Origin of the sequence: Streptococcus mitis (assembly GCF_023109105.1) — a bacterium.
In the GTDB taxonomy this organism is placed as follows: domain Bacteria; phylum Bacillota; class Bacilli; order Lactobacillales; family Streptococcaceae; genus Streptococcus; species Streptococcus mitis_BW.
Genome location: NZ_JALDTZ010000002.1, coordinates 106,360 through 164,030, shown reverse-complemented (window position 1 = coordinate 164,030; position 57,671 = coordinate 106,360). Strand labels below are relative to the sequence as shown.

At 40.9% G+C, this 57,671-nt stretch carries 52 protein-coding genes and 1 pseudogene (1 of these 53 running past the window's edge); 49 read left to right on the top strand and 4 right to left on the bottom strand.

What is annotated here, in order from left to right; translation table 11 throughout:
* On the bottom strand, nt 1–501 hold the 5' portion of the coding sequence (locus tag M1F37_RS02355) for an NADPH-dependent FMN reductase (protein WP_247934562.1). Its footprint begins 48 nt before the window's first position; the window shows 501 of its 549 coding nt (coding positions 1–501); its start codon is at nt 499–501; its stop codon lies off the left edge, out of view.
* A gap of 355 nt (nt 502–856) precedes the next feature.
* On the opposite strand from M1F37_RS02355, the gene M1F37_RS02350 reads away from it, so the two are divergent.
* From M1F37_RS02350 to M1F37_RS02320, 7 genes are all read left to right on the top strand, one after another.
* Nucleotides 857–1,345: a DUF5590 domain-containing protein gene (locus M1F37_RS02350; protein WP_247934561.1), complete on the top strand. Its 489-nt coding sequence runs from the start codon at nt 857–859 to the stop codon at nt 1,343–1,345.
* Nucleotides 1,342–2,520, top strand: coding sequence for a pyridoxal phosphate-dependent aminotransferase (locus M1F37_RS02345; protein ID WP_247934560.1), 1,179 nt, complete (start codon nt 1,342–1,344; stop codon nt 2,518–2,520). Before M1F37_RS02350 ends, M1F37_RS02345 begins: the two co-directional genes overlap by 4 nt.
* Nucleotides 2,521–2,542: 22 nt before the next feature.
* A complete protein-coding gene (gene asnS, locus M1F37_RS02340) occupies nt 2,543–3,886 on the top strand; it encodes an asparagine--tRNA ligase (protein WP_000167160.1) in 1,344 nt (447 codons plus the stop codon).
* Between the two features lie 152 nt (nt 3,887–4,038).
* A complete protein-coding gene (gene rpsF, locus M1F37_RS02335) occupies nt 4,039–4,329 on the top strand; it encodes a 30S ribosomal protein S6 (RefSeq protein ID WP_001151778.1) in 291 nt (96 codons plus the stop codon).
* Between the two features lie 11 nt (nt 4,330–4,340).
* Nucleotides 4,341–4,811 carry a single-stranded DNA-binding protein SsbA gene (gene ssbA, locus M1F37_RS02330; RefSeq protein ID WP_000609602.1) on the top strand — a complete coding sequence of 157 codons (471 nt, stop codon included), beginning with the start codon at nt 4,341–4,343 and terminating at the stop codon, nt 4,809–4,811.
* Nucleotides 4,812–4,842: 31 nt separating this feature from the next.
* Nucleotides 4,843–5,082 (top strand): 30S ribosomal protein S18, encoded by a 240-nt coding sequence (gene rpsR / locus M1F37_RS02325; RefSeq protein ID WP_000068664.1) that lies wholly within the window; start codon nt 4,843–4,845, stop codon nt 5,080–5,082.
* Between the two features lie 229 nt (nt 5,083–5,311).
* A complete protein-coding gene (locus M1F37_RS02320) occupies nt 5,312–5,821 on the top strand; it encodes a GNAT family N-acetyltransferase (RefSeq protein ID WP_247934559.1) in 510 nt (169 codons plus the stop codon).
* A gap of 32 nt (nt 5,822–5,853) precedes the next feature.
* On the opposite strand, the gene M1F37_RS02315 is transcribed toward M1F37_RS02320, so the two are convergent.
* A complete protein-coding gene (locus M1F37_RS02315; protein ID WP_247934558.1) occupies nt 5,854–6,069 on the bottom strand; it encodes a hypothetical protein in 216 nt (71 codons plus the stop codon).
* Between the two features lie 28 nt (nt 6,070–6,097).
* On the opposite strand from M1F37_RS02315, the gene M1F37_RS02310 reads away from it, so the two are divergent.
* The 9 genes from M1F37_RS02310 (at nt 6,098) to M1F37_RS02270 (ending at nt 11,683) form a co-directional block, all read left to right on the top strand.
* Nucleotides 6,098–7,498, top strand: a complete 1,401-nt coding sequence (locus M1F37_RS02310; protein ID WP_247934557.1) for a bifunctional Cof-type HAD-IIB family hydrolase/peptidylprolyl isomerase — start codon at nt 6,098–6,100, stop codon at nt 7,496–7,498.
* 1 nt (nt 7,499) lies between these two features.
* A complete protein-coding gene (locus M1F37_RS02305; protein ID WP_247934556.1) occupies nt 7,500–7,862 on the top strand; it encodes a S1 RNA-binding domain-containing protein in 363 nt (120 codons plus the stop codon).
* Nucleotides 7,863–7,914: 52 nt separating this feature from the next.
* The gene (locus M1F37_RS02300; RefSeq protein ID WP_247934555.1) at nt 7,915–8,664 is read left to right on the top strand and encodes a tRNA1(Val) (adenine(37)-N6)-methyltransferase; all 750 of its coding nucleotides are present in this window, start codon (nt 7,915–7,917) and stop codon (nt 8,662–8,664) included.
* Nucleotides 8,654–8,938, top strand: a complete 285-nt coding sequence (locus M1F37_RS02295) for a GIY-YIG nuclease family protein (protein WP_247934554.1) — start codon at nt 8,654–8,656, stop codon at nt 8,936–8,938. Before M1F37_RS02300 ends, M1F37_RS02295 begins: the two co-directional genes overlap by 11 nt.
* Complete coding sequence (locus M1F37_RS02290; RefSeq protein WP_247934553.1) at nt 8,928–9,128, top strand: hypothetical protein; 201 nt, start codon at nt 8,928–8,930, stop codon at nt 9,126–9,128. Before M1F37_RS02295 ends, M1F37_RS02290 begins: the two co-directional genes overlap by 11 nt.
* Before the next feature lie 94 nt (nt 9,129–9,222).
* Nucleotides 9,223–10,158 carry a manganese-dependent inorganic pyrophosphatase gene (locus M1F37_RS02285; protein WP_247934552.1) on the top strand — a complete coding sequence of 312 codons (936 nt, stop codon included), beginning with the start codon at nt 9,223–9,225 and terminating at the stop codon, nt 10,156–10,158.
* Nucleotides 10,159–10,244: 86 nt separating this feature from the next.
* Nucleotides 10,245–10,757 (top strand): YiiX/YebB-like N1pC/P60 family cysteine hydrolase, encoded by a 513-nt coding sequence (locus M1F37_RS02280; RefSeq protein WP_247934551.1) that lies wholly within the window; start codon nt 10,245–10,247, stop codon nt 10,755–10,757.
* On the top strand, nt 10,741–11,391 hold the full coding sequence (locus M1F37_RS02275) for a DUF1803 domain-containing protein (protein WP_247934550.1): 651 nt from the start codon (nt 10,741–10,743) through the stop codon (nt 11,389–11,391). The genes M1F37_RS02280 and M1F37_RS02275 overlap by 17 nt, the downstream gene beginning before the upstream one ends.
* 100 nt (nt 11,392–11,491) lie before the next feature.
* Entirely contained in the window at nt 11,492–11,683 is a 192-nt protein-coding gene (locus M1F37_RS02270) for a CsbD family protein (protein ID WP_000051184.1), read from the top strand.
* 197 nt (nt 11,684–11,880) lie between these two features.
* Here the strand turns inward: M1F37_RS02270 and M1F37_RS02265 are convergent, their stop codons facing one another.
* A complete protein-coding gene (locus M1F37_RS02265) occupies nt 11,881–13,326 on the bottom strand; it encodes a UDP-N-acetylmuramoyl-L-alanyl-D-glutamate--L-lysine ligase (RefSeq protein ID WP_247934549.1) in 1,446 nt (481 codons plus the stop codon).
* Nucleotides 13,327–13,431: 105 nt separating this feature from the next.
* Here M1F37_RS02265 and M1F37_RS02260 point away from each other — a divergent pair, with 105 nt between their 5' ends.
* The 32 genes from M1F37_RS02260 (at nt 13,432) to M1F37_RS02110 (ending at nt 50,061) form a co-directional block, all read left to right on the top strand.
* Nucleotides 13,432–15,057: a putative polysaccharide biosynthesis protein gene (locus tag M1F37_RS02260; protein WP_247934548.1), complete on the top strand. Its 1,626-nt coding sequence runs from the start codon at nt 13,432–13,434 to the stop codon at nt 15,055–15,057.
* Nucleotides 15,058–15,248: 191 nt separating this feature from the next.
* Entirely contained in the window at nt 15,249–17,207 is a 1,959-nt protein-coding gene (locus M1F37_RS02255; protein WP_247934547.1) for a peptide ABC transporter substrate-binding protein, read from the top strand.
* A 143-nt stretch (nt 17,208–17,350) separates the two neighbouring features.
* A complete protein-coding gene (locus tag M1F37_RS02250; RefSeq protein WP_247934546.1) occupies nt 17,351–18,445 on the top strand; it encodes a cystathionine gamma-synthase in 1,095 nt (364 codons plus the stop codon).
* Between the two features lie 7 nt (nt 18,446–18,452).
* Nucleotides 18,453–19,619 carry a MalY/PatB family protein gene (locus tag M1F37_RS02245; protein WP_247934545.1) on the top strand — a complete coding sequence of 389 codons (1,167 nt, stop codon included), beginning with the start codon at nt 18,453–18,455 and terminating at the stop codon, nt 19,617–19,619.
* Nucleotides 19,620–19,711: 92 nt separating this feature from the next.
* Nucleotides 19,712–22,810 (top strand): DEAD/DEAH box helicase, encoded by a 3,099-nt coding sequence (locus M1F37_RS02240; protein WP_247934544.1) that lies wholly within the window; start codon nt 19,712–19,714, stop codon nt 22,808–22,810.
* Nucleotides 22,811–22,857: 47 nt separating this feature from the next.
* Complete coding sequence (locus M1F37_RS02235; RefSeq protein ID WP_247934543.1) at nt 22,858–23,475, top strand: cystathionine gamma-synthase; 618 nt, start codon at nt 22,858–22,860, stop codon at nt 23,473–23,475.
* 10 nt (nt 23,476–23,485) lie between these two features.
* The gene (gene murC, locus M1F37_RS02230) at nt 23,486–24,820 is read left to right on the top strand and encodes a UDP-N-acetylmuramate--L-alanine ligase (protein WP_247934542.1); all 1,335 of its coding nucleotides are present in this window, start codon (nt 23,486–23,488) and stop codon (nt 24,818–24,820) included.
* Between the two features lie 9 nt (nt 24,821–24,829).
* A complete protein-coding gene (locus tag M1F37_RS02225) occupies nt 24,830–25,297 on the top strand; it encodes a GNAT family N-acetyltransferase (protein ID WP_247934541.1) in 468 nt (155 codons plus the stop codon).
* Nucleotides 25,294–25,788, top strand: coding sequence for a GNAT family N-acetyltransferase (locus M1F37_RS02220; RefSeq protein WP_247934540.1), 495 nt, complete (start codon nt 25,294–25,296; stop codon nt 25,786–25,788). The genes M1F37_RS02225 and M1F37_RS02220 overlap by 4 nt, the downstream gene beginning before the upstream one ends.
* Nucleotides 25,789–25,868: 80 nt before the next feature.
* Nucleotides 25,869–27,614, top strand: a complete 1,746-nt coding sequence (gene mltG / locus M1F37_RS02215; RefSeq protein ID WP_247934539.1) for an endolytic transglycosylase MltG — start codon at nt 25,869–25,871, stop codon at nt 27,612–27,614.
* Nucleotides 27,615–27,674: 60 nt separating this feature from the next.
* Complete coding sequence (greA, locus tag M1F37_RS02210; protein WP_000818748.1) at nt 27,675–28,157, top strand: transcription elongation factor GreA; 483 nt, start codon at nt 27,675–27,677, stop codon at nt 28,155–28,157.
* A gap of 186 nt (nt 28,158–28,343) precedes the next feature.
* A complete protein-coding gene (locus M1F37_RS02205) occupies nt 28,344–29,708 on the top strand; it encodes an amino acid permease (protein ID WP_070842508.1) in 1,365 nt (454 codons plus the stop codon).
* A 100-nt stretch (nt 29,709–29,808) separates the two neighbouring features.
* On the top strand, nt 29,809–30,219 hold the full coding sequence (locus M1F37_RS02200; RefSeq protein ID WP_247934538.1) for a GNAT family N-acetyltransferase: 411 nt from the start codon (nt 29,809–29,811) through the stop codon (nt 30,217–30,219).
* 349 nt (nt 30,220–30,568) lie between these two features.
* Nucleotides 30,569–30,778 carry a helix-turn-helix transcriptional regulator gene (locus M1F37_RS02195; RefSeq protein ID WP_001107502.1) on the top strand — a complete coding sequence of 70 codons (210 nt, stop codon included), beginning with the start codon at nt 30,569–30,571 and terminating at the stop codon, nt 30,776–30,778.
* Nucleotides 30,768–31,241, top strand: a complete 474-nt coding sequence (locus M1F37_RS02190; RefSeq protein ID WP_033685358.1) for a DUF6773 family protein — start codon at nt 30,768–30,770, stop codon at nt 31,239–31,241. The genes M1F37_RS02195 and M1F37_RS02190 overlap by 11 nt, the downstream gene beginning before the upstream one ends.
* Nucleotides 31,231–31,719 carry a DUF6773 family protein gene (locus M1F37_RS02185; RefSeq protein WP_033685357.1) on the top strand — a complete coding sequence of 163 codons (489 nt, stop codon included), beginning with the start codon at nt 31,231–31,233 and terminating at the stop codon, nt 31,717–31,719. The genes M1F37_RS02190 and M1F37_RS02185 overlap by 11 nt, the downstream gene beginning before the upstream one ends.
* 115 nt (nt 31,720–31,834) lie before the next feature.
* Nucleotides 31,835–33,295 (top strand): nicotinate phosphoribosyltransferase, encoded by a 1,461-nt coding sequence (locus M1F37_RS02180; RefSeq protein WP_033685356.1) that lies wholly within the window; start codon nt 31,835–31,837, stop codon nt 33,293–33,295.
* Nucleotides 33,292–34,116, top strand: a complete 825-nt coding sequence (gene nadE, locus M1F37_RS02175; RefSeq protein WP_033685355.1) for an ammonia-dependent NAD(+) synthetase — start codon at nt 33,292–33,294, stop codon at nt 34,114–34,116. Before M1F37_RS02180 ends, nadE begins: the two co-directional genes overlap by 4 nt.
* Nucleotides 34,117–34,523: 407 nt before the next feature.
* Nucleotides 34,524–35,075: a GNAT family N-acetyltransferase gene (locus M1F37_RS02170; protein WP_247934537.1), complete on the top strand. Its 552-nt coding sequence runs from the start codon at nt 34,524–34,526 to the stop codon at nt 35,073–35,075.
* 163 nt (nt 35,076–35,238) lie between these two features.
* Entirely contained in the window at nt 35,239–35,949 is a 711-nt protein-coding gene (ccdA2, locus tag M1F37_RS02165; protein ID WP_247934536.1) for a cytochrome c biogenesis CcdA family protein, read from the top strand.
* A 13-nt stretch (nt 35,950–35,962) separates the two neighbouring features.
* Entirely contained in the window at nt 35,963–36,526 is a 564-nt protein-coding gene (locus tag M1F37_RS02160) for a redoxin family protein (RefSeq protein WP_247934535.1), read from the top strand.
* 9 nt (nt 36,527–36,535) lie between these two features.
* On the top strand, nt 36,536–37,648 hold the full coding sequence (gene msrB, locus M1F37_RS02155; RefSeq protein WP_247934534.1) for a peptide-methionine (R)-S-oxide reductase MsrB: 1,113 nt from the start codon (nt 36,536–36,538) through the stop codon (nt 37,646–37,648).
* A 70-nt stretch (nt 37,649–37,718) separates the two neighbouring features.
* Nucleotides 37,719–38,456 carry a response regulator transcription factor gene (locus tag M1F37_RS02150; RefSeq protein ID WP_247934533.1) on the top strand — a complete coding sequence of 246 codons (738 nt, stop codon included), beginning with the start codon at nt 37,719–37,721 and terminating at the stop codon, nt 38,454–38,456.
* Entirely contained in the window at nt 38,453–40,144 is a 1,692-nt protein-coding gene (locus M1F37_RS02145) for a cache domain-containing sensor histidine kinase (RefSeq protein WP_247934532.1), read from the top strand. Before M1F37_RS02150 ends, M1F37_RS02145 begins: the two co-directional genes overlap by 4 nt.
* Nucleotides 40,145–40,258: 114 nt before the next feature.
* Entirely contained in the window at nt 40,259–40,822 is a 564-nt protein-coding gene (locus tag M1F37_RS02140) for a TIGR01440 family protein (protein ID WP_247934531.1), read from the top strand.
* Between the two features lie 2 nt (nt 40,823–40,824).
* On the top strand, nt 40,825–40,935 hold the full coding sequence (locus tag M1F37_RS10105; protein WP_419991945.1) for a YSIRK-type signal peptide-containing protein: 111 nt from the start codon (nt 40,825–40,827) through the stop codon (nt 40,933–40,935).
* Between the two features lie 19 nt (nt 40,936–40,954).
* Nucleotides 40,955–46,720: a ZmpA/ZmpB/ZmpC family metallo-endopeptidase gene (locus tag M1F37_RS02135; RefSeq protein WP_419991944.1), complete on the top strand. Its 5,766-nt coding sequence runs from the start codon at nt 40,955–40,957 to the stop codon at nt 46,718–46,720.
* A gap of 167 nt (nt 46,721–46,887) precedes the next feature.
* Nucleotides 46,888–47,448, top strand: coding sequence for a TlpA family protein disulfide reductase (locus M1F37_RS02130; protein ID WP_247934616.1), 561 nt, complete (start codon nt 46,888–46,890; stop codon nt 47,446–47,448).
* A gap of 5 nt (nt 47,449–47,453) precedes the next feature.
* Complete coding sequence (msrB, locus tag M1F37_RS02125) at nt 47,454–48,569, top strand: peptide-methionine (R)-S-oxide reductase MsrB (protein ID WP_247934530.1); 1,116 nt, start codon at nt 47,454–47,456, stop codon at nt 48,567–48,569.
* A 235-nt stretch (nt 48,570–48,804) separates the two neighbouring features.
* Nucleotides 48,805–49,296, top strand: a complete 492-nt coding sequence (locus M1F37_RS02120) for a hypothetical protein (protein ID WP_247934529.1) — start codon at nt 48,805–48,807, stop codon at nt 49,294–49,296.
* A 67-nt stretch (nt 49,297–49,363) separates the two neighbouring features.
* Nucleotides 49,364–49,840, top strand: coding sequence for a DUF2975 domain-containing protein (locus M1F37_RS02115; protein WP_247934528.1), 477 nt, complete (start codon nt 49,364–49,366; stop codon nt 49,838–49,840).
* Nucleotides 49,841–49,857: 17 nt separating this feature from the next.
* Complete coding sequence (locus M1F37_RS02110; RefSeq protein WP_004252288.1) at nt 49,858–50,061, top strand: helix-turn-helix domain-containing protein; 204 nt, start codon at nt 49,858–49,860, stop codon at nt 50,059–50,061.
* 37 nt (nt 50,062–50,098) lie between these two features.
* Here the strand turns inward: M1F37_RS02110 and M1F37_RS02105 are convergent.
* Nucleotides 50,099–51,467, bottom strand: a pseudogene (locus M1F37_RS02105) (transposase).
* Between the two features lie 364 nt (nt 51,468–51,831).
* On the opposite strand from M1F37_RS02105, the gene M1F37_RS02100 reads away from it, so the two are divergent.
* Nucleotides 51,832–57,671: CshA/CshB family fibrillar adhesin-related protein (locus M1F37_RS02100; RefSeq protein ID WP_247934527.1), on the top strand; the 5,840-nt coding region annotated here is incomplete at its 3' end.

The window sequence follows — 57,671 nt, the reverse complement described above, 5'->3', positions numbered from 1 at the left end:
TAGGACTGTTTCTTCAAGAACCAATTTTCCGTCTGCCCAAGCAGAGTCGTTAACACGTGCAGCAGTAAAGTCACCAACGACTTGTGTACGGATAAATGGCAAGAGGTCTTTGTAGATAGCGAAGAGTTGATCGTGACCTGCATTGGCTACAGATGAGACTGTGACAAACTTGTCTTGAATGGCAGAAGCACCACGTGTATCAGACAAGTCAAGGGCACGAGATAGCCAGTCAAGCAAGTTTTTCACTGTTCCAGGGATAGAGAAGTTGTAGACTGGAGAGAAGATCCAGATAGCATCAGCAGCGAGAACTGCTTCACGAGCAGCAGCTACAGCTGGATGTGTTGGAACTTCCAAATCTTGGCTGAAGAGAGGAAGGGCTGAATAATCGAGGTAGCTAACTTCCGCTTTACCAGCAAGTGCTTTTTCAGCCTCGAGAGCCATTTGGTGGTTGAAAGAATCTTGACGTAGTGATCCGACGATAAATAATACTTTTTTAGACATGATGTGTCTCCTTTTTTTAAAATTTCCGAGAACTTTCTCGTTGTTATAAAATATATTACAACAAAACAACTTGCAAGAGATTTGCTCAGAGTTTATTTGAGAATTATAAAATTGCAGAAACTCTAGTCACTTGCTATTGGAAAAGTAAGAACTGTTTTTTGGATTCTGGTTTACTTTGAAGGAAGAAATAAAATTGTTTGCTTATACTCAATGAAAATCAAAGAGCAAACTAGGAAGCTAGCCGTAGACAGTACTTGAGTACGGCAAGGCGAAACTGACGTGGTTTGAATTTGATTTTCGAAGAGTATTCTTATATTCACTTGTAATAAAGCCTAATAGATGGTAAAATAGACGAGTGAAAAAAAGACAAAAAAAAGCAAAAAATAATCTACTGTGGCAGTATGGTCTAGGGATGACGATTTTGTTTGTGGTTATCAGTGCTTCCTTCCTGTATCTGGTTTCTCTTAGCATGAAACCCTATCAAACAGCTAAAAGTGAAGGAGAAAAATTAGCTCAGCAGTATGCAGGATTAGAGCAGTCTAATCAGGTTGATTTGTATAATGGCTTGGAATCCTATTACAGCGTTCTTGGTCGTAATAAACAGCAAGAAGCACTTGCTGTCCTGATTGGAAAAGATGACCATAAGATTTACGTTTATCAGCTAAATCAGGGTGTTTCACAAGAAAAAGCGGAAGCTGTTTCTAAGGAAAAAGGAGCTGGCGAGATTGACAAGATTACCTTTGGACGTTATCAAGAAAAGCCAATCTGGGAAGTCAAGTCAGGAACTGATTTTTATCTAGTAGATTTTGAAACAGGAGCATTGGTCAATAAGGAGGGCCTATGAAACTATCCAACCGTGTTTTAGAAATGGAAGAAAGTGTGACCTTGGCTGCTGGAGCCCGTGCCAAAGCACTGAAGGCTGAGGGAAGAGATATCCTGTCTCTAACCTTGGGTGAGCCAGATTTCACTACTCCAAAAAATATCCAAGATGCCGCCATTGCATCGATTCAAGATGGGCGTGCTTCTTTTTATACAGTAACCTCAGGTCTGCCAGAGCTCAAGGCAGCGATCAATGCCTATTTTGAGCGCTTTTACGGCTATTCTGTAGCGCCAAATCAAGTGACAGTCGCTGCGGGAGCCAAATATTCTCTCTATACCTTCTTTATGGCTGTGGTCAATCCAGGTGATGAAGTTATCATCCCAACCCCCTACTGGGTCAGCTATGGCGACCAGGTCAAGATGGCAGAAGGTGTTCCAGTCTTTGTTCCTGCTAAGGAAGATAATCATTTTAAGGTGACTGTAGAGCAGTTGGAAGCAGCTCGCACAGACAAGACCAAGGTTTTGGTGCTGAATTCGCCATCCAATCCGACAGGAATGATTTACACCCGTGAGGAACTCTTGGCAATAGGAAATTGGGCTGTAGAAAATGATATTCTCATCCTTGCAGATGATATCTATGGGCGCTTGGTCTATAATGGCCATGAATTCACACCGATTTCTAGCTTATCTGAAGCGATTCGCAAGCAAACAGTGGTCATCAATGGTGTGTCTAAAACCTATGCTATGACTGGTTGGCGGATTGGCTATGCCGTCGGAGAAGCAGACATTATCGCTGCCATGTCTAAGATTGCAGGTCAAACGACTTCGAACTCTTCAGCAGTAGCCCAGTATGCAGCAGTTGAGGCTCTATCAGGTGAGCAAGATACTGTAGAAAACATGCGTCAGGCTTTTGAGGAACGATTAAATACCATCTATCCCCTTCTTGCCGAGGTGCCTGGATTTGAGGTGGTCAAACCACAAGGAGCCTTCTACCTCTTCCCAAATGTCAAAAAGGCAATGGAGATGAAAGGTTATACGGATGTGACAGAATTTACAACTGCTATCCTAGAAGAAGCTGAAGTGGCCTTGGTAACGGGAGCTGGCTTCGGAGCTCCAGAAAATGTACGCCTCAGTTATGCGACAGACCTAGACACGCTTAAAGAAGCAGTTAAACGCTTGAAAGCATTTATGGAAAAATAAAAGAAAAAGAAAAGGAAAAATAATGACAAAACGTGTAACGATTATTGATGTAAAAGACTATGTTGGTCAGGAAGTGACGATTGGCGCTTGGGTTGCCAACAAATCAGGAAAAGGAAAAATCGCTTTCTTGCAATTGCGTGATGGAACGGCCTTCTTCCAAGGTGTAGCCTTCAAACCAAACTTTGTAGAAAAATTTGGTGAAGAAGTGGGACTTGAGAAGTTTGATGTGATCAAACGCTTAAGCCAAGAAACTTCTGTTTATGTGACAGGTATTGTCAAAGAAGACGAACGTTCTAAATTTGGTTATGAGTTGGATATTACAGACATTGAAGTAATTGGTGAATCTCAAGACTACCCAATTACACCAAAAGAACACGGAACAGACTTCTTGATGGATAACCGCCACTTGTGGTTGCGTTCACGCAAACAAGTCGCTGTTATGCAAATCCGTAACGCAATCATTTATGCAACTTATGAGTTCTTTGACAAGAACGGCTTCATGAAGTTTGATAGCCCAATTCTTTCAGGAAATGCTGCGGAAGACTCTACAGAACTTTTTGAAACGGACTACTTCGGAACTCCAGCCTACTTGAGCCAATCAGGTCAGCTTTACCTAGAAGCAGGTGCTATGGCTCTTGGTCGTGTCTTTGACTTTGGTCCCGTATTCCGTGCTGAAAAATCAAAAACTCGCCGTCATTTGACTGAGTTCTGGATGATGGACGCAGAGTACTCATACTTGACACATGATGAGTCACTTGACTTGCAAGAAGCTTATGTAAAAGCCCTTCTTCAAGGTGTTCTTGACCGTGCGCCTCAAGCCCTGGAAACCTTGGAACGTGATACAGAACTATTGAAACGCTACATCGCAGAGCCATTCAAACGCATCACTTACGATCAAGCTATTGACCTCTTGCAAGAGCATGAAAATGATGAAGATGCTGACTATGAGCATCTTGAGCATGGAGATGACTTTGGTTCACCACATGAAACTTGGATTTCAAACCACTTTGGTGTACCAACATTTGTCATGAACTACCCAGCAGCCATCAAGGCTTTCTACATGAAACCAGTTCCTGGAAATCCAGAGCGCGTGCTCTGTGCAGACTTGCTTGCTCCAGAAGGTTATGGAGAAATCATCGGTGGGTCTATGCGTGAAGAAGACTATGATGCCCTTGTCGCTAAGATGGATGAACTTGGCATGGATCGTACAGAGTACGAATTCTACCTTGACCTTCGTAAATACGGTACAGTTCCACACGGTGGATTTGGTATCGGTATCGAACGTATGGTAACCTTTGCAGCAGGAACAAAACACATCCGTGAAGCCATTCCATTCCCACGTATGTTGCACCGTATCAAACCGTAAGAACAGGAAAACGCCCATGTGGCGTTTTTTCGAATTCCAGAGTTTTTACTTGCGTAAAAAATTATTTTCTAGTATAATAGTTTATTGTGAGCGAACCTCACTTACCCCTTGCAAAGTCTTGGGGTCATTAGACCAAAAGGAGGAACATATCAATGGCTAAATACGAAATTCTTTATATTATTCGTCCAAACATTGAAGAAGAAGCTAAAAACGCTTTGGTAGCACGTTTTGACTCTATTTTGACTGACAATGGTGCAACTGTTGTTGAATCAAAATCTTGGGAAAAACGTCGTCTTGCATACGAAATCAAAGATTTCCGTGAAGGACTTTACCACATCGTTAACGTTGAAGCAAACGACGACGCAGCTCTTAAAGAGTTTGACCGTCTTTCAAAAATCAACGCTGACATTCTTCGTCACATGATCGTCAAAACTGACGCGTAAGAAGGTAAACTATGATTAACAATGTTGTACTTGTAGGGCGTATGACACGTGATGCTGAGTTACGTTATACCCCATCAAATGTAGCAGTTGCGACTTTTACTCTTGCAGTAAACCGTACATTTAAGAGTCAAAATGGCGAACGCGAGGCTGATTTTATCAATGTCGTTATGTGGCGCCAACAGGCTGAAAATCTTGCTAACTGGGCTAAAAAAGGTTCACTTATCGGGGTGACAGGTCGTATCCAGACTCGTAGTTACGATAACCAGCAAGGACAACGTGTCTACGTGACAGAGGTCGTGGCTGAGAATTTCCAAATGTTGGAAAGCCGTAGTGTGCGTGAGGGTCATACAGGTGGAGCTTACTCTGCACCAAGTTCAAACTATTCAGCACCTACAAATTCAGTACCAGACTTTTCACGTGATGAAAATCCATTTGGAGCAACAAATCCATTGGATATTTCAGATGATGATTTACCATTCTAATGGACAATTAAAATTATAAAGGAGAAAAAACATGGCTCAACAACGTCGTGGCGGATTCAAACGCCGTAAAAAAGTTGATTACATCGCAGCAAACAAAATTGAATATGTTGATTACAAAGATACTGAGCTTCTTAGCCGTTTCGTTTCAGAACGTGGGAAAATCCTTCCTCGTCGTGTAACAGGAACTTCAGCTAAAAACCAACGTAAAGTAACAACAGCTATCAAACGCGCTCGCGTAATGGCTTTGATGCCTTTCGTAAACGAAGATTAAACAAAAGACCCCGGCGGGTCTTTTTTTCACGAGCTTTGAAATGAGAGAGCGAGTTTGGTCCAGTGGACCTCTTTTTCACGAGCTTTGAAATGAAAGAGCGAGTTTGCTCCGGGTGGACCTTTTTTTATGAGTTCAGGAATTCAAGACCCGGCTAGTTCTTTTTCCTGGATCTATAAACGTGCTATAATGATAGTAGGAATTTTTATAGGAATTTTTAAAGGAGCATCTTATGAAGGAAAACGCTATTATTAGAAAAATGATTGAATCGGATATCAAACACCTGTTCCAAGGTTTTATCAATCAGGGTTGGTCTGGTAGAGAGGAAATTTTGGCTAGATATTTTCTGGAACAGGAAAGCGGGGAGAGAGAAGTCTTAGTTGCGGAAATTGATGGTGCTGTAGCGGGCTACGTTACCATTTTGCCCTCTGCTAAACATGGTCCTTTTGCAAGAGTCTATCCAGAATTATCAGATTTTAATGTGTTTGAGCCTTTTCGAAATCAAGGGGTTGGGAATCAACTGCTAGAAGAAGCAGAAAAACGAGTCAAGTTTGTTTCGAGCAAGGTCACTCTTGGTGTAGGTTTGCACTCAGGCTATGGTCCTGCCCAGAGATTGTATATCAAACGAGGCTATATTCCAGATGGTTCAGGCGTTTGGTATCGAAACCAACCTTTGGAAATGAATGCCACTATTCAAAATAATGATGATTTAGTTTTATACTTATCCAAGGACTTACAATAAAACTGGAAACTTTTTGAAAATAGGGGATTTAGCTACTTTATGGTATAATAGAAAGAGTTATACTCTTCGAAAATCTCTTCAAACCACGTCAACGTCGCCTTGCCGTAGATATGGTTACTGACTTCGTCAGTTCTATCTGCAACCTCAAAACAGTGTTTTGAGCTGACTTCGTCAGTCTTATCTACAACCTCAAAGCAGTGCTTTGAGCAACCTGCGGCTAGTTTCCTAGTTTGCTCTTTGATTTTCATTGAGTATTAGATTGAAAGAGGTAGTGAGATGGATGCCAAATTAAGATATAAGGCAAAGAAGATCAAGATTGTCTTTTTTGATATTGATGATACATTACGAAATTCCAAAACCGGTTTTATTCCAGCTTCAATCCCAACTGTTTTTAAGCAATTACGTGAGAAAGGAATCTTAACAGGTATTGCTTCTGGACGAGGGATTTTTGGTGTTGTACCAGAGATTCGTGACCTCAAGCCTGATTTTTTTGTAACCTTAAATGGGGCCTATATCGAAGACAAAAAAGGTCAGGTCATTTACCAACATCAGATTGAGAAGTCAGATGTTGAAGAGTATATCTCTTGGACCAAGCAAGAAGGAATTGAGTATGGCTTGGTTGGGAGTCATGATGCTAAGTTGTCGACCCGCACAGATATGATTAGTGAAGCTATCAATCCAATTTACCCTGATTTGGATGTGGATCCTGATTTTCATGAAAAAGAAGACATCTATCAAATGTGGACTTTTGAAGATAAGGGAGATGACTTGCACTTGCCTGACAGTCTCTCTGATAAACTTCGCATGGTTCGTTGGCATCAACATTCGTCTGATATTGTTCCGATTTCAGGCTCCAAAGCGACGGGTGTGGAAAAGGTTGTGGAACACCTTGGCTTGAAACCAGAGAACGTCATGGTCTTTGGAGATGGCCTCAACGACTTGGAACTCTTTGATTATGCTGGGATCAGCGTTGCTATGGGAATTTCTCATGATAACATCAAAGAAAAAGCAGATTATATTACAAAAACACTAGAAGAAGATGGCATTTTTGATGCCTTAGAAGGATTTGGTATGGTAGAAAAAGAATTGCATTTCCCACAAGTAGATATTGAAACAGTAGAAGGTCCTCTTGCGACCATTAAGACTAATCACGGAGACTTGCGTATCAAGCTCTTCCCTGAACATGCTCCTAAAACAGTAGCTAACTTTGTAGCTCTTTCAAAAGATGGCTACTATGATGGTGTCATTTTCCACCGTATTATCAAGGACTTTATGATTCAAGGTGGAGACCCAACTGGAACTGGTATGGGTGGCGAGTCAATCTACGGCGAATCATTTGAGGATGAATTCTCAGAAGAACTTTACAATATCCGTGGTGCTCTTTCTATGGCTAATGCTGGGCCAAATACCAACGGCAGCCAGTTCTTTATCGTGCAAAATCAACACCTGCCTTATTCTAAAAAAGAGATTGCTCGTGGTGGTTGGCCAGAACCGATCGCAGAAATCTATGCTAACCAAGGTGGAACTCCTCACTTAGACCGCCGTCATACAGTTTTTGGTCAGTTAGCTGATGAAGCTTCTTACGCTGTTTTGGATGCCATTGCTGCTGTTGAGACAGGGGCTATGGACAAACCAGTTGAAGATGTTGTGATTGAAACAATTGAAATCGAGGACTAAGATGAAAATCGGTGATAAGCTAAAGGGGCGTATTACAGGGATTCAGCCCTACGGAGCCTTTGTTGAACTAGAGACGGGTGATACAGGGCTGATTCACATTTCAGAGATTCGGACAGGATTTATTGAAAATATCCAAGAAGCCTTGAAAGTCGATGAAGAGGTTCTGGTTCAGTTAGTGGATTTAGATGAATTTACAGGGAAAGCTAGTCTTTCTATCCGTACTTTGGAGGAAGAAAAACACCAGTTTCCGAGACGGAGACGTTTTTCAAGCGACCGTTTTAACTACGGCTTTGCTCCTCTCAAACGAATGATGCCAATTTGGACCAAGGAAGCCCTTCAACATTTGAAGAATCAGAAGCACTAGTTAGAAACCTCTATCTTTTGTAATGTTAATATAAATTTGCTATAATAGGACCATGGAAGAAGAACAATTATTAAAATCAGGGGAGCGCATTAACCAGCTCTTTTCGACAGATATCAAAATCATTCAAAATAGAGAGGTGTTTAGCTATTCGGTGGATAGTGTTCTCTTGTCACGCTTTCCACGTTTCCCTAAGAAGGGATTGATTGTAGATTTCTGTGCTGGGAATGGGGCAGTGGGGCTATTTGCTAGTACTCGAACTCAGGCGCAGATTTTGGCTGTTGAGATTCAGGAGCGTTTGGCAGATATGGCTGAACGCTCTGTCCGTTTGAATGGTTTGGAGGAGCAGATGGAGGTCATCTGTGATGATTTGAAAAATATGCCTTCTCGTATACAGGGAAGCAAGGTGGATATGATTTTGTGTAATCCGCCCTATTTCAAGGTGGATCCTCATTCTAATCTGAACGAGAGCGAGCATTATCTCTTGGCGCGTCATGAAATCACGACCAATTTGCAGGAAATCTGTCGTAGTGCCCAGAGTATTCTCAAGTCTAATGGGCGTTTGGCCATGGTTCATCGTCCTGATCGACTTTTAGATATCTTGGACAGCTTGCAACGGCATAATCTAGCCCCTAAGCGCCTGCAGTTTGTTTATCCAAAAAGAGAAAAGGAGGCCAATATGCTCTTGATTGAGGCTATCAAGGATGGCTCGACAAGTGGTTTTAAGGTCTTGCCACCTCTCATTGTCCACAATGAGGATGGCTCTTATACTCCGGAACTCGAAGAGATTTATTATGGATTATAAGGCTTATATGTATGTGCTGGAGTGCCGTGACGGGTCCTACTATACGGGTTATACGACTGACGTGAGAAAACGCCTCGCTGTCCACAATAGTGGGAAGGGAGCCAAATATACACGAGCACGCTTGCCAGTCAAACTTATCTATGCTCAAGGTTTTGCCAGTAAGGAAGAAGCCATGTCAGCTGAAGCCCTTCTCAAGCGTAAGAAGCGACCGCAGAAGGAAATATTTTTATCTGAAAATCAAGATAGGAATTTACTCATACTCAATGAAAATTAAAGAGCAAACTAGGAAGCTAGCCGTAGTCAGCTCAAAGCACTGCTTTGAGGTTGTAGATAAGACTGACGAAGTCAGCTCAAAACACTGTTTTGAGGTTGCAGATAGAACTGACGAAGTCAGTAACCATATCTACGGCAAGGCGAAGCTGACGTGGTTTGAAGAGATTTTCGAAGAGTATCAGTTATTTTGAAGAATCGTGGGGAGTCTCCTTTGACTCCTCTTACTTTTGTCAAAAAGCGAAAAAAATGCTACAATAAAGAGAATAAACAAAATGAGGTATTATCATGTCTAAGATTCTAGTATTTGGTCACCAAAATCCAGACTCAGATGCCATCGGGTCATCTGTAGCCTTTGCCTACCTTGCAAAAGAAGCTTACGGTTTGGATACGGAAGCTGTTGCCCTTGGAACTCCAAATGAAGAAACAGCCTTTGTCTTGAACTATTTTGGTGTGGAAGCACCGCGTGTTATCACTTCTGCTAAAGCAGAAGGCGCAGAGCAAGTTATCTTGACTGACCACAATGAATTCCAACAATCTGTATCAGATATCGCTGAAGTAGAAGTTTATGGTGTTGTAGACCACCACCGTGTGGCTAACTTTGAAACTGCAAGCCCGCTCTACATGCGTTTGGAGCCAGTTGGATCAGCATCTTCAATTGTTTACCGTATGTTCAAAGAACATGGTGTAGCTGTTCCTAAAGAAATTGCTGGTTTGATGCTTTCAGGTTTGATTTCAGATACCCTTCTTTTGAAATCACCAACAACACACCCAACAGATAAAGTGATTGCTCCTGAATTGGCTGAATTGGCTGGTGTAAACTTGGAAGAATATGGTTTGGCTATGTTGAAAGCTGGTACAAACTTGGCAAGTAAATCTGCAGAAGAATTGATCGACATCGATGCTAAGACTTTTGAACTCAACGGAAACAATGTCCGTGTGGCTCAAGTCAATACAGTTGATATTGCTGAAGTATTGGAACGTCAAGCTGAAATCGAAGCAGCTATCCAAGCTGCAAATGCAGCTAACGGCTACTCTGACTTTGTCTTGATGATTACAGACATCGTCAACTCAAACTCAGAAATCTTGGCTCTTGGTTCAAACATGGATAAGGTTGAAGCAGCCTTTAACTTCAAACTTGAAAACAACCATGCTTTCCTTCCAGGTGCTGTTTCACGTAAGAAACAAGTGGTGCCTCAGTTGACAGAAAGCTTTAACGCTTAAGATTTTGGGTGTCAGTTGAAAATAGGAAAGTCTAGTTTGACTTATATCGAAAGGAGTTTTGGCTCCTTTTTTTCTAGGAGTGAAGCATGTTAGAAAATGGTGATTTGATTTTTGTGAGAGATGAGTCAGATATGGGACAGGCTATCCAGACTTCCACAGGCAACTATAGCCATGTAGCCATCTATTTGGATGAGATGATTTACCATGCTAGTGGAGAATTTGGTGTTGTCTGTCAAGAACCAGCAGACTTCTTTGAGTCCAATCACTTGTACGACCTCTATGTCTACCCAGAAATGGATATCCAGTCGGTGAAGGAGAGAGCTTGTAAGCATCTTGGAGCTCCCTACAATGCTTCTTTCTATCCAGATGGCGCTGGTTTTTACTGTTCCCAGTATATGGCAGAAATCCTACCGATTTTTGAGACTATTCCTATGAAATTTGGAGATGGGGAGCAGGAGATTAGTGATTTTTGGAGGGAGTATTATAGAAAACTAGGTCTGCCAGTTCCTCTAAACCAAGCTGGGACCAATCCAAGTCAGTTGGCAGCGTCGCCTCTGTTAGAATGTAAAGAAAGGAATCTTCATGATTCAGATTTTTAATCCATCTCGTTTGACGAGACAGCCATTTTTTGGAGAATTAATCCGCTATCTGGACCAGCATGAGGATGTGATTTTGCGAGAAATTAAGGCTCAATTTCCAGATGTAGCAGTTGATAAACTCATGGAAGAGTATATAAAGGCAGGCTTGATTCGTAGGGAAAATAAGCGCTATTACCTTAATCTTCCTACGTTTGAATCACTCGATAGTCTGAAACTGGATCAAGAGATTTTTGTCAGCGAAGATAGTCCGGCCTATCAAGCCTTGTTAGAGCAGAGTTTTGATACGGAATTGAGCAATCAAACCAATGCAGCTATTTTAGTTGAACAGACGGACTTTGCGAGATCAAAAATGACCCTGTCCAATTATTTCTACAAGGTCAAACATCAGTATCCTTTGACAGAAAAACAACAGGAACTCTATGACATTTTGGGAGATGTCAATCCTGAGTATGCTCTCAAATATATGACAACTTTTTTGTTGAAATTTCTTAAAAAAGACCAGCTTATGCAGAAACGCCGTGATATCTTTGTGGACAGTTTGGTTGTCCTAGGTTATATTGTCCAAAATGAAGATGGAAAGTATGAGTTGGCCGTCGATTTTGATAAAGAAAGATTAACTTTCTACTTGTTCTGATTTTTTATCTCTGAGCACATTGTTTGACTTGATGATATAATGAGTATATACTTAGAATAACGATAACACTTATCGGAATAAACCTAAAGGAGACAATCATATGTCACTTGAAAACAAATTGGAACAAGCAACAGGCGCTATCAAAGAAGGATTTGGTAAAGTTACTGGGGATAGCAAGACTGAAGCAGAAGGCGCAGTAGAAAAGACAGTTGCTAAGGCAAAAGAAGTAGTTGAAGATGCTAAAGGTGCTGTAGAAGGTGCCGTTGAAGGTTTGAAAAACGCTTTTAAATAAAGATATAAAAAATCAAGGGTTTCATTTCCCTTGATTTTTTATACTCAATTAAAATCAAAAAGCAAACTAGGAAACTAGCCACAGGTTGCTCAAAGCACTGCTTTGAGGTTGCAGATAAGACTGACGAAGTCAGTCACATATATAATCCAAGGTGAAGCTGACGTGGTTTGAAGAGATTTTCGAAGAGTATTACTATCTTATAAATAATGTTCTGCGACGGCTGCGTCTCCTGGATAGGCTTCTTTCTTGCCTTGGACGATTTGGTAGCAATCGGCACCCTTACCAGCAATAATAACTGCATCTAATTCTTGACTTGTGATAGCCATGGCTGTCTTGATGGCTTCTTTGCGATCCGCAATTTTTGCAACAGGATGGTTGATATAGCTACTAATTTCATCTGCAATGGCCATTGGGTCTTCATAGTTGGGGTCATCAGCAGTTAGAAAGACTTGAATCTCAGGGTGTTGATTAAGGAGGAGGCCAAAGTCCTTACGACGGCTTTCTCCCTTGTTTCCTGTCGAACCTAACACCAGAGCAATCTTTCCAGTTTGATGAGTTTCAACAACATTGATTAGTTTTTTCAGACTATCACCATTGTGGGCGTAGTCGATGAAGACCTTGGCGCCGTTTTTCTGAGTGAGGACTTCCATACGACCAGGAACTCGGGTTGCAGCGATTCCTTTTTTGATATCCTCAAGACTAGCTCCGAGACGAAGGCAAGCAAGTCCAGCTGCAACGGCATTTTCTTGGTTGAAGTGTCCAATCAGTTGAATATCATAATCACCAGCGAGTTTACCACTAGCTGAAAAACTAAAGGCTTTGGAATTCTCGATTTGATTATTTGATTGGCTACCATAGAAATCATGGTCTTGATCTGCCACTTGTTCTTTTAGTACAGAGAAGTGGTCCATGTCACTGTTAATGATGACTGCTCGGCTATTTTTCATCAAGAGACGTTTGTGGTAGAAGTAGTCTTCAAAGCTAGGGTGTTCAATCGGGCCGATATGGTCTGGACTGATATTGAGGAAAACTCCCACATCAAAGGTTAGACCATAGACACGTTTGACCAGATAGGCCTGACTGGATACTTCCATGATGAGGTGGGTACGGTCATTTTGCACAGCCTGATTCATCATGTCAAATAGGTCAATGCTCTCAGGAGTTGTCAATGCAGACTTAAAGAAAGTCTTGCCATCTAAAGTTGTGTTCATGGTCGAGAGCATAGCAGGTCGATGCCCTTGAGATAATATGTTATAAGCGAAATAGGCTGCTGTAGTCTTACCCTTAGTACCAGTAAAGGCAAGGAGTTTGAGTTTTTCCTGTGGATTCCCATAAAACTCCATGGCTATCAAAGACATAGCTTTCTTGATATCGCTGACGATAATAGCAGGAATACCAACTTCATAGTCTTCTTCAGCCACATACCAACCGAGGCCTTGAGAGATGGCAGAAATCAGAAATTCCTTTTTAAAGGCAGCACCCTTGACGAAAAAGAGGCTCTTCTCTTTGGCCTTGCGGCTATCATAGCAGATGGTGTCAAATACGACATGGCTGTAGTTGTAGTGATAATGTCCTTGGTCGATAATCTCACGGAAGAGATCATCTTTCTTTAAAATATCTAATACGGTTTCAATCTTAATCATACTTTCTATTGTAAACCGAAAGTCGTAAATTTACAAGTGACAAGGAAAAGTTTATAATGGAAGATGAGGAATTTTTCCTAGTTATTAAAATTAAATGAGGAATCTATGTCTAACGAAAACAATCACCAGCAGGCCCAGATGTTACGGGGGACTGCTTGGCTAACGGCTAGTAACTTTATCAGTCGTCTACTCGGTGCCATTTATATCATCCCTTGGTATATATGGATGGGGTCTTATGCGGCTACAGCAAATGGTCTCTTTACTATGGGCTACAATATCTATGCCTGGTTCTTGCTGATTTCAACAGCGGGAATTCCAGTTGCAGTGGCCAAGCAAGTGGCCAAGTACAATACCATGCGAGAAGAAGAGCATAGCTTTGCCCTGATTCGGAGCTTTTTAGGCTTTATGACGGGATTAGGTCTGGTCTTTGCTCTAGTCTTGTATGTCTTTGCTCCTTGGCTAGCAGACTTATCGGGTGTGGGGCAAGACCTGATCCCAATCATGCAGAGCTTGGCTTGGGCAGTCTTGATTTTTCCATCTATGAGTGTTATCCGTGGATTTTTCCAAGGAATGAATAATCTCAAACCCTATGCTATGAGTCAAATTGCTGAACAAGTTATCCGAGTAATTTGGATGCTCTTAGCGACTTTTATCATCATGAAACTCGGTTCGAAAGATTATCTATCAGCAGTTACCCAATCGACCTTTGCGGCCTTTGTGGGAATGGTAGCTAGTTTTGCAGTTTTGATCTATTTCCTTTATAAAGAAGGATTGCTTCAAAAAGTTTTTGAATCCCGAGATAAGATTGATAGTAAAGGTCTTTTGATTGATACGATTAAGGAAGCTATTCCTTTCATCCTTACTGGCTCTGCCATCCAGCTTTTCCAAATCTTGGATCAAATGACTTTTATCAATAGCATGAAATGGTTTACCAACTATAGTAATGAAGACCTAGTTGTCATGTTTTCTTATTTCTCAGCCAATCCTAATAAAATCACTATGATATTGATTTCTGTTGGGGTTTCGATTGGGAGTGTCGGTTTGCCTCTTTTGACTGAAAACTATGTCAAGGGGGATTTGAAGTCGGCTTCTCGTCTGGTTCAGGACAGCATTACCATGCTTTTCTTATTCTTGCTACCAGCAACGGTTGGAGTGGTCATGGTCGGAGAACCTCTTTATACAGTCTTCTATGGCAAGCCAGATAGTTTGGCCATGGGCTTGTTTGTCTTCGCAGTTTTGCAGTCTACTATTTTAGGTTTGTACATGGTCTTGTCTCCCATGCTTCAAGCCATGTTCCGGAATCGCAAGGCAGTTCTCTATTTTATCTATGGTTCAATTGCCAAGCTGGTCTTGCAACTTCCAACCATCGCTCTGTTCCACAGTTACGGACCTTTGATTTCCACAACCATCGGTCTCATTATTCCTAATGTTTTGATGTATCGGGACATTTGTCAAGTAACTGGTGTTAAGCGCAAGGTGATTTTGAAGCGAACCATTTTAATCAGTTTGTTAACTTTTGTTATGTTCATCATTGTAGGAACTATCCAGTGGATACTTGGATTTGTCTTCCAACCAAGTGGACGTTTGTGGAGTTTTCTATACGTAGCTCTTGTCGGTGCCATGGGTGTAGGTGTTTATGGAGTGATGAGTCTCCGTACCCATTTGTTGGATAAGGTGATTGGAAAAGCCCAAGCAGATCGCTTACGAATCAAATTAAAAATTTCTCAATAAATTTTTATAAATAAAGGGAATAATTTGAACGTTTCTATCAAGGAATGATTAAATTATTCTCTTTTTTATTATTTTGTAGAATAATTTCTATAGTTTGTAGATGGAATAATTAATTTTTTCAAAAAAACTATTGACTAAATAAAACACGAGTTGTATAATAAGACAAATATTTAAATCAGGAGGTTCTGGAGATGAAAAAGTCTAAGGCCAAGTATGCAACGCTTGCAGGTGTCGTGTTAAGTGCAGGTATTTTATTAAGTGCCTGTGGAAATTCTAGTACAGCGTCAAAAACATATAACTATGTTTACGTAAGTGACCCATCAAGTTTGAACTATCTAGCAGAAAATCGTGCAACAACCAATGATATTGTGACCAATCTGGTAGATGGTCTCATGGAAAATGACCAATATGGGAACTATGTCCCGTCCTTGGCAGAGGATTGGAGTGTTTCTCAAGACGGTTTGACCTATACCTACAAACTGCGTAAAGATGCTAAATGGTATACTGCAGATGGAGATGAATATGCTCCTGTTACTGCCCAAGATTTTGTAACTGGGTTGAAATACGCTGCTGATAAAAAATCAGAAGCCTTGTACCTAGTGCAAGAATCCGTTGCAGGTTTGGATGACTATATTAACGGTAAAACAAGCGACTTTTCAACTGTCGGAGTGAAGGCTCTTGATGACCAAACAGTTCAATATACCTTGACACGACCAGAATCTTACTGGAACTCAAAAACAACATCAACCATTCTCTTCCCAGTCAACGCTGATTTCTTGAAATCAAAAGGGGATGATTTTGGGAAGGTGGATCCATCTAGTATCTTATACAATGGTCCTTTCTTGATGAAATCCTTTGTTTCAAAATCAGTTATCGAATACAAGAAAAATCCTAACTACTGGGATGCTAAAAATGTCTTTGTAGATGATGTGAAATTGGCTTATTATGATGGTAGTGACCAAGATGCACTGGCTCGTAACTTTGTGGAGGGGGCCTATAGCTATGCTCGACTTTATCCAAATAGTTCAAGCTTTGAAGGAATTAAAGAAAAGAATAAGGATAATATCATCTATAGCATGCAAGATGCCACTTCTTATTTCTTAAACTTTAACCTGGATAGAAAATCTTATAAATTCACTTCTAAGACAAGCGATGCTGAAAAGAAATCGACTCAGGAAGCGGTTCTGAATAAAAACTTCCGTCAAGCTATTAACTTTGCCTATGACCGTACAGCCTATGGGGCTCAATCTCAAGGAGAGGATGGTGCAACTAAGATTTTGCGTAATCTAGTCGTTCCTCCAACATTTGTAAGTATCAATGGAAAAGACTTTGGTGAAGTAGTAGCCTCTAAGATGGTTAACTATGGCAAGGAATGGCAAGGAATCAATTTTGCCGATGCTCAGGATCCATATTACAATCCCGAAAAAGCCAAGGCTAAATTTGCAGAGGCTAAGAAAGAACTCCAAGCTAAAGGAGTCCAATTCCCTATCCATTTAGATAAAACTGTAGATTTGACCAATAAGGCAGAAATTCAAGGAATTAATTCCATGAAACAATCAATTGAATCTGTCTTGGGGTCTGATAATGTTGTGATTGATGTTCACCAACTCTCTACTGAAGACTTTGATAATACAAGCTATTTGGCTCAGACTGCAGCTCAGAAAGATTACGATCTATACAACGGTGGTTGGAGTGCAGACTATCAAGACCCTTCAACCTATCTTGATGTCTTTAACGTTAATTCTGGTGGTCTGATGCAAAATCTAGGTTTAGAGCCAGGTGAAGCCAATGATAAGGCTAAGGCTGTTGGGCTGGATGTTTATACTCAAATGCTGGAAGAAGCTAACAAGGAACAAGATCCAGCTAAACGTTATGAAAAATATGCTGATGCCCAAGCTTGGTTGGTAGATAGCTCTCTAGCAATTCCAAATGTTTCACTGGGCGGAACACCAACATTGAGAAAAATTGTTCCTTTCTCAACACCATATTCATTGGCTGGAAATAAGGGTGTCGAATCATATAAATACCTCAAATTACAAGATAAAACAGTCACAAAAGACGAATATGAAAAAGCTAAGGAAAAATGGCTGAAAGAAAAAGAAGAATCTAATAAAAAAGCCCAAGAAGATTTGGCAAAACATGTTAAATAAGGATTTTTCAAGAAAAACGATGGTTTCGAAGGAAATTGTCGTTTTTTTTATATAGTTTGAAACTATAACTAGCTCTTGAAAAGAAGAAAATGAGTTGATGCAAATAAGTGGTACAATAGTTACTATAGATTTGGAGGTATTGTATGAGCAAGGAATTACACATTAACACAATTTTGGCCCAGGCGGGTATTAAGTCAGATGAAGCGACAGGAGCCTTGGTGACACCGCTTCATTTTTCAACGACCTATCAACATCCAGAGTTTGGTCAATCTACTGGTTTTGACTATACGCGTACCAAAAACCCAACTCGCAGCAAGGCTGAAGAAGTCTTGGCAGCTATTGAGTCAGCAGACTATGCCCTAGCTACTAGCTCAGGGATGTCAGCTATTGTATTGGCCTTTAGCGTCTTTCCGGTAGGTAGTAAGGTCTTGGCAGTGCGTGACCTTTACGGTGGTTCTTTCCGCTGGTTCAATCAAGTGGAGCAGGAAGGCCGTTTCCATTTCACCTATGCCAATACAGAAGAAGAGTTGATTGCCGAGTTAGAGAAGGATGTGGATGTTCTCTATATCGAAACACCAACCAACCCTTTGATGTTGGAATTTGATATTGAAAAACTAGCAAAATTGGCTCATGCTAAGGGTGCCAAAGTGGTGGTGGACAATACCTTCTATAGCCCTATCTACCAACGTCCAATTGAAGATGGAGCAGATATCGTTCTTCATTCAGCAACCAAGTATCTAGCAGGTCACAATGATGTCTTGGCTGGTGTGGTTGTAACTAATAGTTTAGAACTATACGAGAAGCTTTTCTACAATCTCAATACGACAGGGGCAGTCTTGTCACCGTTTGACAGCTATCAATTGATTCGTGGTCTCAAGACCTTGTCACTTCGTATGGAGCGCTCCACAGCCAATGCCCAAGAAGTGGTTGCCTTTTTGAAGGATTCTCCAGCAGTTAAGGAAGTTCTCTACACTGGGCGTGGAGGGATGATTTCCTTTAAAGTAGCAGACGAGAAGCGTATTCCTCATATTTTGAACAGCCTCAAGGTCTTCTCTTTTGCGGAAAGTTTGGGTGGGGTGGAAAGTCTCATTACTTATCCAACGACACAAACTCATGCTGATATTCCAGCAGAAGTGCGTCATTCTTATGGTTTGACAGACGACCTCTTGCGCTTGTCAATTGGGATTGAAGATGCTAGAGATTTGATTGCAGATTTGCGCCAAGCCTTAGAAGGATAAGAAAAATATGGGAAAATATGATTTTACAAGCCTGCCCAATCGTTTAGGGCACCATACCTATAAATGGAAAGAGGCGGAAACGGATAGTGAAGTCCTGCCAGCTTGGATAGCGGATATGGACTTTGTAGTCTTGCCTGAAATCCGTCAAGCCGTGCAGACTTACGCTGATCAATTGGTCTATGGCTATACTTATGCAAGTGAAGAGTTAATTAAGGAAGTTCAAAAGTGGGAAGCTACACAACACGGTTATCACTTTGACAAAGAAGCTCTTGTCTTTATCGAGGGTGTGGTGCCAGCCATCTCAACAGCTATTCAAGCCTTCACAAAAGAAGGCGAAGCTGTTTTGATTAACACGCCTGTCTATCCACCTTTTGCTCGCAGTGTCAAGTTGAACAATCGTAGATTGATTACTAATTCTTTGGTGGAAAAGGATGGTCTGTTTGAGATTGACTTTGACCAACTGGAGAAGGATTTGGTGGAAGAGGATGTCAAACTTTATATCCTCTGCAACCCTCACAATCCTGGTGGACGTGTGTGGGAAAAGGAAGTGTTGGAGAAGATTGGTCAACTCTGCCAAAAACACGGTGTTTTGCTAGTTTCAGATGAGATTCACCAAGATTTGGTCCTCTTTGGTTACAAACACCAGTCTTTCAATACCATTAATCCTGCCTTCAAAGATTTTGCGATCGTCTTGAGCAGTGCTACTAAAACTTTTAATATTGCTGGGACAAAAAATTCTTATGCAGTCATTGAAAATCCTAAGTTGAGAGTGGCTTACCAGAAACGCCAGTTAGCAAATAACCAGCATGAAATTTCAGGCTTGGGTTATTTGGCGACAGAAGCTGCCTATCGCTATGGGAAGGATTGGCTAGAGGAACTCAAGCAAGTATTTGAAGACCATATCAATTATGTGGTGGAACTATTTGCTAAAGAGACTAAAATCAAGGTTATGAAACCGCAAGGAACCTACTTGATTTGGCTTGATTTTTCAGCCTATGACCTGACTGATGAAACATTGCAAGAGCTGTTGAGAAATGAAGCCAAGGTTATTCTTAATCGTGGTTTGGATTTTGGGGAGGAAGGAAGTCTTCATGCCCGCCTCAATGTAGCCATGCCCAAATCTCTACTGCAAGAAGTTTGTCAGCGGATTGTGACGACTTTTGGCAAACTTTAAAAATCAAGCCTTCTAGGAGAAAAGTCTTTCTAGAAGGCTATTTTCATAGGGGAAGATATGGTATAATAAAAAGATAAGGTAAAGGTAAAAATATGGCTAAATTGATTCCGGGGAAAGTCCGTATCGAAGGCGTTGCCCTTTATGAAACTGGTAAGGTTGACATTATCAAGGAAAAGAACAATCGGCTCTACGCTCGCGTTGCAGAAGAAGAACTGCGCTATAGTTTAGAGGATGATTTGGTTTTTTGTGCCTGCGATTTTTTCCAAAAGAGGGGCTACTGTGTGCATTTGGCAGCGCTGGAGCATTTTCTGAAAAATGATGAGCGTGGTCAGGAAATCTTGCAAAGTCTGGAAGAAGGTCATGAAGAAAAAGAGGCCGTTGAAACTAAGGTGACCTTGGGCGGTAAATTTTTGGACCGAATCTTATCTCCAAAATCAGACCGAGCCTATGAATTATCGGCTGTGGGACAAGTGGAAGCAGGAACCAATCATATCTTGTGGACACTTAGAATCGGACAAATCAATAGTCAAAAATACTATGTCATTCGGGATATTCCACTCTTTTTAAAAGTTGTCGAGAAGAGAAAACCTTATATGATTGGAAAAACTTATGAGGAGTCTCTGTCTTGGGAAGTCTTTGATGAGGCCAGTCAAGAACTTCTGACTTTCTTGCGCGGACTAATGGAGGAAGGAACGACTCCAGACCTCTTTTTCCAAAATCAAGGTCGGCATCTCTTTTTCCCTCTGACTTTTTTTGAGCAGGGTGTGAATTTATTGATGACCTTATCCCATTTTCAATTTGACTATCAAGTAGATAGTTACCAAACCCTGCTCTTTCAGGATATGAATGCGGATGCCAATCTATTTGCTTTTACAGTAACAGAATACTCGGATTATTTTGAAATGGAAATCAGTGAGGGTCCAAGGGTCAATGCCTTTTATCAGGGGGCTGTGCTTTTCCATAAAGGACAGGTTTATTTTCTAACAGACCAGCAGATGCGTCTTCTCAAGGAAATTAAAGCCTTGCCTTTGGATCAAGATGGAAAGAAATACCTGCAATTTGATAGCAGTGACCGAGATAAGTTGGCTTCTTGTTTAATTCTCTTTAGCCAGATGGGCACCGTTTTAGCTCCGGAACGCTTACAAATCAAAACTTTTGCGCCCTCTTTTTACTTTGACAGGGAAGAGGATAATCGGATTCGTTTAGAAATTCAGTTTGATTATGGGGATAGGCAGGTGTCTAGCCGACAAGAGTTAGAAGAATTACCATTTTCGAGTGTTGCTGATTTGGAAGAAAGAATTTTCCAAGTCTGTTTGGCTGCGGGCTTTGAAGCAGATTTTCAATCTTGGCGTCAGGCCTTAAAAGCGGAGTCTGTCTATCATTTTTTCCATGAAATCATTCCAGTCTTTGAAAAACTCGGGAATGTTGACCTATCAGACAAGCTAGAAGAACTTTATAGCATAGCAAGCCCTCAAGTGCAGATTGCGTCCAAGGGAGGTCTCTTGGAAATCCAGTTTGATTTTCAAGATATTGCCCAAGAAGAAATTGACCAAGCCATGCAGGCCTTGGTTGCCAACAAGAATTTTTACATTAATTCGTACAATCAAGTCTACTTTTTCGATGACGAAACCAAGAAAATTCGCCAAAATCTACAGGAACTAGGCCAGTTTGAATTAAAAGATGGCTCCTTGCAGGCTCGGAAATCTTTGGCTTATAGTTTAGCACATCTCTTTGAAGGGCGAGACCGTGTTTCTTTTTCACAAGAATTCCAGAATCTGGCTCACGATTTGACGCATCCAGAGGACTTTCCTCGACAAGCAACTCAGGTCAAGGCTGACTTGCGTGATTATCAGGAAAAGGGAATCGGCTGGCTACAAATGCTGCATCATTATGGTTTTGGCGGGATTTTGGCTGATGATATGGGACTTGGTAAAACCCTACAGACCATTGCTTTTTTGACCAGCCAAGTGACAAAAGAAAGTCGGATTTTGATTTTAGCACCGTCAGGTTTGATCTACAACTGGGCAGATGAGTTTCAGAAATTTGCTCCACAGTTGGATGTGGCTGTTGTTCATGGTTTGAAAGCTAATCGTGAAGAGATTCTTGCCGAGAGCCATCAAATCTATGTGACGAGCTATGCCACCTTCCGTCAGGATAGTGAGCTTTATCAGGGGATGTCCTTTGACTTCCTTTTCTTAGATGAGGCTCAGGTCATGAAAAATGCCCAGACCAAGATTGCCCAGACCTTGAGACAGTTTGTGGTGCCGGCAGTCTTTGCCTTATCAGGGACTCCTATTGAAAACCATCTGGGTGAGCTGTGGTCTATTTTCCAAATCGTCATGCCTGGGCTTTTGCCAAGCAAGAAAGAATTTATGAAATTGCCAGCAGAGCGAGTGGCTCAGTTTATCAAGCCTTTCGTTATGCGGCGCAAGAAAGAAGAAGTTCTGACTGAATTGCCAGACTTGATTGAAGTAGTTTATAAGAATGAACTAGAAGACCAGCAAAAGGCTATCTATCTAGCTCAGTTGCAACAGATGCGGGACCGTCTGGCTCAAGTGTCAGATCAGGAATTTCAGCGAAGTCGTGTGGAGATCTTATCTGGTTTAATGCGCTTGCGTCAAATCTGTGACACCCCTGCCCTCTTTATGGAAGATTATCAGGGAGCCAGTGGGAAACTGGATAGTCTTCGAGACCTACTGGTCCAGGTGGCAGACGGCGGACACCGTGTCTTGATTTTCTCGCAGTTCAAGGGAATGTTGGAGAAAATTGAACAAGAACTGCCAGACTTGGGCATGACATCCTTTAAAATTACGGGTTCAACCCCATCCAAGGAAAGACAAGACATGACTAAGGCCTTTAATCAAGGGGAAAGAGATGCCTTTCTGATTTCCCTCAAGGCGGGTGGTGTCGGTCTGAACCTGACAGGTGCTGATACAGTTATCTTGGTTGACCTTTGGTGGAATCCTGCGGTGGAAGAGCAAGCTATTGGCCGTGCCCACCGGATGGGTCAGCAAGAAATGGTTGAGGTTTATCGCTTGGTAACCAAGGGAACCATTGAAGAAAAAATTCAGGAACTCCAAGAACAGAAGAAACATCTGGTGTCACAAGTATTGGACGGCACAGAGTCACGTGGCAGTCTGACCCTAGCAGAAATTAGAGAAATTTTAGGAATTTCTGAAGCCAGCACTTGAAAAATCAAGACAATACGCTATAATGAAGTGTTGAAAGGAAATAGAAAATGAGAGAAGAACGATTTCCATTGGTGTCAGATGACGAGGTTATGCTGACTGAGATGCCGGTTATGGATCTCTATGATGAATCTGACTTTATCAGTAATATCAAGGGTGAGTATCGAGATAAAAATTATTTAGAATGGGCTCCTATTACTGAAGAAAAACCAGTCAAACAGATTGAAAAGCCAGTAGAGAAGCTTAAAAAGGCCCCTTTAGGTGTTAAAAAAGAAGGAAAGAGCTATGCGGAGCAGGCGCGTGAAGAAGCGCGTGCGGATTTGAAAAAGAAACGCTCAGCAAATTATCTGACCAAGGATATTACTCCTACAAGACGCCATTCTCAGCCAAGTCTGGTTAGACAGGGCAATCAACCTACCGCGCCTTTCCAAAAGGAAAATCCTGGTGAATTTGTCAAATATAGTCAAAAATTGACCCAGTCTCATTACATCTTGGCGGAAGAAGTGAGCCATATTTCGACTCAAGCTGAGTCAAAAGAAACTTCAGGCCCAAAGAAAAACAACTATGATTTTCTAAAGAAGAGCCAAATCTACAATAAAAAGAATCAACAAACAGAACAAGAACGTCGGGTTGCCCAAGAGTTGAATCTGACAAGAATTACGGAATAGGGGAGAAAAGATGTCAAAGACATATCATTTTATCGGAATTAAGGGATCAGGGATGAGTGCCTTGGCCTTGATGTTGCACCAAATGGGGCATAAGGTACAGGGTTCAGATGTTGAAAAGTACTACTTTACTCAACGTGGTCTTGAGCAGGCAGGAATTACCATTCTTCCTTTTGATGAAAAGAATCTAGACGGAGATATGGAAATTATCGCTGGGAATGCCTTTCGTCCAGATAACAACGTCGAAATTGCCTACGCGGACCAAAATGGCATCAGCTACAAACGTTACCATGAGTTCCTAGGTAGCTTTATGAGTGACTTTGTCAGCATGGGAGTAGCTGGAGCGCATGGAAAAACTTCAACTACAGGTATGTTGTCTCATGTCTTGTCGCACATCACAGATACTAGCTTCTTGATTGGAGATGGGACAGGTCGCGGTTCAGCCAATGCCAAATATTTTGTCTTTGAATCTGACGAATATGAGCGTCACTTCATGCCTTACCATCCAGAATACTCTATTATCACCAACATTGACTTTGACCATCCAGACTATTTCACAAGTCTTGAGGATGTCTTCAATGCCTTTAACGACTATGCTAAACAAATTACCAAAGGTTTGTTTATCTACGGTGAGGATGCTGAATTGCGTAAAATTACATCTAATGCTCCGATTTATTATTATGGTTTTGAAGCAGAAGGCAATGACTTTGTAGCTAGCGATCTTCTTCGTTCAACAACTGGTTCAACCTTCACAGTTCACTTCCGTGGACAAGAGTTGGGGCAATTCCACATTCCAACCTTTGGTCGTCACAATATCATGAATGCGACAGCTGTTATTGGTCTTCTTTACACAGCAGGATTTGATTTGAACTTGGTGCGTGAACACTTGAAAACATTTGCAGGTGTTAAGCGTCGTTTCACTGAGAAAATTGTCAATGATACGGTGATTATCGATGACTTTGCCCACCATCCAACAGAAATCATTGCAACCTTGGATGCGGCTCGTCAGAAATACCCAAGCAAGGAAATTGTAGCAGTATTCCAACCGCATACTTTTACAAGAACCATTGCCTTGTTGGACGAATTTGCCCACGCTTTGAATCAAGCAGATGCAGTTTATCTAGCCCAAATCTATGGATCTGCTCGTGAAGTGGACCATGGTGATGTCAAAGTAGAAGATCTAGCTAATAAAATCAACAAGAAACACCAAGTGATCACTGTTGAAAATGTTTCTCCACTCCTAGACCATGACAATGCTGTTTACGTCTTTATGGGAGCAGGAGATATCCAAACCTATGAGTATTCATTTGAACGTCTCTTGTCTAATTTGACAAGCAATGTTCAATAGGATCTTCCCATGGAAATTCCAATTAAGATTATTCAGGCAAGTAAGTCTGATTTGGCTGAGATAGAGGCACTTCAGGCTTCATCTTTTCCAGCTGAAAAGCAACTTACTTCCCATATTTTAGAAGAAAGTATCCGTAAGTGTGCGGATACCTTTCTTCTAGCTAGGGATGAAAATCAGCTTCTGGGCTATATTATAAGTAGTCCTCAGTCACGCGACCCGCAATGTCTAGAAATACATTCTTTAGTTATTGATGCTAATTATCAGAGACAGGGACTGGGAACGCTTCTTCTTGCAGCTTTGAAAGAGGTGGCAGTTGAGCTGGATTACAAAGGTATTCGTTTGAAGAGCCCTGATGAGCTGCTTTCCTATTTTGAAATGAACGGTTTTATTGATGAAGAAGAGACAGCTTCGCTTTATGTAGCTAGTCAAGGTTTTAGTATGATTTGGTTTAATCCCTTTTATCTGGAGGAGCAATGAAAATCAGGAAAGCAAGATTAGAAGATTTGGATCGTATCGTTGAGATTGAACTAGAAAATTTCTCTATAGAAGAAGCCATTCCTCGCTCTGTTTTTGAGGCGCATTTGCGAGAAATTCAGACCTCGTTTCTGGTTGCAGAAAAAGAGGGTAAGATTATTGGTTATATAGAGGGACCAGTTGGACCAAACCGCCATCTGCAGGACCAGTCTTTTACAGAAGAGATAGAAGATTATAGTCATGAGCCGGGTGGCTATATTTCTGTGACCTGTCTTTCTATTGCCAAGGACGCACAAGGACTCGGATTGGGTAAGAAATTACTGGTAGCCTTGAAAGAACTGGCTCTTGAAGATGAGAGAGATGGCATTAACCTAACCTGTCATGACTATCTCATCGCCTATTATGAAAAGCATGGATTTGTCAATGAAGGCCAGTCCCAGTCAACCTTTGCAGGAGAAATCTGGTATGATATGGTCTGGGAAGCTAAAAAATAGGCAAGGTAAGGCATCATAGGTTGCTTTTCCTAAACTTTTAAGATATAATATTATGGATTGTCAACGAGGAGGATAAACTTTTGAGTGAAAAGCCAAGAGAAGACGAAAAATTAAGCTTTAAAGAGCAGATTTTACGTGATTTAGAGAGAGTAAAAAAACATGAAGAAGAACAGGAGGAAGTTAATTTAGCTTCAATAAAACCCCAACGTTCTTCTAAAAATGACCAGTCAATAGAAGATTTGATGGAAGATTCTCTATCAGCTGTAGAGGAGATTATGAGAAACGCTCCTACCGTGCCTACTCATCCAAGTCAAGATTTACCAGCTTCTCCAGCAGATGAGATAAAAAGAGAAACTCTTACTGTTCCAAGCCATCCAAGTCAAGATGTGCCTTCATCTCCCGCAGAAGAGGCTGTAAGACAAGCTCCTAGTCACCCGAGTCAAGAAGGACCTTCTACTCCATCAGCTGAGGGAGTATCAAGACCAGCTCCAGGACCTGTTAGTCCTAGAAACGTAGAAAAAGAATTTAATGAAATCCCAATGAGGGTAGCTGTTTCTTATAAGACAGAAGGGCAGAAAGAAGTAGTAAAAAGAGAAGTTCCTGCTTCACAACCAGTAGTGGAAAAGAAAGCTGTAGAAGAAATGCCTGCAACTCCACGTCGTAGCCGTCGTGAGACAGTTCAGCCTACTAAGAAGAAAAAATCAGGATTCAAGGCCTTCTTTATTTCTCTACTAATTTTCCTAGGCTTGATTTCAGCAGGTGGTTACTTTGGTTATCAGTATGTTCAGTCATCTTTGCAGCCTGTGGATGCTTCATCGAAACAATATGTGACAGTGCAAATCCCAGAAGGGGCCAATGTTCAAACAATCGGTAAGACACTTGAAAATGCTGGCTTGATTAAACATGGAGTGATTTTTGCTTTTTATGCGAAATATAAAAATTATTCAGATTTGAAGTCTGGCTATTACAATTTGCAAAAGAGCATGAGTACAGAAGACATCATCCACGAACTACAAAAAGGTGGAACAGCTGAAGCTCAAGAACCTGCGCTTGCGACTTTAACAATTCCAGAAGGTTATACGATTGACCAAATGGCACAAGCAGTAGGTCAATTGCAAGGTGACTTCAAAGAGCCTTTGACAGCGGATGCTTTCCTAGCAAAAGTTCAAGATGATAACTTTATCAGCCAAGCAGTTGCCAAATATCCTAGTCTACTTGAAAGCTTGCCTACAAAGGAAAGTGGCGTTCGTTATCGTTTGGAAGGTTTCCTTTTCCCAGCTACTTACTCTATCAAGGAAAGCACAACTGTTGAAAGCTTGATTGATGAGATGTTGGCAGCTATGGATAAAACTTTGGCACCTCATTATAGTGCGATCAAGTCTAAAAATTTGACAGTTAATGAATTGTTGACTATAGCTTCACTTGTCGAAAAAGAAGGTGCTAAGACTGACGATCGTAAGTTGATTGCAGGTGTCTTCTACAATCGTTTGAACCTTGGTATGCCACTTCAAAGCAATATTGCAATCTTGTATGCCCAAGGGAAACTTGGCCAAAATATTAGCCTAGCAGACGATGCTGGAATTGACACATCGATTAATTCACCATACAATGTTTATACAAAACCTGGTTTGATGCCTGGTCCAGTAGATAGTCCAAGTCAGGACGCGATTGAAGCAAGTATCAACCAAACAAAGAGTGAGAACCTCTACTTTGTAGCCAATGTTACAGATGGTAAAGTCTATTACGCAGTGACACAGGAAGAACATGATCGTAATGTTGCTGAGCACGTCAATAGCAAACTTACTCAAAATAGTAGTTCAAACTAAGACTACAAAAATGAGAATCTCAGATAGAGATTCAATACTATCGAAAGAAAGTTGAGAAAAATGGCAGAAAAAACATATCCTATGACCCTTGCGGAAAAGGAAAAACTTGAAAAAGAATTAGAAGAATTGAAATTGGTTCGCCGACCAGAAGTGGTAGAACGCATTAAGATTGCCCGTTCATACGGTGACCTTTCTGAAAACAGTGAATATGAGGCAGCTAAGGATGAACAAGCCTTTGTTGAAGGACAAATCTCTAGCTTGGAAACAAAAATCCGTTATGCTGAAATCGTCAATAGCGACTCAGTTGCTGATGATGAAGTAGCGATTGGTAAAACAGTCACTATCCAAGAAATTGGTGAGGACGAAGAAGAAGTTTATATTATCGTAGGTTCAGCGGGTGCGGATGCCTTTGCAGGTAAGGTTTCAAATGAAAGCCCAATTGGACAAGCCTTGATTGGCAAGAAAACAGGTGACACAGCAACCATTGAAACACCTGTTGGTAGCTATGATGTAAAAATCTTGAAGGTTGAAAAAACAGCCTAAAAACAGAAAAAAGGAGTGGGGAGGCGATGCGCTTCACTTACTCCTTTTTCCATTTTGATACTCTTCGAAAATCAAATTCAAACCACGTCAGCGTAGCCTTGCCGTACTCAAGTACAGCCTGCGGCTAGCTTCCTAGTTTGCTCTTTGATTTTCATTGAGTATAAATTAAATTGAATTGGAGACGTTATGAGTTCAAAGAAGAAAAAAAATAAGATGGAGCGTGGTCTGACCAATCGTCACGTGCAGGTGATGGCCATTGCTGGAACAATCGGAACAGGACTCTTTTTGGGAGCAGGTCGCTCTATCAGCCTAACAGGTCCTTCCATTGTACTGATTTATATGATTACAGGTGCTTTCATGTTCCTCATGATGCGTGCGGTTGGGGAAATGCTCTACCAAGACCCTGAGCAACATACCTTTATCAACTTTATTACGCGCCATTTGGGTAAGGGCTGGGGTTATTTCTCGGTCTGGTCTTACTGGCTATCCGTTGTCTTTATCGGTATGGCGGAAATCACAGCTATCTCGCACTATGTTCAGTTCTGGTTCCCTAGCTGGCCAAGTTGGATGATTGAGATTGGATTTTTGACCATTCTAGCCTTGGTCAATCTGATTGCGGTGAAGCTCTTTGGAGAAGTTGAGTTTTGGTTTGCGATGGTCAAGATTGTGGCTATTTTAGCCATGATTGCGACAGGAGTCTTTATGGTCTTGACAGGCTTTAAGACACCTCATGGAGTAGCAAGTTTGGCCAATATTGCTGACAATTTCTCCCTCTTCCCAAATGGTGGAGTAAACTTTGTCATGGCCTTCCAGATGGTGTTCTTTGCCTACCTCATGATTGAGTTTATCGGGGTCACAACTTCTGAAACTAAAAATCCACGTCAGGTCTTGCCAAAAGCCGTTAAGGAAATTCCTTTGCGTATTGCCTTTTTCTACGGTGGTGCCCTCTTAGCCATTATGGCTATCATTCCATGGCGTGAGCTTGCTTCTGCTGATTCTCCTTTTGTTACAGTATTTGAATTGGCAGGTATCAAGTGGGCGGCAGCCTTGATTAACTTCGTCGTTTTGACATCAGCAGCATCTGCCCTTAACTCAACCCTCTACTCAACAGGTCGTCATTTGTATCAGATTGCCCATGATTCGCCAAATCCATTCCTAAAAGCGATCAAGGCAGATACACTTTCTCGTCACAATGTGCCACAAAATGCCATCATCGCTTCAGCGGTTTTGATTGCCCTAGCAGCCTTTATCAACGTATTGCCAGGAGTTTCGGATGCCTTTGCCTTGATTACAGCATCATCATCAGGTGTCTATATCGCTATCTATATCTTGATTATGGTGGCTCACCTCAAGTATCGCAAGTCACCAGACTTTATGGCAGATGGCTACCTCATGCCTCATTATCGTTTCTTAAATCCTTTAACCATGCTCTTCTTTGCCTTTGTCTTTGTAACCCTCTTTTTACAAGAGTCTACATTTGTAGGAGCAATCGGCTCAGCTATCTGGATTATCGGTTTCGGGATTTACAGCCAGTGGAAATTTAGAAAATAGATTTGAAACTCATCAACTTAGTTTGGTGGGTTTTTGCTAGTTTGACAGTCTTTTGAAATAAGACTATAATCAAGCTGTATCAGTTTTTAAGGAGGTTTGGATGTACTTTAGATTGGAAAATAAGGAATCCCATAAATCACAAGAAATAGGGAACCTGATTCGTGTTTATAATCGTTCAAAAAGAGAAAAAGCTGAAAGTGAGCCACTTAATCTTTGTGTCGAAGATGAAAAGGGCAATCTCCTGGCAGGTTTGATAGCTGAGACTTTCGGAAATTGGCTGGAAATCGAATATTTGTTTGTGAAAGAGGAGCTACGAGGACAAGGAATTGGTTCGAAACTACTGCAACAAGCAGAAAATGAAGCTAAGAATCGAAATTGTCGTTTTGCTTTTGTCAATACCTACCAGTTTCAGGCTCCAGATTTTTATAAAAGGCATGGCTACAAAGAAGTCTTTACCTTACAAGACTATCCCTACATTGGGCAAAGATATTATTACCAAAAGGATTTGTAAGGAGAATATGAAAGCATAAATCAAAGAGGGGGGCTTGACATAAGTATGAAGGAGATTCTCGGTAAATACTAGTTAGAATCTAGAAATTGTGTCTTTCTAGGTGATATTGAGGACAATACAATCGCAGCTGAGAAATTGGTAATCAAGGTCTATAAGGTTAAGAAAAGAAGTGATGTCGTCGATATTTTGAAATCCTATATTTAAACTTAACACTCTCTATTTTGTGGTAGAGAGTTTTTTGTTAATAAAATTTTACAAAATGACATTTATATATTGCATTAAGTTAGATATATGATATAATGTTGTTGAAAAGAGGCGCAACTTTTTAAGAATGTGAAGGAGGACGCTAGTGGCTAAAAATTTAAAATTAAAATTAGCTCGGGTGGAGCGTGATTTAACACAAGGGGATTTGGCAGAAGCTGTGGGCGTTACTAGGCAGACTATAGGCTTGATTGAAGCTGGGAAATACAATCCTAGTCTCTCCCTCTGCCAGTCCATTTGCAGATGCTTAGGAAAAACATTAGACCAACTATTTTGGGAGGAAGAAGATGAAAAATAGAAAAAAACTTGTGATCAAAGATGAACGTACAGAAAAATTGGATGGAAAGATTTCAGGAGAAATTCTTTTGGGAATGTGCCTATTTTTAGCACTGGAAATTTTTGCCAAAGTTTATATTTTTAATTTAACGCTTCTATCCTATTCACCAGAATTACTTTTATTGATTGGAGTAGGTTTGTATGCCATTATTCGCCGCATGTATGTAGGAATTGATATTCGAGATATTGTTGAGAATACTGGAAAAGAAAGAATTTTATCTGCTTTGGGATTTTCTATAGTGATTTTATTGATTGATATCATAGGCAATCGCGAGGAGCTGGTCAGTCTATTGACTTGGAAGTACTCCCTAAAAGTGGTTCTAGCAGTTATCATCTATCTCGTTGGGAGTTTTTCTATGGATAGAGTTATCCTATACTTGAATCGCAGAAATCAGCAAGTTTGGGAGGAAGAAGATGAAAAATAGATTTTTTTATTATCAATTACTAGACGAAAGAGAAGAACAACTGATCAATAAAGCGGGGGCTGAAAGTTTCTATATCTCTATAGCTTTCTTGCTTTTATCTTATATGATTGCAGTATTAGCACCAAGTCTTTTTAATTCTAATATGCTGCTCATCGTTATCTTCATAGGGATATTTTACTTTTTTAACCGTGCCCGTTATCTGGGAGTGACCTACTATAGTCGTTTTCATTTTACGATTTTGGGTTGTTTTTTCCTAACCTTGGCTATTACGGCTCTTTTGATGTTGCAGAATTATCAATTCAACATAGAAATTTATCAGCACAATCCTTTGAACGTTAAATACTTATCTGCTTGGGTCATTACTTATCTGATTTACCTTCCTTGGGTTTTTATCGGTAATCTCGGCCTTAAAAGTTATGGCGAATGGGCTCAGAAAAAGTTTGAACAAGACATGGATGAACTGGAGAGTGGAGAATAGCTTGTTACTCTTTTCTCAATCCAGCTAAAATGTGATATAATAGTACTAATTTATTGGAATACATGAAAGTTTTTGAAAATTTTTATGGGTTTCTAGCTAAGGAAGTAGGAAAAGTATGTATCCAGATGATAGTTTGACATTGCACACGGACTTGTACCAGATTAACATGATGCAGGTTTACTTTGACCAAGGGATTCACAATAAAAAGGCGGTCTTTGAGGTTTATTTCCGCCAGCAGCCTTTTAAGAACGGCTATGCGGTTTTTGCAGGTTTGGAAAGAATTGTGAGTTATCTTGAAGACCTGCGTTTTTCAGATAGTGATATTGCCTATTTGGAGTCTCTAGGCTATCATGGGGCATTCTTGGATTACCTTCGCAATTTCAAGTTGGAGTTGACCGTTCGTTCTGCCCAAGAAGGGGACTTGGTCTTTGCTAATGAACCGATTGTGCAGGTGGAAGGCCCTCTAGCACAATGTCAGTTGGTCGAAACGGCTCTTTTGAACATCGTCAACTACCAGACCTTGGTGGCGACTAAGGCAGCTCGTATTCGTTCAGTCATTGAAGATGAACCTTTAATGGAGTTTGGGACACGTCGGGCGCAAGAGATGGATGCGGCTATCTGGGGAACACGCGCAGCGGTGATTGGTGGAGCCAATGGAACCAGCAACGTGCGTGCTGGTAAACTCTTTGATATTCCTGTCTTGGGGACTCACGCCCATGCCTTGGTACAGGTTTATGGTAACGACTATGAAGCTTTCAAGGCTTACGCTGCGACCCACAAAAACTGTGTCTTTCTTGTGGACACCTATGACACCCTTCGCATTGGGGTACCCGCTGCCATTCAAGTGGCGCGTGAGCTGGGTGACCAGATTAACTTTATGGGTGTGCGGATTGACTCAGGGGATATTGCCTACATTTCCAAGAAAGTTCGTCAGCAATTGGACGAGGCTGGATTTACAGAGGCTAAGATTTATGCTTCTAATGATCTAGATGAAAATACCATCCTCAACCTCAAGATGCAAAAAGCCAAGATTGATGTCTGGGGCGTGGGTACAAAGCTGATTACAGCCTATGACCAGCCAGCTCTTGGGGCAGTTTATAAGATTGTGGCCATCGAAGATGAAAATGGTCAGATGCGCAATACGATCAAGCTGTCTAATAATGCGGAAAAAGTGTCTACGCCAGGTAAGAAGCAGGTGTGGCGCATTACCAGTCGTGAAAAAGGCAAGTCAGAAGGCGATTATATCACTTATGACGGTGTGGATGTGAGTGACATGACGGAAATCAAAATGTTCCATCCGACCTATACCTACATCAAGAAGACGGTTCGTAATTTTGATGCCGTTCCTCTCTTAGTGGATATCTTCAAAGACGGAAAATTGATTTACAACCTGCCTAGCTTGACTGAGATTCAGGATTATGCTCGTAAGGAATTTGACAAGCTTTGGGATGAGTACAAGCGCGTACTCAATCCGCAACATTATCCAGTGGATTTGGCGCGTGATGTATGGCAAGACAAGATGGACTTGATTGACAAAATGCGCAAGGAAGCCCTCGGCGAAGGAGAAGAAGAATGAGTTTGCAAGAAACGATTATCCAAGAACTGGGTGTCAAACCAGTGATTGATGCCCAGGAAGAAATCCGTCGTTCTATTGATTTCTTAAAAAGATACTTGAAAAAACATCCCTTCCTAAAGACCTTTGTACTAGGGATTTCTGGGGGACAAGACTCAACCTTAGCAGGACGTTTGGCTCAACTGGCCATGGAAGAACTGCGAGCAGAAACGGGAGATGACAGCTACAAATTTATCGCAGTCCGCCTGCCATATGGAGTGCAAGCTGATGAAGCAGATGCTCAAAAAGCCCTAGCCTTCATTCAGCCAGATATCAGTTTAGTGGTGAATATCAAGGAGTCTGCAGATGCTATGACAGCTGCAGTTGAAGCGACAGGTAGTCCTGTTTCAGATTTTAACAAGGGCAATATCAAGGCTCGTTGCCGTATGATTGCTCAGTATGCCCTTGCTGGTGCCCATAGTGGAGCGGTCATTGGAACAGACCATGCTGCGGAAAATATCACAGGCTTTTTTACCAAGTTTGGTGACGGTGGTGCGGATATTTTACCCCTGTTCCGCCTCAATAAACGCCAAGGAAAACAACTATTGAAGGAACTTGGTGCAGACCCAGCACTTTATGAAAAAATCCCAACAGCAGACCTAGAAGAAGACAAACCAGGTCTAGCTGACGAAGTAGCCCTCGGAGTCACTTATGAAGAGATTGACGACTACCTAGAAGGCAAAACAATCAGCCCAGAAGCCCAAGCAAGAATCGAAAACTGGTGGTACAAAGGCCAACACAAACGCCACTTACCCATCACCGTATTTGATGACTTTTGGGAGTAAAAAGGTCCTGTGGACCTTTTTACCCTGAGCCTAGAAATGAGAAAGCGAGGAAGGTCCGGGGGGACCTTTTTAGATTCTTGCCCTGAAATCAAAAAGAAAGAAAAACCTCCACTGGAGGTTTTCAGCCTCTCGCCTTGAAATAAGAAAGTGAGAGAAGGTCCGGGGGACCTTTTTACCCCGAGTCTAAAAATAGGAAAACGAGGCACCTCCAGTGGAGGTTTTCAGCCTCTCACCTTGAAATAAGAATGTGAGAGGAGGTCTGGGGGAGTTTTTTACCCCGAGCATGGAAACAGGTAAGCGAAGAAGGTCCGGGGGACCTTTTTAGCTTATTACCTTGAAATTCAAAAGCAAAACAAGTTTCAATGGAGATTGAACAGAAATCATATATCAGAAAGTGAGGTAGCATCATGAAGGCAATTGGTACGAAAACGTTACAGACAGAACGTTTAATCTTGAGAAGATTTGTGGAGAGTGATGCGGAAGCCATGTTTCAAAATTGGGCTTCATCTGCTGAGAATCTGACCTATGTCACTTGGGATCCCCATTCTGCTGTCGAGGTGACTCGAAATTCGATTCGTAACTGGGTTGCCTCCTATGCAAATCCCAACTATTACAAGTGGGCCATTTGCCTCAAAGAAAAACCAGAGCAAGTGATAGGTGATATCAGCATCGTTGCAATAGATGAGAACGATTCTTCTTGTGAAATTGGGTATATTTTAGGAAAAAACTATTGGGGTTGTGGTATGATGACGGAGGCCTTGAAAGCTGTCTTGGACTTTTGTTTTACTCAAGCAGGTTTTCAAAAGACCAGAGCTCGTTACGCCAGTCTCAACCCAACTTCAGGTCGTGTCATGGAGAAGGCTGGAATGTCCTATCTAAAGACTATTACCAATGGTGTAGAGAGAAAAGGTTATCTTGCGGACCTTATTTATTATCAGATAAGTAGAGAAGAGGAGTGAATTTTCTTTTCTGCTTTCATCGAAGTCAGACTGTGTCTGGCTTTTTTGTGCCAGATTTCTAAATAACCTGATTAAATTCCTATTTTTCCCTATCATTGTCCCTGTTTTTTCTGGAGTTTTGAGGCTATAATAGTCCTATCATATCAAAGAATGGAGGAAGGTAATGGATAATATTATCTTTTTTATCAGTGTTTTTATTGCTGGAATTCTTTCCTTCTTTTCTCCTTGTATCTTACCCCTGTTACCGGTCTATGCAGGGGTCTTGTTGGATGATAAAGATGGTGCTCAGGCCTCTAGTGACAAATTTTCAATCTCAGTTGTCAGTTTATTGCGAACTTTGGCCTTTATATCGGGGATTTCCTTTATCTTTATTTTGCTAGGATATGGGGCTGGCTTACTTGGAGGGGGATTAAACGCTTCCTGGTTTCAGTATGTGACGGGTGTGGTTATCATTCTCTTAGGCTTGCACCAGATGGAAGTCTTGCAGTTGAATGGACTCTACAAGGAAAGAAGGCTACAATTACAGAGACAGGGGCAAAAGGGTAAGGGCTATAGTCAGGCATTTTTACTGGGATTGACCTTTAGTTTTGCTTGGACGCCATGTGTGGGACCTGTTCTGGGCTCTGTTTTAGCCTTGGCGGCTTCAGGTGGCTCAGGTGCTTTGCAGGGAGCTGGTCTCATGTTAATCTATACGCTGGGTCTAGCGCTACCATTTTTGATTCTAGCTCTTGCCTCCAGCTATGTTTTGAAACATTTCCGAAAACTCCATCCCTACCTCGGAATCCTCAAAAAAGTAGGTGGTTTCCTCATTATCGTGATGGGAATCTTGGTGCTTTTGGGAAATGCTTCCATTTTGACAAGATTATTTGAATAGAGAGGAAAAAGAAATGAAAAAATGGCAAACATGTCTCCTTGGAGTAGGCTCAGTCTGTTGCTTGGCAGCCTGTTCGACTAAAAATATGTCAGACGACTCTACTATGAAGGAGCAAACAAAAACAGAACAAGTCAGTGCGCAAACTGCCACCAAGGGTCAGGCGGTTGCTGATTTTGAACTGACGGGAGTAGATGGCAAAACCTATCGCTTGTCTGATTACAAGGGCAAGAAGGTCTATCTCAAATTCTGGGCGTCTTGGTGCTCCATCTGCTTAGCCAGTCTTCCAGATACGGATGAAATTGCTAAGGATGCTGGAGACGACTATGTGGTCTTGACAGTGGTGTCTCCTGGACACAAGGGGGAACAAGCTGAAGCAGACTTTAAGAACTGGTACAAGGGCTTGGATTATAAAAATTTCCCAGTTCTAGTTGACCCATCAGGCAAACTTTTGGAAAGTTATGGTGTTCGTTCTTATCCAACTCAAGCCTTTATAGACAAGGAAGGTAAGCTGGTCAAAACGCAACCAGGTTTTATGGATAAGGATATGATTTTAAAAACATTGAAAGAAATGGGGTAGAGAAAGGCCATGAATGATAAAGTAAAATTGTTTGTTTTGGCAGGAATCTTTTTCCTAGCCATAACCGGTTTCTATTTTCTATTGATGCGAAATACAGGGCAGACAGATAGCTCGCAAATTGAGAAAGCATCAGTTAGCCAAGGAGGAAAAACAGTGAAAAAAACAGAAGTGAGTAAAGATGCAGACTTGCACGAAATTTATCTAGCTGGGGGATGTTTCTGGGGAGTGGAGGAATATTTCTCACGCGTTCCCGGGGTGACAGATGCCGTTTCAGGCTATGCAAATGGTAGAGGGGAGACAACCAAGTATGAATTGATTAACCAAACAGGTCATGCGGAGACTGTCCATGTTACTTATGATGCCAATCAAATTTCCCTCAAGGAAATCCTGCTTCATTACTTCCGCATTATCAATCCAACCAGCAAAAATAAACAAGGAAATGATGTGGGAACCCAGTACCGTACTGGTGTTTATTACACAGATGACAAGGATTTAGAGGTGATTAACCAAGTCTTTGATGAGGTGGCTAAGAAATACGATCAACCTCTAGCAGTTGAAAAGGAGAGTCTGCAGAATTTTGTAGTTGCTGAGGATTACCACCAAGACTATCTCAAGAAAAATCCAAATGGCTACTGTCATATCAATGTCAATCAGGCGGCTTATCCCGTCATCGATGCCAGCAAATATCCTAAACCAAGCGATGAGGAATTGAAAAAGACCTTGTCACCTGAGGAGTATGCAGTTACTCAGAAAAATCAAACAGAACGAGCTTTTTCAAATCGCTACTGGGATAAATTTGAATCCGGTATCTATGTGGATGTAGCAACTGGCGAACCTCTCTTTTCATCAAAGGACAAGTTTGAGTCTGGTTGTGGTTGGCCTAGTTTTACCCAACCTATCAGTCCAGATGTTGCCACCTACAAGGAAGATAAGTCTTACAATATGACACGCATGGAAGTGAGAAGCCGAGTAGGGGATTCTCACCTAGGTCATGTCTTTACGGATGGACCACAGGACAAGGGTGGCTTGCGCTACTGTATCAATAGTCTATCTATCCGCTTTATTCCCAAAGACCAAATGGAAGAAAAAGGCTATGCTTATTTACTAGATTATGTCGATTAAGAAGTCTTTCCTAAGCAGTTAGAGGAGAATTTTGCTATACTGATACTAGTAAGTGACAAAGGAGAGAAGCATGACCTACACAATCTTAATCGTAGAAGATGAGTATCTGGTGAGGCAAGGTTTGACCAAGCTGGTCAATGTAGCAGCCTACGATATGGAAATTATTGGTCAGGCTGAAAATGGAAGGCAGGCTTGGGACTTGATCCAAAAACAGGTGCCAGATATCATTTTAACCGATATCAACATGCCTCAGCTGAATGGCATCCAGTTGGCCAGACTAGTCCGAGAAACCTTTCCTCAGGTGCATCTAGTTTTTTTGACAGGCTACGATGATTTTGATTATGCCTTGTCTGCTGTTAAACTCGGTGTGGATGACTACTTGCTCAAGCCCTTTTCCCGTCAGGATATTGAGGAAATGTTGGGGAAAATCAAGCAAAAACTAGACAAGGAAGAAAAGGAAGAGCAGTTACAAGATTTATTGACTGATAAGTTTGAGGGAAATATGGCCCAGAAAATCCAGTCCCATCTGGCTGATAGCCAATTTAGTTTGAAGAGTTTGGCCAGTGACTTGGGTTTTAGCCCGACTTATCTGAGTTCTTTGATTAAGAAAGAGTTAGGCCTGCCTTTTCAGGATTATCTGGTGAGAGAACGTGTCAAACAAGCCAAGCTTTTGCTTTTAACTACCGATCTGAAGATTTACGAGATCGCAGAGAAGGTTGGCTTTGAAGATATGAACTATTTTACCCAACGTTTTAAACAGATTGCAGGTGTGACACCTCGCCAGTTTAAGAAGGGGGAAGATCGATGAAACGTTCTTCTCTCCTAGTCAGAATGGTTATTTCCATCTTTCTGGTCTTTCTCATTCTCCTAGCTCTGGTTGGGACTTTCTACTATCAATCTAGTTCTTCAGCCATTGAGGCTACTATTGAGGGCAATAGCCAAACGACTATCAGTCAGACTAGCCACTTTATCCAGTCTTATATCAAAAAATTAGAAACCACCTCGACCAGTTTGACCCAGCAGGCAGATGTCCTAACCTATGCTGAGAATCCCAGTCAAGAAAAGGTCAAGGGAATTCGAGATTTGTTTTTGACCATTTTAAAGTCAGACCAGGACTTGAAAGCTGTTGTGCTGGTAACCAAATCTGGTCAGGTCATTTCTACGGATGATAGTGTGCAGATGAAAACTTCCTCAGATATGATGACTGAGGATTGGTACCAAAAGGCTATTCATCAGGGAGCTAAACCAGTTTTAACTCCAGCTCGTAAATCAGATAGCCAGTGGGTCATTTCTGTCACTCAAGAACTTCTTGATGCAAAGGGAGCCAATCTGGGTGTGCTTCGTTTGGATATTTCCTATGAAACTCTGGAAGCCTATCTCAACCAACTCCAGTTGGGTCAGCAGGGCTTTGCTTTTATCATCAATGAAAACCATGAATTTGTTTATCATCCTCAACATACAGTTTATAGTTCGTCTAGCGAAATGGAGGCCATGAAACCCTATATTAAGACAGGGCAGGGTTACACTCCAGACCACCAATCCTATGTCAGTCAAGAAAAGATTGCTGGAACTGATTGGACGGTGCTTGGCGTGTCTTCGTTGGAGAAGTTAGACCAGGTTCGGAGTCAACTCATGTGGACCTTGCTTGGAGCCAGTTTCACATCTCTTCTTGCTTGTCTCTGCTTGGTGTGGTTTAGTCTTAAACGCTGGATTGCCCCTTTGAAGGATTTGAGAGAAACTATGCTGGAAATTGCTTCTGGTAATCAGAATCTTCGTGCCAAAGAAGCGGGTGCTTATGAATTGAGAGAGGTGACTCGCCAGTTCAATGCCATGTTGGATCAGGTTGATCAGCTGATGGTAGATATTCGCAGGCAGGAAGAAACGACCCGTCAGTACCAACTTCAAGCTCTATCAAGCCAGATTAACCCCCATTTCCTCTATAACACCTTGGACACCATCATCTGGATGGCTGAATTTCAAGATAGTCAGAGAGTGGTGCAAGTGACCAAGTCCTTGGCGACTTATTTCCGCTTGGCGCTCAATCAGGGTAAAGATTTGATTTGCCTGTCTGATGAAATTAATCATGTCCGCCAGTATCTATTTATCCAGAAACAACGCTATGGCGATAAGCTGGAATACGAAATTAATGAAAATCCTGCCTTTGATAATCTAGTCTTGCCCAAGCTAGTGCTACAACCTCTTGTAGAGAATGCTCTTTACCATGGCATTAAGGAAAAGGAAGGCCAGGGACATATTAGAGTTTCTGTTCAGAAACAGGATTCGGGATTGGTCATCCGCATTGAGGATGATGGGATTGGTTTCCAAGACGCTAGCGATAGTAGTCAAAGTCAACTCAAACGTGGGGGAGTTGGTCTTCAAAACGTTGACCAGCGGCTCAAACTTCATTTTGGAGAAGATTACCAAATGAAGATTGATTCTGTCCCCTCAAAAGGGACGACAGTTGAAATATACATAAATAGAATAGAAACTAGTTAACTCCCAGTCAATTCTGGGAGTTTTATGCGTAATTGGGCAAGCATTCTAGGCTGTCTATCTTGCTAAAACGTAGAAAAAACGATATGATAGATAATGACAAAAGAGGTATCAAGTATGAAGGAAAAAGACATTCAAAGAGACACAAGTCAGATTGTAAAAGATGTATTAGAAAAGGCCAATTTGAAGCAAGGATCTATCTTTGTTTTGGGCCTTTCTTCTAGTGAAGTAATAGGTGGTCAGATTGGCAAGGAATCCAGCCAAGAAATTGGGGAAATCATTGTGAAGACTATCCTAGATATCCTAGAGGAAAAAGGAATTTATCTAGCCGTTCAAGGTTGTGAACATGTCAATCGGGCCCTCGTTGTTGAACGTCAGGTTGCAGAGCAGTTTGATTTGGAAATGGTCAGCGTCCTTCCTACTCTCCATGCAGGAGGTTCTGGTCAGTTGGCAGCCTTCAAGTTTATGCAAGATCCGGTTGAGGTTGAATTTATAAAGGCTCATGCTGGATTGGATATCGGAGACACTGCAATTGGTATGCATGTCAAGCATGTTCAGGTTCCAATTCGTCCTCTTTTGAGAGAGATTGGTCATGCTCACGTAACGGCACTCGCTAGCCGTCCAAAATTAATTGGAGGTGCGCGTGCGCATTATCCACAAGATTCTATCAGAAAGTCGTGAGAATGAAAAAAACAAAACAACAACTAGAAAAAATCACCAAATATTCGATTCGTAAACTAACTGTTGGGGTAGGTCCTGTAGCCATCGATCGGGGCCTTCCTTTTTGGTGCTAGTACCCTTTCAGTAGATAAGGTGCATGCCAATGAAGTTGGTGGTACTCATAACGTTCATTACCGTTATTTAGCAGAGCAGGAATTGACCGAATCTGAAAAAGCCCTGATTCACCATGAGGTTCCTACAGAATTTCAAGATGATGATATTATTTATGTAGTTTATCGCAAGAAGGCAACTACCAGTCAACAACTTCCTTACACAGGAAGTAAGGAACTAGCCTTAGCAGGCCTTGGTTTAGCAACGGCCTCGCTAGCAGTCTTTTTGGTATCAAAAAAAGGTCGTAAAGAGGTTCTAGGGGTTCTCTTGATTGGTTCTTTAGGAGCCAGTACTTTTGTACCTTACGGGACATTTGCATTTGAAAATAAAGAATTACTTTCTTATAACCAAACTATTTCGGCCACTACCCATGAAGGCTTGGCTGAAGGGATTATCCACATTGATGGCTACGAATACATTGGCTACTTCAAGGAAGCAGAACTCCATCCATCAAAACCAGCTTCAGTTGAGAAGTCTCAGTTACCAGTAGAAAAGCAAAGTTCAAAAGAAATCGAGAAGACAGAAGTAGTTCAAGAAACACCGACTGTCACTCCCCAACCTGCTGCCGAAAAACCTGTGGAACAAACTCCAGTACTAACTCATCAAGTAGCTAAAGGAACCCAAGAGGAAGGCAAAGAAGGTCAATCCCTAACCCAGCCAGAATTACCAGAGGCTACAGTCGCACTTAAAGGCACTCAAGAGGAAGGCAAAGAGGGTCAATCTCTGACGCAACCAACTTTACCAGAAGCTCCAATCGAAGTAAAAGGAACTCAAGAGGAAGGTCAATCCTTAACTCAACCTGCATTACCAGAAGCTACAGTCGCAGTAAAAGGAACTCAAGAGGAAGGTAAAGAGGGTCAAGCTCTAACCCAGTCAGAATTGCCAGAAGCTACAGTCGCAGTAAAAGGAACTCAAGAGGAAGGTAAAGAGGGTCAAGCTCTAACGCAACCAACATTACCAGAAGCTCCAATCGAAGTAAAAGGAACCCAAGAAGAAGGCAAAGAAGGCCAAGCTCTAACACAACCAGAACTTCCAGAGGCTCCAGTTGAAGCAAAAGGTACCCAAGAGGAAGGCAAAGAAGGTCAAGCTCTAACACAACCAGAATTACCAGAAGCCCAAGTAGATGTAAAAGGTACACAAGAGGAAGGTAAGGAAGGCCAAGCCCTTGTACAAGATCAGTTACCTGAGTACAAAGTAACTGAGGGAACCATTGTTGAAACATTAACTACAGACTTAGACTACAAAACTGAAACGACTGAGGACCCAACCAAGTACACGGACGAAGAAACTGTCCTACGAAATGGTGAAAAAGGAAGTCAAGTTACTAGAACAACTTATAAAACATTAGAAGGTGTAAAAACTGACCAAGTTCTTTTAACTAGCACAGAAGTTACCAAGGAACCTGTAAACCAAGAGGTAAGTCGTGGGACAAAACCAATTGCAGGAACTCTTGTAGAAGAAAGTCTTGAAAAGATTCCATTTAAGGAAGTTATTAAAGAAGATGATCAACTGAAAAAAGGCGTAGAAGTTGTAGCTCAAGAAGGTAAAGAAGGTCAGAAAAAAATTACCAAGACCTTTAATACCATCAAAGGAGTTAAAACAGAAGACGCTCCAAAAGTTACAGAGGAAATCATCGAGGCACCTCAAGACCGAATTTTGAAACGTGGTACTGAGACCTTTGAAAAACCAGTATTGACCATCACTGCAGTTGAACCTAAGGATTTGAAACGTACTTCAGATGTTAAATACAGCTTGGAAAATCCAAGCAAGGCGGCCATTAAATCTATCACTCTAACTCTGAAAAAAGGTGATGAGATTGTGAAAACATTGAGTGTTTCACCTGACAACTTGACAGCTATCCTGACAGATTTGCAATACTACAAAGATTATAAGATTGAAACTAAGATGGTTTATGATCGTGGTGAAGGTGATGAGGAAGTAGTTCTGAATGGAGAACCACTGCGACTTGATCTCAAAAAAGTCGAAGTCAAAAACATTAAGGAAACAAGCCTTATCAGTGTTGATGACCAAGGTGTAGAAACTGATAATAGTCTCTTGTCAGCAAAACCATCAGATGTTAAACCTTATTACTTGAAAGTGACTACTCATGATAACAAGGTGACAAAACTTGCTGTTGATAAGATTGAAGAAGTCACAGTTGATGGTAAAGCCTTGTTCAAAGTCATTGCTAAAGCACCAGATCTAGTCCAACGCAATGCAGATAATCAGTTTGCAGAGGAATATGTCCATTACTTTGCTAAGCCAAAAGCGCATGAAGGTGATGTTTATTACGATTTCAGTGATCTTGTAAAAGCCATGCAGGACAATCCTACTGGTACCTTTAAGCTTGGTAGCAGTATGAATGCAAGTAACGTGCAAGCAGCTGGCAAGTCTTATGTAACCAATGCCTTCAAGGGAACATTGGAAAGTACAGAAGGTAATAAATTTGCCATCCATAACATTACGAGACCATTGTTTGGTAACATCGAAGGTGGTACTGTTAAGAATCTCTTGCTTGAAAATGTCAACATTGACTTGCCTGGATTTGATCGAGTAGCACCAATCGCAAGTGTTATCAAAAATAATGCAACTGTCGAAAATGTTAAAGTAACAGGTAATGTTATCGGGGGCAACGATGTAGCTGGTATTATCAATAAAATTGATGGTAGTGGTAAGGTAAGTAATGTTGCCTTTATCGGTAAAATTCACGCTGCTGGAAACAAAGGTTGGTACTTAGCAGGTGTTCTAGGTGAAAATTGGAAAGGTATCGTAGAAAAAGCTTACGTTGATGCTGAAATTACTGGTAATAAAGCAAAAGCTGCAGGATTAGTTTATTCTTCTCAAAATGGTGGAGATAACAATACACTAGGTAGAGAAGGTGTCCTCAGAAATTCAGTTGCTAAAGGTTCTATCGAGCTGAAAGAAGCCGTTCAATCAGGTGGCTTGCTCGGTACTAACTGGGCCTTGGGTGCTATTGAAGACAACATCACCATGATGAAAGTCAAAACTGGTGAAATGGTGTTCGGTCACTCTGACATTGACGCTGATGATTACTTCACCTATTCAAGAACAAAACGTAACTTCAGTGTTGAGGGGGTAAGTGAGGGTAATAAATCTTATAAGAATTCTCGCAAGATTCCTAGCATCTCACAAGAAGAAGCTGACAAGAAGATTGAAGCAATGGGAATCACTGCTGATAAATTTGAAAGCACCAAACCTGTTGAAGACAAACTCAATAACATTGTCAACAAAGCTGATCAATACAAAACAATCGATGGTTACGACGCTTCTCGTGAACTTGCCTACCGTAATATCGAAAAATTACAACCATTCTACAACAAAGAATGGATCGTAGACCAAGGGAACAAACTTGCTGCAGGTAGTCCTCTCTTGACCAAGGAAGTATTGTCTGTTACTACTATGAAGGGCAATGCCTTTGTGACAGAATTGGCTGATGCTGACCATATTATGGTTCATTATGGGGATAAGACCAAAGACATCTTTACTGTTTCGCTGAAAGAATCTAAGGTTAAACAAGTGAAAGAGTACAGCATTGCTGAACTGGGAGAAGTTGTTTATACACCTAATATCGTTGACAAAGACCGTAGTGATCTTATCAATGCTATCGTTGAAAAATTAAGCCCAGTTGAATTGCAATCAGATCCTATCTACACACACTTAGGTAGAACTGGTCCTAACAAAGTAAATGCGATCAAGAACCTTTACCTCGAAGAAACCTTCAAAGAAGTCAAGGATAATCTGGCTAAATTTGTGAAACAGTTGCTTGAAAATGAAGATCATCAACTAAACACAGATGAAGCGGCTAAACGTGCACTTATCAAGAAAGTTGATGATAAGAAAGCGGCTATTCTCCTTGGTTTGTCTTACCTCAACCGTTACTACGGAGTTAAATTCGATGATTTTAACATTAAAGAGTTAATGTTATTCAAACCTGACTTCTATGGTAAAAATGTTAGCGTCTTAGATAGAATCATCAATATTGGCTCTAAAGAAAGTTATATTAAGGGTGACCGTACTCACGACGCCTATCGTGAGGTCATCGCTGGTGCTACTGGTAAAGGTAATTTACATGAGTTCTTAAAATATAATATGGAACTCTTTACAAGTGATACAAACTTGAACGATTGGTTTATCAAAGCAACCAAAGACAATGTTTATATCGTTGAACCAGCAACAACAACTCCTGAGTTTGCTGATAAGAAACACAGAGCCTATGAAGGCTTAAACAATGATATGCACGGTAAGATGATCTTGCCACTCTTGAACTTGAAAGATGCACACATGTTCTTAATTTCAACATATAACACTATGGCATACAGTTCATTTGAAAAATATGGTAAGAATACTGCAGCAGAACGCGAAGAATTCAAAGCTGAAATCGATAAAGTCGCTAAAGGTCAACAAAATTACCTAGACTTCTGGTCTCGTCTATCATTAGATAAAGTTCGTAATCAACTACTTAAGAGCAACAACATGGTACCTACACCAGTACTAGATAACCAAAACTATAAAGGTATAAGCACAGACCGTTATGGTCACACTGCTAGTGGTGAAGATGTTGCACCAATCCGTGAATTATACGGACCAACAGATCGTTATCACGCAACTGACTGGCGTATGGGAGCTGTAGCTCGTATTTACGGTAACCCTTACAAAGATGATTCTGTCTTCTTCATGGTTACTGACATGATTAGCGACTTCGGTATTTCAGCCTTTACCCACGAAACAACTCACGTAAATGACCGTATGGTTTACTTAGGTGGTTCAAGACACCGTGAAGGTACTGACTTAGAGGCATTTGCTCAAGGTATGTTACAGTCTCCTGCTGAAACAAGTCCAAACGGTGACTTTAAAGCACTTGGATTAAATATGGCATATGAACGTCCAAATGATGGAAATCAATGGTATAATACAAATCCAAATGACCTCACTTCTCGCGCTGAAATCGATCATTACATGAAAGGTTTCAATGATACGCTTATGCTTCTTGATTACCTTGAAGGAGAAGCTGTAATTGATAAACACGATAAAGCACTAAATAACGCTTGGTTCAAGAAAGTAGATAAGCAACTTCGTGGAGCTAATACCAAGAACCAATACGACAACGTAAGAGATCTAAATGCAGAAGAAAAAGAATATAATTTAACATCTGTTAACGACTTAGTAGAGAAAAACTTCATGACTAAGCACGGTCCTGGTAATGGTCAGTATGACCCAACTGGATTCGGTTCTGCTTATGTAACTGTGCCTATCACTGCAGGTATCTACGGAGGTAACACAAGTGAAGGGGCCCCAGGAGCAATGTCATTCAAACATAACACCTTCCGTATGTGGGGTTACTTTGGATACGAAAAAGGTTTCCTAAATTATGCTTCTAACATGCTAAAAGCTGAATCTAAAAAAGCTGGTAAAGATACTCTAGGTGATGACTTCATCATTAGCAAGATTTCTGAAGGAAAATTCAAGAATCTTGAAGAATGGAAGAAAGCTTACTTCAATGAAGTTGTAACAAGTGCCAAAAAAGGAATTCAATCTATTGAAATTGATGGTAAAACATACAATAGTTATGAAGACTTGAAACGTGCATTTGCTGAAGCGGTTGATAAAGATAAGACTACTCTAAGTAACGGATCTGTCAAATTTGACAACACCGTATCACTTAAAGAAAAACTCTTTAAGAAACTTCTTCAACAAACAGATAGTTTTAAAACTTCTATCTTTAAATAATCAATTGACTCTCACCTGTTCAGCAGGTGGGAGTTTTTTGTGCCCAAAAAGATGCCTTATTTTCCAAGCAGATTTCAAGTATTTTTAGTATGGTCGGTATATAATAGAGCTAAAATACAATATCTATATTCATATGATGAAAGAGAAAGGTGATTAAAATGATAAAGATAAAAAAATGGCAAGCATATGTATTGGTCTGCGCTAGTCTGGTCTGTCTATCGGCTTGTAACAATCAGATGGAGAGTCAAGCTGATAAGCAAAATGGAGACAAAAATGCACAAGTTAGCTCTCAAACTGCAAAAAAAGGAGAAGAAGTTCCAGATTTTGAGCTTACGGGAGTTGATGGGAAAACCTATCGCCTATCAGATTATAAAGGCAAAAAGGTCTATCTAAAATTTTGGGCTTCTTGGTGTTCTGTCTGTCTAGCTAGTTTACCTGATACCGATGAACTTGCAAAAGAAGCTGGCGATGACTTTGTAATCTTGACAGTTGTTTCTCCTGGTCAAAAAGGAGAGCAAGCAGAAGAAGCCTTCCAAAAATGGTATCAGGGTTTAGATTATAAAAACCTCCCTGTACTTCTAGATCCTTCAGGAAAACTCTTAGCGAGTTACGGAGTTCGTTCTTATCCGACTCAGGCCTTTATTGATAAAGAAGGAAAATTGGTGAAGACTCAACCAGGCTTTATGGATAAGGCAAGTATTTTAGAGAGTTTGGAAAGTATAGATTAGAGGTTATGAATGATAAATTAAAAACAGTATTCTTAATTGGAGTTATCATTTTCATCACCATAGGAGCTTTGTTTCTTTTGGAAAAAAGAAACTCGATCAACACTGATACCTCTCAAATTGAGAAGGCAGCTGTTAGCCAAGGTCAAGGTGTTAAGAAAAAAACGAAGCCAGCTAAAGATGCTGACCTGCATGAAATCTATCTAGCTGGAGGCTGTTTCTGGGGAGTAGAAGAGTATTTTTCAAGAGTAGCAGGTGTGACAGACGCAGTTTCTGGCTATGCTAATGGGAGAGGAGAAACAACCCAGTATGAATTGATCGGCCAAACCGGGCATGCTGAGACTGTTCATGTGACCTACGATGCCAATCAAATTTCTCTAAAAGAAATCTTGCTCCATTATTTCCGCATTATCAATCCAATCAGTAAGAACAAGCAGGAAAATGATATGGGGACTCAGTACAGAACGGGAGTCTACTATACAGATGAGAAAGATTTAGAAGCTATCAATCAAGTCTTTGATCAAGTTGCTCAGAAGTACGACCAGCCTCTAGCGGTTGAAAAGGAAGCCTTAAGAAATTTTATCGTGGCTGAGGACTACCACCAAGATTATCTCCAGAAAAATCCTAATGGTTATTGCCATATCAATGTCAATCAAGCAGCCTATCCGGTCATTGATGCTAGTAAGTATCCAAAACCGAGTGACGATGAATTGAAAAGACTCCTATCACCAGAGGAGTATGCAGTGACTCAAAACAGTCAAACAGAACGTGCCTTTTCAAATCGTTATTGGGATAAATTTGAAGCAGGAATTTATGTGGATGTAGCAACTGGAGAACCTCTCTTTTCTTCGAAAGATAAATTTGAATCGGGTTGTGGTTGGCCAAGTTTTACCCAGTCGATCAGTCCAGATGTTGCGACCTATAAGGAAGACAAGTCATACAATATGGTCAGAACAGAAGTCAGAAGTCGAACAGGGAATTCTCATCTAGGACATGTCTTTACAGATGGACCTCAGGACAAGGGAGGTCTACGCTATTGTATCAATAGTCTATCCATCCATTTTATCCCAAAGGATCAAATGGAAGAAAAGGGCTATGGTTATTTGTTGGATTATGTTGAGTGATCTTGAGATTATTAAAAAGAGTTTACTAGATTATTTTTATATTTGATTTCCTTTAAATAAAGTAATTTTTTAAATAAAAGAAAAAAATTATCAAAAAACGATAAAAAAGTGGTGCATCTCAAAAAAATTATGTTATACTAGATATATCGAAAAACAATAATAAGTTTTCGACTAGTAACAAAAAGAGCTCATTTGTTGCTAAAACTAAAAATATTTTATAAAAGAGGAAATCATCATGAAAAAAACTACATCAACTAAAATCGTAAACTTCGCTAAATCACTTGTTACATTGGGTTCTAATTTGGGAATCTTTACCCTCAGTTTCCTTAGTATCGCTTCCTTAGTTCTTCTACTTGGTCAATTTGATATCAGCCAACTAATGCCCGAAGGTGGAGAGGTAACAAGGTCAGGCTACGAAGCGTGGGGAGGGGTTAATGCCTTTGTTCTAACCTTTGTTGCTGGTAATACACTTCTGACTTATGGCCTTATCAAATTAAAACAGTTTGCTAAGAACTTTAAAGAAAGTGATCTTTTTGAAAATACAACCATTTCATTCTTGAAAAAGGGTGCAGTTTTAATGACTGTAGTAGGAGCAATCCAAGGTATTACAGAACTAATTTTGAATCCTGCCCACATCATTTTTAACTTCTCGATTGCAGCATTTTTGTTTCTTGCTAGCTTGGTGCTTACTTCAATCAAAAATCAATTTTCAGATAAAGTAGCATAATACATGTACGTAACACTTACTAATATTGTATAATATAGTAGAGATTAGAAACGAGGTTTTGAAATTAATGTCTAAGAAAAATTCCTACTTACCATTTGCTTTAGGTTTTATTAATATCCTAATTTTTATCTTGGGAGTGTCTTTAGTTATATCCATCCTTTTAACAGTTTTCAATGTAACTGAGATTAGCCTATTTAACCTTGGGACTATTTCCTTAAAACCTGATATGGTGAATACTTCAATTCTAGTGAGTGCTTTGTCCTTTATCAATAGCTTTATCATTCTGTTTGTACTATTCTGTGTTAGACAGTTCTTCCAAAATATTATTCATGAACAGATTTTTACAAGTCATAATGTCAAACTTGCTAATCGTATTTCTCTTTCTCTCTTTATTGCCTCATTTCTAGGAGATGGTATTTTAACACTCAATGGTTATTCATTTCTGAATATAACTTTCATGGTTACTGCTCTCGTTGTTTGGACAATTGGTAAAGTCCTTGAAAAAGCAAACGAAATTGCAGAAGAAAATGAGTTTACAATTTAGAGAAAGGAGACTATCACATGATTGTTATTAATCTAGATGTCGAATTAGCAAAGAAAAAAATGCGTTCAGGAGATTTAGCAGAACGCGTAGGTATTACTCCCGCAAATCTTTCAATACTGAAAACAGGTAAGGCCAAAGCTATACGTTTTTCAACGCTAGAAGCCATTTGTAAAGAACTTGGGTGCCAACCTGGTGATATATTGGAGTATGTGCCAGATTAAAAAGTGGTTCAGCGAATGCTGATCCGCTTTTTTATTCTCATTGAGTATGAGCTCGAGAAAGGACACATTTCGTGCTTTCTTTTTTTATGTTCAGAGCGATAAAAATCCGTTTTTTGAAGTTTTCAAAGTTCCGAAAACCAAAGGAATTACGCTTGATAAGTTTGATTAAATTATTGGTCGCTTCTAGTTTGGCGTTGGAATAGGGTAATTGAAGGGCGTTGACTATTTTCTCTTTGTCCTTTAGAAAGGTTTTAAAGACAGTCTGAAAAAGAGGATGACCCTGCTTTAGATTGTCCTCAATGAGTCCGAAAAATTTGTCAGGCTCTTCTTTATTCTGAAAGTGAAAAAGCAGGAGCTGATAGTGGTCTTTCAAGTCTTCGGAAGAGCTCAAAAGCTTGTCTAGAATCTCCTTATTCGTCAAGTGCATACGAAAAGTAGGGCGATAAAAACGTTTATCGCTGAGTTTAGGACTATCCTGTTGGATGAGTTTCCAATATCGCTTGATAGCCTTGTATTTATGAGACTTTCGATGAAACTGATTCATGATTTGGACGCGGACACGACTCATAGCACGGCTTAGATGTTGGAGTAAAACAGTCCAGTGGACTGTTTTAGCCTGAGTTTAGAAATATAATAAGGAAGGTTGAAAGCGATCAAGAACGATTTTAGCATTTGAGCGTGAAACAGTCTGGGAGACTGTTTCAACCTAAGCCTAGAAATTCGAAAGCGAAGTTGCTTAGCCAATTCATAACAAGGGCTAAACATATCCATAGTAATGATTTTCACCTGGCAGCTAACAGTTCGATTGTTGTACAGAAAGTGATTTCGGATGACAGCTTGTGTTCTTCCCTCAAGAACAGCGATGATATTGAGATTGTCAAAATCTTGCGCAATGAAGCTCATCTTCATCTCCCGATTGAAACAGTCACTCCCCTGACTGTTTCAACATCCCAGGACATAATCTCACGAAGACGAGAAAAATCATGCTTAAAACGGAAGTCATTGAGCTTGCGAATAACAGTTGAAGTTGAAATGGACAGCTGATGGGGAATGTCGGTCATAGAAGTCTTTTCAATCAACTTTTGAGCAATCTTTTGGTGGATGATACGAGGGATTTGGTGATTTTTCTTGACGAGGGAAGTCTCAGCGACTGCCATTTTTGAGCACTGATAGCACTTAAAACGACACTTTTTCAGAAGAATTCTAGTAGGCATACCTGTTGTTTCAAGGTAAGAAATTTTCGACGTTTACTTCTTCATTAAATTTCCACAAACAGGACAAGATGGCGCCTCGTAATCCAGTTTAGCGATGATTTCCTTGAGGGTATCCCTATTTATGATATCTAGAATCTGGATATTAGAGTCTTTAATAGCGAGGAGTTTTGTGATAAAATGTAATGGTTCCATATGATTCTTTCTAATGATGGTTTGGTTGCTTTTCATTATAGATCTTAAGGGACTTTTTTTCTACAACAAAATAGGCTCCATCATATCCATAGGGGATTTACCCACTACAAATAGTATAGAGCCCAAAAAGAGGGGAATTCCCTCTTTTTTGTATGTTAAAAATATCTTGAGCATATGTTAATTTTTTTAAGATACCTCAAATAAGTTGAACTATAAAAAAAGCAAAATTTTAAAAAAAATTGAGCAAAATACTTGGTATTCAAGAGCTAGCATGGTAAAATATAACAGCGATTAGTTTGCGAAATATTAAATACATATTTATTCTAAACTAAGCTAAATTTTATGCAATTTGGAGGTAATATTAGTGAAAAATGATCTCTTTAATGATCGTATTAGTCGATTTTCAATTCGTAAGTTAAATGTAGGAGTTTGCTCGGTCTTACTCGGAACGTTGGTAATGCTCGGAACTGCTACAGGTGTCGGAGCTGATGAAGTAACTGAAGAAAAACAAGCTGACGGAGTTGCAGCTACAACAGAAGTAGACAAAGCTGAAACTCCTGTAACAACAGAAGCAGCACCTGCTAAAGAAGTAACTTATAAAGCAGAAGCAGCACCTGCAGTTTCTACTGAAGTAAAACCTGAGCTAAATAGCGACAAATTGGCAGCTTACGTTGCTGAAATTGAAGCAAACGTGGCAAATGGTAAATACAGCAACAAGACAGACGAGAGTGTTGAAGTTCTTAAGGTAGGTCTTGCTAATGCTAAAAATGCACTTACTTCTGCTACAAGCCAAGCTGAACTTGACGCAGCTTACCAATCACTCGTAACGACTGTCAATGCGAAACTTAAAAACAAGGAAGTAGCTAAAGTAGAAAAACCAGTAGTTGAAACTCCTGCTACAACAGAAGCAACTACAGCAAAACCTGCTGAAAACACAAAGCCAGCTGAAGGTACAAACGCAATTGCAAATACAGGGAAGAACGACCCTCGTAATGGTAAAGAGATTGACAAGAATACTGCCTTCCGTGCAGATACTGCAACAGCTACTGGAATTGGTGCAGACGTTGTAGACGCAACTTCAACTCCAAAAGTTGAAAAACCAGGATATACAACAGACCTTGACGCAAAATCTTTGACTAGCCAGATCACATGGTTGGACTTTGGAGATGTAGCCAACTGGACAGGAACCACTACGACATTAGTACCTGCCTCCGAAGTTAAACCAACTGAAAACTTACAAGAGAAAATGGCTCTTCAAGTTGGGGCTACCTATACTAAGGAAATCATGCCTGGATATGTGGTAACTATCAAAGTTAAGTCTTTGAAACCCTTCCAAGCAACTGAAATCTATAAGAAGCGACTAGAAAGCCAAGGAGCTACTGACGCAGAAAAAGCAACCTATGATCCAAATGCTCGAAACGGTTTTGTCAATAATTCGAGTTCACCCACTACTAAGTTACGTTTCAAGAACGGTGATGAGGCCATGATTACCGCAGAGCCTCAAAATGGTTATACCGAAATTAGACATGAAGGAATTGATACCAAAGCCAAGAAGACAACCATTGCTTCAGCGATAAATGGTGGAAATATCGGAGTTCAGTTTGAAATCTCTGCAACCTTCCGTGGCAAGAAAGTTAAACCAGCTGTTGTTATGGCTGATGGAGAGTCTGCCAACCCTGGTGAATTTGTTATGTTCACTACCAACGGACAAGGTTGGCAACATCTTGGAGAATGGAAAAAAGCTAGTAGAATTGCTAGTGTACCGTACATGATACAAGATACGGATAATCTTTTTGGCCCTAACCCTAAGACTACTATTAATGGTAAATCATTCTACAGAACTAACCTTGACCAACTTCGCGGGTCTACTGAAGTTGGCCCAGATAAAAAACCAGTCGCTTGGAAGTATTTTGGAAACCCTGACCAAGTAACTGGTGGTCTTGGGACTGGTGTCTTTGGGCCAAATATTTCTGCAGCCGATTCCTCTGTTCCCCTTGTTATGACGCGTGGAGCATCTGAAGTGGGACTTTATATCGCTTCGGGTGGTAAACAGTCTGCTATGCTGGGATTCTTTCCAATTGATGAAGGGGATGCTCCTGAGTCATACGGTAAGGCTATGCATACTATTGCAACTGTAGATGGCGTAACTGGTGCTAAAGTAAATCAACCGTATATTGGTAACGTTAGCCCAGATATGGATGAAAACACGACTCTTGACTGGTTCGGTGATGATAACTCAACTACGGCCGATGAAGGCATTAACCAATTGCTTCCAGAAGAACTCAAAGGGACAACCAATGAGATGATCAAGATGGACCGTACCAAACCAGGTAACTACAAGATGTCAATTCAAGCTCATACGGATGGAGCTTCAGAAGCACATATCTATGGTTGGGTAGACTTTAACCAAAATGGTAAATTCGATGAAGATGAACGCTCAAATCTCGCTACAATCACACAAGATGGGACTGTTGAGTTGACCTTTGCAAACAGCAAGACTTACGTCGACCCAAGCGTTAAAGAGTTAGGTGCTCGTGTTCGTATTGCTAAGAAAGCGAACGAGATCGAAAGCCCAACTGGCATGGCCTTCTCAGGTGAAGTAGAAGACTTCAAGACTCAAATCACCCACCCACCAAAAGGGGAATTCAAAGAAACAAGTGCTCCCCAAGGTGCCAAACAAACAGCAACTGTAGCCTTTACAGCACGTGGAGAACACAAGTATGAACGCAACTCTGCTGCTGTCATCGACGAAACTGTAGCACCATACATCGTTGACAAAGATGGCAATCGTGCAACTCTTGACGCAGACGGTTACTACGTCGTTCAAGGACAAGGTAAGTACAAGATTACTGCGAATGGTAAAGATGTAGATGTTGAGTTTATCCCAGAAGATAATTTCCTAGGAACTGCTGATGGTATCTCTATCCGTCGCTCAGACAATAATGGCTATGATACTGGTTGGTCAACAAAATTCCCAGACAGCGAACCTAATGTGAATGGCCAATTAAATACTATGGATGGTCAATATGTTCCAACTGTATCACCGATTGACATTGAAGGGGTTGACAAGACTTCTAAAGATATTCAAGGTGCAACTCAAAAAGAAACACCTACCTTTAATACAACGGCTTCTAACTCAGCTGGTGATAAGATTGCTATTGCTCCAAGCGCGGACTATCCTGCTAAGTTGGTAGACCCAGCAACAGGTCGTACTACTGATGAGAAATCTGTAACCGTAGCTGGAGAAGGGACTTACACCATCAATCCTACAACTGGTGAAGTAACCTTCACTCCAGAACCAAGCTTTACTGGTACAGCCAAAGGTGTGGAAGTTACATTGTCAGCGCCAGTTGGTCGAAATAAAGACGGTAAGATTCAAGAAGAGTACGTTAAGACTGCTACAGCTAAGTACACACCAACTGTAGTAGGAGTAACCCCAACTGCAACCCCAGCAGAAACAAAAGACATCCAAGGTGCCACACAAACAGGCAAACCTGAATTCAAGGGTGGTACAGTTGAAGTTAACGGTGTTGAAAAGACTGTTGAAATCAACGAAGATGTTCCAGCAACATTTGACGACGGTTCAACAACTAAGACAGTTAAGGGAGTTGGTACATTTACAGTTGCAGCAGATGGTACAGTAACATTCGTTCCAGAATCAAACTTTGTAGGAACTGCACCAGCAGTGACAGTCGTCCGCGAAGATAAGAATGGAATAAAAGCTTCTGCGTCATACACACCAACAGTTGTAGGAGTAACCCCAACAGCAACCCCAGCAGAAACAACAGACATCCAAGGTGCCACACAAACAGGTAAACCTGAATTCAAGGGTGGTACAGTTGAAGTTAACGGCGTTGAGAAAACTGTACCAATCAACGAAGATGTTCCAGCAACATTTGACGACGGTTCAACAACTAAAACAGTAGAAGGTGTTGGTAAATTTACGGTTGCAGCAGATGGTACAGTAACATTCGTTCCAGAACCAAACTTTGTAGGAACTGCACCAGCAGTAACAGTTGTCCGCGAAGATGTGAATGGAAACAAAGCTTCTGCTACATATACCCCAACAGTAACTCCGGTTTCTATCACTCCAACAAATAAAGTTTCTGGAGATATTCAAAATGTCCCACAAACTCAAACTCCAACATTTGATTTGAGTAATGATAAGACAGCTAAAATCACAAGTAAGAAGTTAGTGGATCCTGCAACTGGTAAACCTACGGATGAAACTACTGTGACAGTAGAAGGTGAGGGATCTTATACAATTGATCCTACAACAGGTGCTGTAACATTTACACCTGAAGAAGACTTTGTTGGTACTGCTAATGGAGTAACTGTACAAGCTACTGCTCTCATTACAAATGAAGACGGAAAAACATCTACTATCACAGCGGATGCGACTTATACTCCAACTGTAGTAGCTGCAGAGCCAACTGCGAATCCGGCAACATCAATTGATGTACAAGGTGCGATTCAAACAGGAACACCAACATTCGCAGGTACAACTGTACAAGTTAATGGTGAAGATAAAGAAATTACTATTAAAGATAATAGCTATATACTCTTAGATGCTGATGGTTATCAGGTTACTACTACCCCAGCTTATGCAGAGGATGGAGTAACACCAATTGGTACCTTCTCAATTGATACAGCAACAGGTACTGTAACCTTCACGCCAACAGATAAATCTTACACTGGTACAGTAACTCCAGTTACAGTTGTGGCTGAAAGTTCAAACGGTATCGTTGTAGGTACAACCTACACTCCAGAGATTGTTCCTGTTAAACCAACTGCAACCCCAGCAGAAACAAAAGACATCCAAGGTGCCACTCAAACAGGCAAACCTGAATTCAAGGGTGGTACAGTTGAAGTTAACGGCGTTGAAAAGACTGTTGAAATCAACGAAGATGTACCAGCAACATTTGACGACGGTTCAACAACTAAGACAGTTGAGGGAGTTGGTACATTTACGGTTGCAGCAGATGGTACAGTAACATTCGTTCCAGAAAAATCATTCGTCGGAACTGCACCAGCAGTGACAGTTGTCCGTGAAGATAAGAACGGAACAAAAGCTTCTGCGACATACACACCAACAGTGACACCAGTAACTCCAACTGCTGAACCTGCAACTTCAACGGACAAACAAGGCCAAACCCAAACAGGTAAACCTGAATTTACTGAAGGTAATAGCCGTGTGCCAATGGATGATGATACGCCTGCAACCTTCGAAGATGGTTCAACAACTAAGGTAATTCCAGGAGAAGGAACATATACAGTAGCACCAGACGGAACTGTAACATTCGTACCAGAAAAATCATTCACAGGAACCGGAACAGGCGTAACTGTTAAACGTGTAGATAAGAATGGTACACCAGTAACAGGTAAGTACACACCAACAGTAACACCGGTAACACCAACTGCAACTCCAGCTTCATCAGAAGCACCTCAAGGCTTGGTTCAAACTGGAACAGTGACCTTCACAGAAGGAGATCCAGTTGCACCAATCGACAAGGATACCATTACTCTTCTTGACGAAAATGGTCAACCAGCTACTTCAGTAGATGCTAAATCACCAGAAGGCAAGGTTATCGGTAGCTTCACAGTTGATAAAGAAACAGGTGTTGTAACCTTCACACCAACTGATAAATCATATTCAGGTGATGTCGTTTCAGTTAAGGTTCAAGCGAAAGATGCTAACGGTACTACAGTAGAAACAACTTACACACCTAAGATTACTCCAGTAAAACCAACAGGTGAAGATGTTACTTCAACTGACAAACAAGGTCAAACACAAACAGGTAAACCTAAGTTTACAGAAGGTAACCCAAGTGTACCAATGGATGATGATGTTCCTGCAACATTTGAAGATGGTTCAACAACTAAGGTAATCCCAGGTGAAGGAACATACACAGTAGCACCAGATGGAACTGTAACATTTGTACCAGAAAAATCATTCACAGGAACCGGAACAGGTGTAACTGTTAAACGTGTGGATAAGAATGGTATACCAGTTACAGCTAAGTACACACCAACAGTAACACCAGTAACACCAACAGCTGAAGATGTTCCATCAACAGATATACAAGGTCAAACACAAACAGGTAAACCTAAGTTTACAGAAGGTGATCCAAGTGTACCAATGGATGATGATGTTCCTGCAACATTTGAAGATGGTTCAACAACTAAGGTAATCCCAGGTGAAGG

Excerpts from the sequence above, each read along its gene's own strand:
- M1F37_RS02115 (WP_247934528.1), top strand. The coding sequence starts at position 49,364 with ATGTCTAAGAAAAATTCCTACTTACCATTTGCTTTAGGTTTTATTAAT.
- msrB (WP_247934530.1), top strand. The coding sequence starts at position 47,454 with ATGAATGATAAATTAAAAACAGTATTCTTAATTGGAGTTATCATTTTC.
- M1F37_RS02180 (WP_033685356.1), top strand. The coding sequence starts at position 31,835 with ATGTATCCAGATGATAGTTTGACATTGCACACGGACTTGTACCAGATT.
- M1F37_RS02290 (WP_247934553.1), top strand. The coding sequence starts at position 8,928 with ATGAAAATTAAAGAGCAAACTAGGAAGCTAGCCGTAGTCAGCTCAAAG.
- M1F37_RS02285 (WP_247934552.1), top strand. The coding sequence starts at position 9,223 with ATGTCTAAGATTCTAGTATTTGGTCACCAAAATCCAGACTCAGATGCC.
- M1F37_RS02305 (WP_247934556.1), top strand. The coding sequence starts at position 7,500 with ATGAAAATCGGTGATAAGCTAAAGGGGCGTATTACAGGGATTCAGCCC.
- M1F37_RS02250 (WP_247934546.1), top strand. The coding sequence starts at position 17,351 with ATGAGCAAGGAATTACACATTAACACAATTTTGGCCCAGGCGGGTATT.
- greA (WP_000818748.1), top strand. The coding sequence starts at position 27,675 with ATGGCAGAAAAAACATATCCTATGACCCTTGCGGAAAAGGAAAAACTT.
- msrB (WP_247934534.1), top strand. The coding sequence starts at position 36,536 with ATGAATGATAAAGTAAAATTGTTTGTTTTGGCAGGAATCTTTTTCCTA.
- M1F37_RS02245 (WP_247934545.1), top strand. The coding sequence starts at position 18,453 with ATGGGAAAATATGATTTTACAAGCCTGCCCAATCGTTTAGGGCACCAT.
- M1F37_RS02315 (WP_247934558.1), bottom strand. The coding sequence starts at position 6,069 with ATGAAAATCAAAGAGCAAACTAGGAAACTAGCCGCAGGTTGCTCAAAG.
- M1F37_RS02255 (WP_247934547.1), top strand. The coding sequence starts at position 15,249 with ATGAAAAAGTCTAAGGCCAAGTATGCAACGCTTGCAGGTGTCGTGTTA.
- M1F37_RS02240 (WP_247934544.1), top strand. The coding sequence starts at position 19,712 with ATGGCTAAATTGATTCCGGGGAAAGTCCGTATCGAAGGCGTTGCCCTT.
- M1F37_RS02295 (WP_247934554.1), top strand. The coding sequence starts at position 8,654 with ATGGATTATAAGGCTTATATGTATGTGCTGGAGTGCCGTGACGGGTCC.
- M1F37_RS02275 (WP_247934550.1), top strand. The coding sequence starts at position 10,741 with ATGATTCAGATTTTTAATCCATCTCGTTTGACGAGACAGCCATTTTTT.
- ccdA2 (WP_247934536.1), top strand. The coding sequence starts at position 35,239 with ATGGATAATATTATCTTTTTTATCAGTGTTTTTATTGCTGGAATTCTT.
- M1F37_RS02110 (WP_004252288.1), top strand. The coding sequence starts at position 49,858 with ATGATTGTTATTAATCTAGATGTCGAATTAGCAAAGAAAAAAATGCGT.
- M1F37_RS02270 (WP_000051184.1), top strand. The coding sequence starts at position 11,492 with ATGTCACTTGAAAACAAATTGGAACAAGCAACAGGCGCTATCAAAGAA.
- M1F37_RS02200 (WP_247934538.1), top strand. The coding sequence starts at position 29,809 with ATGTACTTTAGATTGGAAAATAAGGAATCCCATAAATCACAAGAAATA.
- M1F37_RS02260 (WP_247934548.1), top strand. The coding sequence starts at position 13,432 with ATGTCTAACGAAAACAATCACCAGCAGGCCCAGATGTTACGGGGGACT.
- ssbA (WP_000609602.1), top strand. The coding sequence starts at position 4,341 with ATGATTAACAATGTTGTACTTGTAGGGCGTATGACACGTGATGCTGAG.
- M1F37_RS02190 (WP_033685358.1), top strand. The coding sequence starts at position 30,768 with ATGAAAAATAGAAAAAAACTTGTGATCAAAGATGAACGTACAGAAAAA.
- M1F37_RS02120 (WP_247934529.1), top strand. The coding sequence starts at position 48,805 with ATGAAAAAAACTACATCAACTAAAATCGTAAACTTCGCTAAATCACTT.
- M1F37_RS02160 (WP_247934535.1), top strand. The coding sequence starts at position 35,963 with ATGAAAAAATGGCAAACATGTCTCCTTGGAGTAGGCTCAGTCTGTTGC.
- M1F37_RS02345 (WP_247934560.1), top strand. The coding sequence starts at position 1,342 with ATGAAACTATCCAACCGTGTTTTAGAAATGGAAGAAAGTGTGACCTTG.
- M1F37_RS10105 (WP_419991945.1), top strand. The coding sequence starts at position 40,825 with ATGAAAAAAACAAAACAACAACTAGAAAAAATCACCAAATATTCGATT.
- nadE (WP_033685355.1), top strand. The coding sequence starts at position 33,292 with ATGAGTTTGCAAGAAACGATTATCCAAGAACTGGGTGTCAAACCAGTG.
- M1F37_RS02280 (WP_247934551.1), top strand. The coding sequence starts at position 10,245 with ATGTTAGAAAATGGTGATTTGATTTTTGTGAGAGATGAGTCAGATATG.
- M1F37_RS02235 (WP_247934543.1), top strand. The coding sequence starts at position 22,858 with ATGAGAGAAGAACGATTTCCATTGGTGTCAGATGACGAGGTTATGCTG.
- M1F37_RS02205 (WP_070842508.1), top strand. The coding sequence starts at position 28,344 with ATGAGTTCAAAGAAGAAAAAAAATAAGATGGAGCGTGGTCTGACCAAT.
- M1F37_RS02310 (WP_247934557.1), top strand. The coding sequence starts at position 6,098 with ATGGATGCCAAATTAAGATATAAGGCAAAGAAGATCAAGATTGTCTTT.
- M1F37_RS02150 (WP_247934533.1), top strand. The coding sequence starts at position 37,719 with ATGACCTACACAATCTTAATCGTAGAAGATGAGTATCTGGTGAGGCAA.
- asnS (WP_000167160.1), top strand. The coding sequence starts at position 2,543 with ATGACAAAACGTGTAACGATTATTGATGTAAAAGACTATGTTGGTCAG.
- M1F37_RS02265 (WP_247934549.1), bottom strand. The coding sequence starts at position 13,326 with ATGATTAAGATTGAAACCGTATTAGATATTTTAAAGAAAGATGATCTC.
- rpsR (WP_000068664.1), top strand. The coding sequence starts at position 4,843 with ATGGCTCAACAACGTCGTGGCGGATTCAAACGCCGTAAAAAAGTTGAT.
- M1F37_RS02185 (WP_033685357.1), top strand. The coding sequence starts at position 31,231 with ATGAAAAATAGATTTTTTTATTATCAATTACTAGACGAAAGAGAAGAA.
- M1F37_RS02225 (WP_247934541.1), top strand. The coding sequence starts at position 24,830 with ATGGAAATTCCAATTAAGATTATTCAGGCAAGTAAGTCTGATTTGGCT.
- M1F37_RS02300 (WP_247934555.1), top strand. The coding sequence starts at position 7,915 with ATGGAAGAAGAACAATTATTAAAATCAGGGGAGCGCATTAACCAGCTC.
- M1F37_RS02145 (WP_247934532.1), top strand. The coding sequence starts at position 38,453 with ATGAAACGTTCTTCTCTCCTAGTCAGAATGGTTATTTCCATCTTTCTG.
- murC (WP_247934542.1), top strand. The coding sequence starts at position 23,486 with ATGTCAAAGACATATCATTTTATCGGAATTAAGGGATCAGGGATGAGT.
- M1F37_RS02320 (WP_247934559.1), top strand. The coding sequence starts at position 5,312 with ATGAAGGAAAACGCTATTATTAGAAAAATGATTGAATCGGATATCAAA.
- rpsF (WP_001151778.1), top strand. The coding sequence starts at position 4,039 with ATGGCTAAATACGAAATTCTTTATATTATTCGTCCAAACATTGAAGAA.
- M1F37_RS02170 (WP_247934537.1), top strand. The coding sequence starts at position 34,524 with ATGAAGGCAATTGGTACGAAAACGTTACAGACAGAACGTTTAATCTTG.
- M1F37_RS02140 (WP_247934531.1), top strand. The coding sequence starts at position 40,259 with ATGAAGGAAAAAGACATTCAAAGAGACACAAGTCAGATTGTAAAAGAT.
- M1F37_RS02220 (WP_247934540.1), top strand. The coding sequence starts at position 25,294 with ATGAAAATCAGGAAAGCAAGATTAGAAGATTTGGATCGTATCGTTGAG.